The sequence below is a fragment of the Nocardia sp. GP40 genome (assembly GCF_050434125.1).
GTDB classification, from domain to species: domain Bacteria; phylum Actinomycetota; class Actinomycetes; order Mycobacteriales; family Mycobacteriaceae; genus Nocardia; species Nocardia albiluteola.
In genome coordinates, this window is record NZ_JBNPVW010000010.1 from 230687 (window position 1) to 287591 (window position 56905).

Annotated in this window: 56 protein-coding genes and 1 pseudogene (2 of these 57 cut by a window edge); 33 read left to right on the forward strand and 24 right to left on the reverse strand. The window is 68.0% G+C overall.

The features are described from left to right. The 3 genes from ABH933_RS28540 to ABH933_RS28550 all read right to left on the reverse strand — a co-directional run. Positions 1-178, reverse strand: the beginning of a protein-coding gene (locus ABH933_RS28540) for a phosphoadenylyl-sulfate reductase (protein WP_429413188.1). It extends 539 nt beyond the left edge of the window; 178 of the gene's 717 nt are visible here — the first part of the coding sequence; it begins with the start codon at positions 176-178; its stop codon lies beyond the left edge, outside the window. Positions 179-193: 15 nt separating this feature from the next. Then, positions 194-1999 (reverse strand): nitrite/sulfite reductase, encoded by a 1806-nt coding sequence (locus ABH933_RS28545; protein ID WP_429413190.1) that lies wholly within the window; start codon positions 1997-1999, stop codon positions 194-196. Positions 2000-2124: 125 nt separating this feature from the next. After that, the gene (locus tag ABH933_RS28550) at positions 2125-2226 is read right to left on the reverse strand and encodes an Ms4527A family Cys-rich leader peptide (RefSeq protein ID WP_429413192.1); all 102 of its coding nucleotides are present in this window, start codon (positions 2224-2226) and stop codon (positions 2125-2127) included. Between the two features lie 180 nt (positions 2227-2406). Between ABH933_RS28550 and hemW the strand changes: the two genes are divergently transcribed. Then, positions 2407-3603 (forward strand): radical SAM family heme chaperone HemW, encoded by a 1197-nt coding sequence (gene hemW / locus ABH933_RS28555; protein ID WP_429413194.1) that lies wholly within the window; start codon positions 2407-2409, stop codon positions 3601-3603. A gap of 238 nt (positions 3604-3841) precedes the next feature. Here hemW and ABH933_RS28560 read toward each other — a convergent pair whose 3' ends face one another. Next, positions 3842-3964, reverse strand: coding sequence for a hypothetical protein (locus tag ABH933_RS28560; protein WP_429413196.1), 123 nt, complete (start codon positions 3962-3964; stop codon positions 3842-3844). A gap of 319 nt (positions 3965-4283) precedes the next feature. Here ABH933_RS28560 and ABH933_RS28565 point away from each other — a divergent pair, with 319 nt between their 5' ends. The 5 genes from ABH933_RS28565 (at position 4284) to ABH933_RS28585 (ending at position 9909) form a co-directional block, all read left to right on the forward strand. Beyond that, positions 4284-4856, forward strand: a complete 573-nt coding sequence (locus tag ABH933_RS28565; RefSeq protein ID WP_429413198.1) for a hypothetical protein — start codon at positions 4284-4286, stop codon at positions 4854-4856. 226 nt (positions 4857-5082) lie between these two features. Then, positions 5083-6114 carry a heat-inducible transcriptional repressor HrcA gene (gene hrcA, locus ABH933_RS28570; RefSeq protein ID WP_429413200.1) on the forward strand — a complete coding sequence of 344 codons (1032 nt, stop codon included), beginning with the start codon at positions 5083-5085 and terminating at the stop codon, positions 6112-6114. Positions 6115-6166: 52 nt separating this feature from the next. Then, a complete protein-coding gene (gene dnaJ, locus ABH933_RS28575; RefSeq protein WP_215917799.1) occupies positions 6167-7315 on the forward strand; it encodes a molecular chaperone DnaJ in 1149 nt (382 codons plus the stop codon). Positions 7316-7321: 6 nt separating this feature from the next. Beyond that, on the forward strand, positions 7322-8065 hold the full coding sequence (locus ABH933_RS28580) for a 16S rRNA (uracil(1498)-N(3))-methyltransferase (RefSeq protein ID WP_429413202.1): 744 nt from the start codon (positions 7322-7324) through the stop codon (positions 8063-8065). A 320-nt stretch (positions 8066-8385) separates the two neighbouring features. Continuing rightward, a complete protein-coding gene (locus ABH933_RS28585) occupies positions 8386-9909 on the forward strand; it encodes an LCP family protein (protein WP_429415579.1) in 1524 nt (507 codons plus the stop codon). Between the two features lie 30 nt (positions 9910-9939). Here ABH933_RS28585 and ABH933_RS28590 read toward each other — a convergent pair whose 3' ends face one another. From ABH933_RS28590 to ABH933_RS28600, 3 genes are all read right to left on the reverse strand, one after another. After that, a complete protein-coding gene (locus ABH933_RS28590) occupies positions 9940-10119 on the reverse strand; it encodes a hypothetical protein (RefSeq protein WP_429413204.1) in 180 nt (59 codons plus the stop codon). Between the two features lie 282 nt (positions 10120-10401). Beyond that, complete coding sequence (locus tag ABH933_RS28595) at positions 10402-11289, reverse strand: TolB family protein (protein WP_429413206.1); 888 nt, start codon at positions 11287-11289, stop codon at positions 10402-10404. Between the two features lie 249 nt (positions 11290-11538). After that, the gene (locus ABH933_RS28600; protein ID WP_429413208.1) at positions 11539-12480 is read right to left on the reverse strand and encodes a GlxA family transcriptional regulator; all 942 of its coding nucleotides are present in this window, start codon (positions 12478-12480) and stop codon (positions 11539-11541) included. A gap of 110 nt (positions 12481-12590) precedes the next feature. Between ABH933_RS28600 and ABH933_RS28605 the strand changes: the two genes are divergently transcribed. Beyond that, on the forward strand, positions 12591-13511 hold the full coding sequence (locus ABH933_RS28605; protein ID WP_429413210.1) for an NAD-dependent epimerase/dehydratase family protein: 921 nt from the start codon (positions 12591-12593) through the stop codon (positions 13509-13511). 199 nt (positions 13512-13710) lie between these two features. On the opposite strand, the pseudogene ABH933_RS28610 reads toward ABH933_RS28605, so the two are convergent. The 4 genes and pseudogenes from ABH933_RS28610 to ABH933_RS28625 all read right to left on the reverse strand — a co-directional run. After that, a pseudogene (locus ABH933_RS28610) lies at positions 13711-13861 on the reverse strand (IS982 family transposase); the annotation flags it as partial. A 55-nt stretch (positions 13862-13916) separates the two neighbouring features. Continuing rightward, positions 13917-14504, reverse strand: a complete 588-nt coding sequence (locus tag ABH933_RS28615) for a hypothetical protein (protein ID WP_429413212.1) — start codon at positions 14502-14504, stop codon at positions 13917-13919. Beyond that, a complete protein-coding gene (locus ABH933_RS28620; RefSeq protein ID WP_429413214.1) occupies positions 14501-14926 on the reverse strand; it encodes an alpha/beta fold hydrolase in 426 nt (141 codons plus the stop codon). The genes ABH933_RS28615 and ABH933_RS28620 overlap by 4 nt, the downstream gene beginning before the upstream one ends. 20 nt (positions 14927-14946) lie before the next feature. Beyond that, positions 14947-15567, reverse strand: coding sequence for a TetR/AcrR family transcriptional regulator (locus ABH933_RS28625; RefSeq protein WP_429413216.1), 621 nt, complete (start codon positions 15565-15567; stop codon positions 14947-14949). A gap of 70 nt (positions 15568-15637) precedes the next feature. Between ABH933_RS28625 and ABH933_RS28630 the strand changes: the two genes are divergently transcribed. Both ABH933_RS28630 and ABH933_RS28635 read left to right on the forward strand, forming a co-directional pair. After that, a complete protein-coding gene (locus ABH933_RS28630; RefSeq protein WP_429413218.1) occupies positions 15638-16531 on the forward strand; it encodes an NADP-dependent oxidoreductase in 894 nt (297 codons plus the stop codon). 100 nt (positions 16532-16631) lie between these two features. Next, the gene (locus ABH933_RS28635; RefSeq protein WP_429413220.1) at positions 16632-17720 is read left to right on the forward strand and encodes a hypothetical protein; all 1089 of its coding nucleotides are present in this window, start codon (positions 16632-16634) and stop codon (positions 17718-17720) included. A gap of 110 nt (positions 17721-17830) precedes the next feature. On the opposite strand, the gene ABH933_RS28640 is transcribed toward ABH933_RS28635, so the two are convergent. Beyond that, entirely contained in the window at positions 17831-18079 is a 249-nt protein-coding gene (locus ABH933_RS28640; RefSeq protein WP_215917808.1) for a hypothetical protein, read from the reverse strand. Between the two features lie 227 nt (positions 18080-18306). Then, entirely contained in the window at positions 18307-19062 is a 756-nt protein-coding gene (locus tag ABH933_RS28645) for a hypothetical protein (protein ID WP_429413222.1), read from the reverse strand. Between the two features lie 369 nt (positions 19063-19431). Here ABH933_RS28645 and ABH933_RS28650 point away from each other — a divergent pair, with 369 nt between their 5' ends. Together ABH933_RS28650 and ABH933_RS28655 are read left to right on the forward strand one after the other, a co-directional pair. Beyond that, on the forward strand, positions 19432-19563 hold the full coding sequence (locus ABH933_RS28650) for a hypothetical protein (protein ID WP_429413224.1): 132 nt from the start codon (positions 19432-19434) through the stop codon (positions 19561-19563). A 219-nt stretch (positions 19564-19782) separates the two neighbouring features. Then, a complete protein-coding gene (locus ABH933_RS28655; RefSeq protein ID WP_429415582.1) occupies positions 19783-21771 on the forward strand; it encodes a glycoside hydrolase family 172 protein in 1989 nt (662 codons plus the stop codon). Here ABH933_RS28655 and ABH933_RS28660 read toward each other — a convergent pair. Next, positions 21741-23126: an MFS transporter gene (locus ABH933_RS28660; RefSeq protein WP_429413226.1), complete on the reverse strand. Its 1386-nt coding sequence runs from the start codon at positions 23124-23126 to the stop codon at positions 21741-21743. The two genes, ABH933_RS28655 and ABH933_RS28660, sit on opposite strands and share 31 nt — an antisense overlap. A 101-nt stretch (positions 23127-23227) precedes the next feature. Between ABH933_RS28660 and ABH933_RS28665 the strand changes: the two genes are divergently transcribed. From ABH933_RS28665 to ABH933_RS28675, 3 genes are all read left to right on the forward strand, one after another. Continuing rightward, positions 23228-24127: a LysR family transcriptional regulator gene (locus ABH933_RS28665; RefSeq protein WP_429413228.1), complete on the forward strand. Its 900-nt coding sequence runs from the start codon at positions 23228-23230 to the stop codon at positions 24125-24127. A 129-nt stretch (positions 24128-24256) separates the two neighbouring features. Further along, a complete protein-coding gene (locus ABH933_RS28670; RefSeq protein ID WP_429413230.1) occupies positions 24257-24961 on the forward strand; it encodes a hypothetical protein in 705 nt (234 codons plus the stop codon). Positions 24962-25150: 189 nt separating this feature from the next. Beyond that, positions 25151-26215 (forward strand): PhoH family protein, encoded by a 1065-nt coding sequence (locus tag ABH933_RS28675; protein WP_429415585.1) that lies wholly within the window; start codon positions 25151-25153, stop codon positions 26213-26215. A gap of 323 nt (positions 26216-26538) precedes the next feature. Here the strand turns inward: ABH933_RS28675 and ABH933_RS28680 are convergent, their stop codons facing one another. Continuing rightward, complete coding sequence (locus tag ABH933_RS28680) at positions 26539-27771, reverse strand: S1 family peptidase (RefSeq protein WP_429413232.1); 1233 nt, start codon at positions 27769-27771, stop codon at positions 26539-26541. Positions 27772-27961: 190 nt separating this feature from the next. On the opposite strand from ABH933_RS28680, the gene ybeY reads away from it, so the two are divergent. The 4 genes from ybeY (at position 27962) to era (ending at position 31250) form a co-directional block, all read left to right on the forward strand. Next, complete coding sequence (gene ybeY / locus ABH933_RS28685; protein ID WP_429413234.1) at positions 27962-28516, forward strand: rRNA maturation RNase YbeY; 555 nt, start codon at positions 27962-27964, stop codon at positions 28514-28516. Between the two features lie 74 nt (positions 28517-28590). After that, the gene (locus tag ABH933_RS28690; RefSeq protein WP_429413236.1) at positions 28591-29895 is read left to right on the forward strand and encodes a hemolysin family protein; all 1305 of its coding nucleotides are present in this window, start codon (positions 28591-28593) and stop codon (positions 29893-29895) included. Next, positions 29888-30235, forward strand: a complete 348-nt coding sequence (locus ABH933_RS28695) for a cytidine deaminase (protein ID WP_429413238.1) — start codon at positions 29888-29890, stop codon at positions 30233-30235. Before ABH933_RS28690 ends, ABH933_RS28695 begins: the two co-directional genes overlap by 8 nt. Positions 30236-30311: 76 nt before the next feature. After that, entirely contained in the window at positions 30312-31250 is a 939-nt protein-coding gene (era, locus tag ABH933_RS28700; RefSeq protein WP_429413240.1) for a GTPase Era, read from the forward strand. Between the two features lie 394 nt (positions 31251-31644). Here era and ABH933_RS28705 read toward each other — a convergent pair whose 3' ends face one another. Beyond that, positions 31645-32346 (reverse strand): MarR family transcriptional regulator, encoded by a 702-nt coding sequence (locus ABH933_RS28705; protein WP_429413242.1) that lies wholly within the window; start codon positions 32344-32346, stop codon positions 31645-31647. A 226-nt stretch (positions 32347-32572) separates the two neighbouring features. After that, on the reverse strand, positions 32573-33985 hold the full coding sequence (locus ABH933_RS28710; RefSeq protein ID WP_429413244.1) for an amidase: 1413 nt from the start codon (positions 33983-33985) through the stop codon (positions 32573-32575). A gap of 140 nt (positions 33986-34125) precedes the next feature. On the opposite strand from ABH933_RS28710, the gene ABH933_RS28715 reads away from it, so the two are divergent. Continuing rightward, positions 34126-34539 carry a hypothetical protein gene (locus ABH933_RS28715; RefSeq protein WP_429413246.1) on the forward strand — a complete coding sequence of 138 codons (414 nt, stop codon included), beginning with the start codon at positions 34126-34128 and terminating at the stop codon, positions 34537-34539. Between the two features lie 641 nt (positions 34540-35180). After that, entirely contained in the window at positions 35181-35957 is a 777-nt protein-coding gene (recO, locus tag ABH933_RS28720) for a DNA repair protein RecO (protein WP_429413248.1), read from the forward strand. Positions 35958-35976: 19 nt separating this feature from the next. On the opposite strand, the gene ABH933_RS28725 is transcribed toward recO, so the two are convergent. From ABH933_RS28725 to ABH933_RS28745, 5 genes are all read right to left on the reverse strand, one after another. Beyond that, positions 35977-36828, reverse strand: coding sequence for a carbohydrate ABC transporter permease (locus ABH933_RS28725; protein WP_429415588.1), 852 nt, complete (start codon positions 36826-36828; stop codon positions 35977-35979). A 26-nt stretch (positions 36829-36854) separates the two neighbouring features. Beyond that, entirely contained in the window at positions 36855-37772 is a 918-nt protein-coding gene (locus ABH933_RS28730; RefSeq protein WP_429413250.1) for a carbohydrate ABC transporter permease, read from the reverse strand. Next, the gene (locus tag ABH933_RS28735; RefSeq protein ID WP_429413252.1) at positions 37769-39079 is read right to left on the reverse strand and encodes an ABC transporter substrate-binding protein; all 1311 of its coding nucleotides are present in this window, start codon (positions 39077-39079) and stop codon (positions 37769-37771) included. The genes ABH933_RS28730 and ABH933_RS28735 overlap by 4 nt, the downstream gene beginning before the upstream one ends. Before the next feature lie 93 nt (positions 39080-39172). Further along, positions 39173-40402 (reverse strand): cytochrome P450 family protein, encoded by a 1230-nt coding sequence (locus tag ABH933_RS28740; RefSeq protein WP_429413254.1) that lies wholly within the window; start codon positions 40400-40402, stop codon positions 39173-39175. 10 nt (positions 40403-40412) lie between these two features. Continuing rightward, a complete protein-coding gene (locus tag ABH933_RS28745; protein WP_429415591.1) occupies positions 40413-41609 on the reverse strand; it encodes a cytochrome P450 in 1197 nt (398 codons plus the stop codon). Between the two features lie 549 nt (positions 41610-42158). Here ABH933_RS28745 and ABH933_RS28750 point away from each other — a divergent pair. The 4 genes from ABH933_RS28750 (at position 42159) to ABH933_RS28765 (ending at position 46148) form a co-directional block, all read left to right on the forward strand. Continuing rightward, a complete protein-coding gene (locus ABH933_RS28750) occupies positions 42159-44324 on the forward strand; it encodes a phosphocholine-specific phospholipase C (protein WP_429413256.1) in 2166 nt (721 codons plus the stop codon). A 338-nt stretch (positions 44325-44662) separates the two neighbouring features. Next, complete coding sequence (locus ABH933_RS28755) at positions 44663-45469, forward strand: isoprenyl transferase (RefSeq protein ID WP_429413258.1); 807 nt, start codon at positions 44663-44665, stop codon at positions 45467-45469. Further along, positions 45466-45870 (forward strand): hypothetical protein, encoded by a 405-nt coding sequence (locus tag ABH933_RS28760; protein ID WP_215917854.1) that lies wholly within the window; start codon positions 45466-45468, stop codon positions 45868-45870. The genes ABH933_RS28755 and ABH933_RS28760 overlap by 4 nt, the downstream gene beginning before the upstream one ends. 155 nt (positions 45871-46025) lie before the next feature. Beyond that, positions 46026-46148 (forward strand): hypothetical protein, encoded by a 123-nt coding sequence (locus ABH933_RS28765; protein ID WP_429413260.1) that lies wholly within the window; start codon positions 46026-46028, stop codon positions 46146-46148. 107 nt (positions 46149-46255) lie between these two features. On the opposite strand, the gene ABH933_RS28770 is transcribed toward ABH933_RS28765, so the two are convergent. Then, positions 46256-46669, reverse strand: coding sequence for a Fur family transcriptional regulator (locus ABH933_RS28770; RefSeq protein WP_308166624.1), 414 nt, complete (start codon positions 46667-46669; stop codon positions 46256-46258). 3 nt (positions 46670-46672) lie between these two features. Beyond that, positions 46673-47089 carry an ArsR/SmtB family transcription factor gene (locus ABH933_RS28775; protein WP_429413263.1) on the reverse strand — a complete coding sequence of 139 codons (417 nt, stop codon included), beginning with the start codon at positions 47087-47089 and terminating at the stop codon, positions 46673-46675. A 236-nt stretch (positions 47090-47325) separates the two neighbouring features. On the opposite strand from ABH933_RS28775, the gene ABH933_RS28780 reads away from it, so the two are divergent. From ABH933_RS28780 to dnaG, 9 genes are all read left to right on the forward strand, one after another. Further along, positions 47326-48717, forward strand: a complete 1392-nt coding sequence (locus tag ABH933_RS28780; RefSeq protein WP_215917855.1) for a glycine--tRNA ligase — start codon at positions 47326-47328, stop codon at positions 48715-48717. 107 nt (positions 48718-48824) lie between these two features. Next, positions 48825-50426: an MFS transporter gene (locus ABH933_RS28785; RefSeq protein ID WP_429413265.1), complete on the forward strand. Its 1602-nt coding sequence runs from the start codon at positions 48825-48827 to the stop codon at positions 50424-50426. Between the two features lie 134 nt (positions 50427-50560). Continuing rightward, positions 50561-51481, forward strand: a complete 921-nt coding sequence (locus tag ABH933_RS28790) for an NADP-dependent oxidoreductase (protein ID WP_429413267.1) — start codon at positions 50561-50563, stop codon at positions 51479-51481. A gap of 121 nt (positions 51482-51602) precedes the next feature. After that, on the forward strand, positions 51603-52079 hold the full coding sequence (locus tag ABH933_RS28795) for a hypothetical protein (RefSeq protein ID WP_429413269.1): 477 nt from the start codon (positions 51603-51605) through the stop codon (positions 52077-52079). A 33-nt stretch (positions 52080-52112) separates the two neighbouring features. Then, positions 52113-52526, forward strand: a complete 414-nt coding sequence (locus ABH933_RS28800) for a VOC family protein (protein ID WP_429413271.1) — start codon at positions 52113-52115, stop codon at positions 52524-52526. A gap of 11 nt (positions 52527-52537) precedes the next feature. After that, on the forward strand, positions 52538-53257 hold the full coding sequence (locus ABH933_RS28805; RefSeq protein ID WP_429413273.1) for an MBL fold metallo-hydrolase: 720 nt from the start codon (positions 52538-52540) through the stop codon (positions 53255-53257). Between the two features lie 52 nt (positions 53258-53309). Then, on the forward strand, positions 53310-54002 hold the full coding sequence (locus tag ABH933_RS28810; RefSeq protein ID WP_429413275.1) for a YdcF family protein: 693 nt from the start codon (positions 53310-53312) through the stop codon (positions 54000-54002). A gap of 11 nt (positions 54003-54013) precedes the next feature. Further along, positions 54014-55276, forward strand: coding sequence for a deoxyguanosinetriphosphate triphosphohydrolase (locus ABH933_RS28815; protein ID WP_429413277.1), 1263 nt, complete (start codon positions 54014-54016; stop codon positions 55274-55276). A gap of 91 nt (positions 55277-55367) precedes the next feature. Continuing rightward, positions 55368-56905 carry the 5' portion of a DNA primase gene (gene dnaG / locus ABH933_RS28820; protein WP_429413279.1) on the forward strand. The gene runs 349 nt beyond the window's last position, so 1538 of the gene's 1887 nt are visible here — the first part of the coding sequence; the start codon lies at positions 55368-55370; its stop codon lies off the right edge, out of view.

A 56905-nucleotide genomic window follows, 5' to 3' on the forward strand; every position in this document is an offset into this window, starting at 1 on the left:
CCAGCTCGACCAGCACCGCGTCCTGCATGTTGGAGGCGACGATGTAGTTGCCGCCGAAGGTGTCCTCGGTCCACTGCAGCAGCTGCTTCGCCGTGGCGTCCGGACCCAGCTGTGCGGCACCGTCTTCCGCGATCTTGCGCAACTCGTCCTCGGACAACTTATCCAAAGTGGTTGTCATAGCTGAACTTTCCCCTTACCGAAGGTCGGCTTCGTCCGCGCGGACAGCCCACTGTGCGAACCGCTCACCCTCGCCGCGGTTCTTGACGAAGGTGCGTACCACACGCTCGATGTAGTCACCGAGCTCGTCGCTGGTCACCTTGTGCTGGCGCAGCTTGCGCCCGAAGGCGCTGTCGAGCCCGAGGCTGCCACCCAGGTGAACCTGGAAACCCTCCACCTGATTCCCGTCACCGTCGTCGACGAGCTGGCCCTTGAAGCCGATGTCGGCGATCTGGGCGCGGGCGCAGGAGTTCGGGCAGCCGTTGATGTTGATGGTGATCGGCACGTCCAGCTGCGCGTTGATGTCGGCCAGGCGCTGCTCCAGCTCCGGCGCGAGCGCCTGAGAACGCCTGCGGGTCTCGACGAACGACAGCTTGCAGAACTCGATTCCGCTGCAGGCCACCAGGTTTCGCCGCCAGATCGACGGACGCGACTGCAGGCCGAGCGGTTCCAGCTCCGCCTGCAGCTGCTCGACCTTCTCGTCGGGCACATCCAGCACGATCAGCTTCTGGTACGGGGTGAACCGGACCCGGTCCGAGCCCGCCCGCTCTGCCGCATCGGCGACCTTGGTCAGCGTGGTGCCCGATACGCGCCCGGCGATGGGGGAGAAGCCGACGGCGTTGAGCCCGTTGCGCAGCCGCTGCACGCCGACGTGATCGATGATCTGCTTCGGCTTCTCGGGTGCGGGGCCGTCGATCAGTTTGCGCTTCAGGTATTCGGTCTCGAGGACTTCGCGGAACTTCTCGATGCCCCAGTCCTTGATCAGGAACTTGATCCGCGCCTTGGTGCGCAGGCGGCGGTAGCCGTAGTCGCGGTAGAGCGAGACGACGGCCTCCCAGACGTCGGGCACCTCCTCGAGCGGCACCCACGCGCCCACGCGCTGGGCCAGCATCGGATTGATGGACAGCCCACCGCCGACCCAGAGGTCCAGACCCGGGCCGTGCTCGGGATGGTCGACGCCGATGAACGCCACGTCGTTGATCTCGTGCACCACGTCCTGCTGGCCGGAGATCGCGGTCTTGAACTTGCGCGGCAGGTTGGAGTATTCCTTCTTGCCGATGTAGCGGCTCACGATCTCGTCGATCGCCGGGGTCGGGTCCAGCACCTCGCCCAGCGACTCGCCAGCCAGCGGGGAGCCGAGCACGACGCGGGGGCAGTCGCCGCACGCCTCGGTGGTCTTCAGGCCCACATCCTCCAGGCGCCGCCAGATCTCCGGCACGTTCTCGATCTCGATCCAGTGGTACTGGACGTTCTCGCGGTCGGACAGGTCGGCGGTGTCGCGGGCGAATTCGGTGGAGATGCCGGCGATGGTGCGCAGTTGCGCGAGATTCAGGGCGCCGGCGTCGCAGCGCACCCGCATCATGAAGTACTCGGCCTCGAGGATGTCGATGTTCTCATCGCCGGTCCAGGTGCCGTCGTAGCCCTGCTCGCGCTGGGTGTACAGGCCCCACCAGCGGAAACGTCCGCGCAGATCGGCTTTGTCGATCGAGTCGAAGCCGCCCTTGGCGTAGATGTTCTCGATGCGGGCGCGGACGTTGAGCGGGTTGTCGTCCTTCTTGCTCTGCTCGTTCGGGTTCAGCGGCTCGCGGTAACCGAGGGCCCACTGACCCTCCGACTTGCGGCGCAGCGGCTTGCTGGTGCGCTCGCGCGGGCCCTTGACCTCCTCGCGCGGACGCGACCGGCGCTCGCGCGCGGCCTGGGCGCGCTCGCGCGCGACTTCCTGCTCGCGCTCGAGGCGTGCGGATTCATCGGCTGTGAGACCGGCGTCTGTGCTCGACGTCATAGGGTCGCTCCTGCGGGTGGTGATCAGGCCTGAGGGTAGGCGGGAGGGGCTGGCTCACGCCTTCGATAGCTCAACGGCCGAAAAAGAACGGGCGCCGAGAGGTGACGCCGGAGGACAGAGTCGAACTACCGGAGGCAATCGGGCAGACAGCTCGCACTGCAGACACGCTTGAGGTCGACGTGGCGACGCGCCACGAGTCGTACCCCAATTCCAGTCATGCGGACCATTGTGCCATGTCAGCCGCGTCTTTCCGACCGCGGGCCTGGATTTTCCGTAAGAATGCGGGAAATACCCTGGACACTTGTCCGAAATTGTGAGGTGCGTCATACGTGCGGGCATGCGGCCGAAAACGCGGTTGACATGGGGCCGAGTGCTACGCGTCGAGAGGCCGCGTTCAGACTCGAAGGGTGACATCCGCCCCCCGAACCGCGACCGACCTCCCGCAGCTCCACGACTTCGGGGGCGGCCCCTTCGGCATCTACATTCACGTGCCGTTCTGCGCGACCCGGTGCGGGTATTGCGACTTCAACACCTACACCGCGGGGGAGCTGGGCACCTCGGCCTCACCGCAGTCCTGGATGGACGCGCTTCGGGGCGAATTGTCCATGGCGGCAAAGGTTTTCGGTGAGCTGCCGAGCCCGCAGCCGGAGGTGTCGTCGGTGTTCGTGGGCGGGGGCACCCCGTCGCTGCTCGGCGGAGACGGTCTTTCGCAGGTGCTCGAGGCCATCCGCGCGGACTTCGTCCTGGCCGCGGACGCCGAGGTGACCACCGAATCCAATCCCGAATCCACCTCGCCGCAGTTTTTCGAGCGTCTGCGTGCGGCGGGGTTCACCCGCATCTCGCTGGGAATGCAGTCCGCCGCCGAGCACGTGCTGAAGGTGCTCGACCGCACCCACACACCCGGCCGCGCGGTGGCCGCCGCCCGCGAGGCGCGCGCCGCCGGATTCGAACACGTCAACCTGGACCTCATCTACGGCACCCCGGGGGAGTCCGATGCCGACCTGGACGCGAGCCTGGACGCGGTCCTGGATGCCGGGGTCGATCACGTCTCGGCCTACTCGCTGATCGTCGAGGACGGCACCGCACTGGCGCGCCGGGTGCGGCGCGGCGAACTCCCCGCCCCCGACGACGACGTGCTGGCCGCGCGTTACGACCGCATCGATACCCGTCTCGCCGCCGCGGGCCTGTCGTGGTACGAGGTATCCAATTGGGCCGCAAACGATTCCGCGGCGTGTCGGCACAACCTGGGCTACTGGGACGGCGGCGACTGGCTCGGTGCGGGCCCCGGCGCGCACAGCCACCTCGGCGGCATGCGGTGGTGGAATGTCAAGCATCCGGCGCGTTATGCCGATCGGGTCGCGGCGGGCGCGCTACCGGCCGCGGGCTGGGAGGAACTGACCGCCGAGGAGCGTCATACCGAGCGCGTCATGCTTGCGGTGCGCCTGCGCTCGGGCCTGCCGCTGGGCGATCTCGACGCGCCGGGGCGCGCGGCCGCCGACCGGGTCGTGGCGGACGGTCTCGCCGAATTGCGCGGCGACCGCCTGATTCTCACCGCGCGCGGCCGCCTGCTCGCCGACGCGGTGGTCCGGGCGCTGCTCGGCTGACCGGACCCGCGCTTGCCTTGTGCCGCAGGGTATCCCACGTACCTACGAACCGTTGAGCTGCTAGAGAATCCGGACGGTGGTGTGCGGGTGTCATGTCCACGGGGTATCGCGGCTGGTGATGGAGCGTTACGCGGCGATATTCACCCGGGGCCGGTCCGGCACTGTAGAGTGGAAGCCGTCACGAAAGTGATGCTGGGGGGGGAGGCGCCGCGGTCACGGCGCCCCACTGATCGGATGGCTAGCCAGCCAGCCGGATCAACCAGCGGACCAGCGCGAGCGCCCCGGCGATCACGGCAGCAACAGTCATGCAGATGCCGTAATCGACCGGGGCATTGCTCTTCGCCCGGCGATGTTTCGCCATTCCCAACCATCTCCTTCCTGGGCGCGGTGTGTGGACCGAGTCCACCGCCCCTCGGTAGGAGGTATTGCTCACAGTACACCAGCGCCTGCGGCCTAAATCTTTGTCGCACAACGGATTTGGAAGATTCCGGAATGGAAATTCCAGTGCATTCGAACGTCATCGCTGAAGTTTGCCCCGGTTGGATGGCAATTCGATGAAAAGCATTATCAACTGGTGAAATACGGTTGATAATCGAAATAGCTACGGCCGAAGCGTGTGTGTACGGTGCCCGATTCGCGGTCGGCGCCGACTGTGCCGAACCATCGGAGAAGGGCCAGCTATGAAGAGCAGCAATGCTACGGCTATCGCGAGCTTGATCACCGGTTCCCTCGGCCTCACCGCGGGTGTCGTGCACGCGCAGCCGATCGCCCCCGCAGCCACCGTCAACGGCGCCGAGCTGGGGATGCACTACGCCACGACGTTCGATCCGAACGCCGGCACCGTGCGCGCCACCCTCGGTGAGGGGAAATTCACACTCTCCCCGGACGTCGGGGAAGTCGTCGTCACCGATCCGGCCGGGGACGTTGTGGCCCGGGTGCCGATGGCGGTACGGATAGTGGATCGCCCCGGCAAGGTTGCCCTGACGCCGACGATCGATCCGTCGGGCCGCACTCTTACGCTGAACCTGCGCGGGGCGCAGCCCCATTCTCAGCAGGTTCGTCAGCAGGCCGGTGCCCAGTACGTCGACGCGGCCGCGGACCTGGCCCGCCACCAGTACAACGCCGGTGTAGGCGCGCTTATCGGCCTGGGTGTGGGCATTCTGATCGGCATCTGGTTCCTCGTCGTCGGCGCCATTCCGGGCGCCATCATCGGTGCCGGCATCGGCGCGCTCATCGGCTATTCGCTGCCGTAGCCGCCCGGTTCGCCGATCCGGGTGGTGACCTGCCGTCGCCCGGCGGGGCACTCGCCTCGCCGGGCGACGGGCCGTCATCCGCCCGCTGCTGGGGCGTGTGTGCGAGCGATTCGCCCGCGGCGACATAAACTGGGTTTGGATGAACCCGGGAATCCGCGCGTCTCGCCCTGCCCGCAGCGGCGGTGGCGCCTGCGCGGACCCGCATAGCCGAACAGGAGGTGGGGCCGTGTCGAGTACCGAACAGCGGCGGCTCGAGGTCCTGCGCGCGATTGTTGCGGACTACATCACGACCAAGGAGCCGATCGGCTCGAAAACCCTGGTCGAACGGCATAACCTCGGGGTGTCCAGCGCGACCGTGCGCAACGATATGGCGGTGCTCGAGGCCGAGGGGTACATCGCCCAGCCACACACCAGCTCCGGCCGCATCCCCACCGACAAGGGCTATCGCCAGTTCGTCGACAACATCGCCGAGGTCAAGCCGCTGTCCACGGCCGAGCGCCGCGCGATCACGGACTTCCTCGAGGGCGGTGTCGACCTGGACGACGTGCTGCGCCGCGGGGTGCGCCTGCTGGCACAGCTGACCCGTCAGGTGGCGATGGTGCAGTACCCGACGGTGTCCGCGTCCACGGTTCGCCACATCGAGGTCGTCGCGATCAATCCGGCCCGGCTGCTGCTCGTGGTCATCACCGACAGCGGCCGCGTCGATCAGCGCCTGGTCGATCTGGGCGGGGTGATCGGCGACGACGATCTGACGGCTTTGCGCGCGATGCTAGGCAAGGCCATGGATGGTAAGCGCCTCTCGGTCGCCTCCACGGCGGTCGCCGAGTTGCCCGACCGTTCCCCGGCCAAACTGCGCGACGTGCTGGTCCGGGTGTCGACGGTGCTGGTGGAGACCCTCGTCGAACACTCCGAGGACCGCCTGGTGCTCGGCGGCACCGCGAACCTGACCCGCAACGCGAACGATTTCGGCTTCCCGGGCTCACTGCGCGCCGTGCTCGAGGCGCTGGAGGAGCAGGTGATCGTGCTCAAGCTGCTAGCGGCCGCGCAGCACCCAGGCACCGTGACCGTGCAGATCGGCGAGGAGACGCAGCTCGAGCAGATGCGCGGAACCTCGGTGGTTTCTACGGGGTACGGTATGCCGGGTACCGTGCTCGGCGGCATGGGTGTGCTCGGCCCCACCCGCATGGACTACCCGGGGACTATCGCCTCGGTTGCTGCAGTTGCTAGATACATCGGCGAGGTGCTCGCCGAACGATGAGTGTGCGACCGATGGTGAAGCGAACGAATTCGGAACAGGACTAGAGACGCAAGTGGCACGGGACTACTACGGAATACTCGGTGTCGGCCGGAACGCGACCGACCAGGAACTCAAGCGCGCCTATCGCAAGCTGGCACGAGAGCTGCATCCCGACGTCAATCCGGACGCCGATGCGCAGGAGAAGTTCCGCGAGGTGTCCGCGGCCTACGAGGTGCTCAGCGACGCCGAGAAGCGCCGCATCGTCGACATGGGCGGCGATCCGCTGGAGTCCAGCGGCGGCCCGGGCGGCTTCTCCGGCGCCGGATTCGGCGGCCTGGGCGATGTGTTCGAGGCATTCTTCGGTGGTATGAACGCCTCGGGGCCGCGCCGTCCGCGCGGCCGGGTGCAGCCGGGTGCGGATTCGCTACTGCGCACGCGTCTTTCGCTGGCCGAGTGCGCGGTCGGTGTCACCAAGCACCTGACCGTCGACACCGCCGTGCTGTGCGACCTGTGCCAGGGTGCGGGCACCAACGGCAACTCCAAGCCGGTGCGCTGTGAGACCTGCGGCGGCGCCGGCGAGGTGCAGACCGTGCAGCGTTCGTTCCTGGGCCAGGTGATGACCTCGCGTCCGTGTCCGACCTGCCGCGGGGCGGGGGAGACCATTCCCGATCCCTGCCGCAAGTGCGGCGGCGACGGCCGGGTGCGTTCGCGCCGCGAGATCGCCGCGCCGATTCCCGCGGGCGTGGCCAACGGCATGCGAGTGCGGCTGGCCGCACAGGGCGAGGTCGGCCCCGGCGGCGGCCCGGCCGGTGATCTGTACGTGGAGATCGTCGAGCAGCCGCACGACATGTTCGTCCGCGACGGCGACGATCTGCACTGCACCATCCGGGTGCCGATGGTGGATGCCGCGCTCGGCACCACCGTGGTCGTGGACACCATTCTCGACGGCCCCACCGAGCTGACCATTCCCGCGGGCACCCAGCCCGGCGAAGTGTCGGTGCTGCGCGCCCACGGCATGCCGAAGCTGCGGTCGAGCGCGCGCGGCGACATGATCGCGCACCTGGACATCGTGGTGCCCACCAAGCTCGATTCGAAGCAGTCCGATCTGCTGCGCAAATACAAGGCCACCCGCAACGGCGAGCGCACCGAGGTGCTCTCGGCGCAGTCGGAGCACAACAGCGGCCTGTTCGCGCGGCTGCGGGCCTCGTTCAGCGGACGCTGAGACCCGTTGGCCGCCACGGTTTTCTATCTCGAGCAGATCCCGGAACCCGGCGGCATCGCGGTGCTGGACGGCCCCGAGGGGCGCCACGCGGCGACCGTACGCCGCATCCGGGTCGGCGAGCCGATCACGCTGTCCGACGGCGCCGGTGTGCTGGCCCCGTCGGAAGTCGTTGCGGCACAGAAAGACCGGCTCGAGCTGAAGGTCCTGGAAAGGATTGCCGCGCAACCTGTCTCGCCGCGGGTCACGATCGTGCAGGCACTGCCGAAGTCGGACCGCTCGGAACTGGCGGTCGAGCTGATGACCGAGGCCGGGGCCGATGTCATCGTGCCGTGGCAGGCCGCCCGCTGCGTGGCGAACTGGGAGGGCAAGGCGCGCAAGGGTGTCGACAAGTGGCGCGCCGCGGCCCGCTCGGCCGCCCGGCAGTCCCGTCGCGCATACATCCCGGAGGTCGCCGAACTGCACCGCACCGCCGATGTGCTCGAGCTGATCAGGAACATCAAGGCGGACAATGGAATAGCGGTGGCGCTGCACGAATCGGGCGCCGGCCGGTTCGCCTCCTTTCCCTTCGCGCAGGCCGCGCAGGTCGTATTGATCGTCGGCCCCGAGGGCGGGCTGGACGATGCGGAGCTGGCGGCGCTGTCGGAAGCGGGCGCCGAGCCCTCGCTGCTGGGCCCCACGGTGCTGCGCACCTCCACCGCGGCCGCCGTCGCGCTGGGCGCCCTGGGCGCGCTGACGCCGCGCTGGTGCTAACTTTGTGAAGGGTTCGAGGCGGTTTTTATGCGGTGCGTCGGAGTTTTAAACCCCGAACCTGGACAATGTGAGATTCAACCGATCCACCCCGCGACCGCCCGGTCACAGCCGGTGCGGGTGATCAGCGCGTTCGCCTCCGGTGCCCGCGCTGGCTATATTCGGTCCGTATGAGTTACGGAGGGGAACGGCGCCCGCGAGGGGCGGCCGATCCGAAAACAGAGCGGTTGCCGCACGGCACACAGCCGCGCCGTCGTACGCACCGCCAGCCTCCGCGGCGCGCGCGGCAGTCCTCCAAGGGTGTGGTCGCCGGGCGTTCGATCATGGCGGTTGTTTCGGCGGCCGTGCTGGTCGGAACCGGTGCGGCGTATCGAGTTTACGATCACGCGGTCCACAGTGTGACGACCTCCGACGCGATCAGCGACGGCCCCAAATCCTCCGGCCAGGACCAGAACATCCTGATCATGGGCCTGGACAGCCGACTGGACGAGCACGGCAATGCCCTGCCCCAGGCCATGTACAACGCGCTGCACGCCGGCGACGACAGCAACGGCGGCATGAACTCCAATGTGCTGATCATGATTCACATCCCGGGTGACGGCTCGAAGGCGACGGCGATTTCCATCCCGCGCGACGACTACGCCAGCCTCGATCCGACGGCCTGCGGCGGCGAGACCTGCAAGGGCAAGATCAAGGAGGCGTACGGCCGCGCCTACGGGGCGGCCCACGACAAGTACGCCAGCAAGATCAAGGACCCGGTCGCGCTGGACGCCAAGTCTCGCGATGCGGGGCGCAAGGCCGAGGTCAACACGGTCAGCAAGTTCCTCGGCAATGTACCGATCGACCATTTCGTCGAGATCACGCTCGCCGCGTTCTTCCAGGTCGCCGAGGCGGTACAGCCGATCACGGTGTGCCTGAACGAGAAGACCTCCGACAATTTCTCCGGTGCTAAGTTTGCGAAGGGGCCGCAGCAGATCAACGCGTCGCAGGCGATGGCCTTCGTGCGGCAGCGCCGGGATCCGAACGAGTCGTTGAACTTCACCGACCTGGACCGCACTCGTCGTCAGCAGGCGTTCATCGTGTCGCTGCTGCATCAGCTGCAGAGCAGTGGCACAATGTCCAGCCCGAGCAAGCTGATGAGCCTGTTGGGTGTTGCCCAGCAGAACATGGCCGTCGACAGTGGTCTGGATCTGGGGAAGTTCGCCGCGCAGGCGTCCAGTCTGATGTCCGGCGGCCTGTCGCTGTTCACGTTGCCGGTCAAGGACTTCGGCAACGACCCGAGCAACGGCGAGGACATCAACCTCGTCGACGTGGACGTGATCCAGAGCATCGTGCACAACCTGCTCAACCCGCCCAAGCCCGGGGCGAGCACCTCGGCCGCGGCCCCCACGACCACCAGCACCAACATCCCCTCGGCGCAGGGCATCGTGGTGAACGTGGTGAACGGCTCGGGTCACAACGGCCTGGGCGGAGATCTCGAAAAGGCCCTCGCCGCACGCGGATTCACCCAGGGCCAGGCGAGCACCGGTTCGTCCCGCAGCGGCAGCACCCTGCTGTACGGCTCGGGTGCGGCTACCGCCGCGAACGCCCTGGCCAGTCAGCTCGGCCTGACCGCGACCGCATCCTCGTCGCTGGATTCGAACTCCATCCAGGTGACTGTGGGCACCGAGTCGGCCAGCAGCGGCCCCATCGCCAGCATCGTCTCCGCGATGGGCGGTTCGGATTCCGCGACCACGACCACGCCGCCGCCCCCGCCGCCGGTCTCGGCCACGGCCGTGGGCCAGAACTCCCCGGCGCCGACGGACCTGTCGAGCATGCAGGGCAGCGGGATTCCCTGCGTCAAGTGAGTGCTCGCCGATCCCGGTCGGGTGCGGTGATCAGTGTCTGTGGGTGGCATCTATCGCCCGCACGAGGACGAAGCCGGTGAGGATTACGCCGATGGGGTACACCGCGGCGCCGCACAGCAGTGCCAGCACCAGCGTCGCGGACCTGCTCCTCGCGGTGGCGCGCCAGCCGATCAGCCGGAGGATCGCGCCCGACAGGATCCAGGAGCCCACAGACAGCACAGTGCCGGGGCGGCCTTCGACAGGACGACGCTCGCGGGGCACCAGTCTCGGAGGTCGCAGTGCGTGGGCTGCTCGAATGCCATGCATACAAGGAACGACACGGCCACCGATGCGCAGGCGGCGAGGGCGCCCAGCACGGTCCATGCGACATAGAACCGTGTGGTTCCTGCCGAACCGGAATCGGGTTCCCCCAAGTCGGTCTCATCGGCGCCCGGCGCCTGGTCCATTCGGATCCCTCCCCGTCGACCTTACCGTTCGCATCGCGGTGGCCGCTCACATATTTTCGCCGCCGCCCGAACTGGGATGCTGCGCAATGATTTTCGGATCGGTAAGACGGTGCTGGTGGGTGCCGTCGCCGTACATCGACCAGATCTCGGCGCCCGGTTTCGATGTCGCATCGCGGGTGAAACGGGTGAAGACGATCGTGCTGCCGTCGGCCGAGAAGGACGGGTGGCCGGTCCAGTCGTCGGTCAGCGGCCGGATGTGTCTGCCGTTGACGTCCATCTCGTAGATCTCGGACCGGTTCTTCCCGCCCCGGTTGCTCGTGAACACGATGCCGGCGCCGTCCATGGTGAAGACCGGCTCGGAGTTGTCGTATTGATCCGCCAGCAGTTGCCGTTGGCCGGTTCCGTCGGATGCCATCATCCAGATGGCGTCGGCTCGGATGAAGAGGATCTGCTTGCCGTCCCTCGAGTACGAGGGATTCTGCGCCGAGATCCGATCGGGGCCAACGATATTGCCCGGGGCGGTGGTGAGTTGCCTCAGTTGGTGGCCGTCGTTGTTCACGCGGTAGATGGCTCCGGCCCGGACGAAGGCGATGAAGCGGGCGTCGGGCGAGAACGTGGGCTGATACCCGCCGTCGGCGAGCTTGCTGACGTGGCTGCCGTCCGGATCCATGGTGGCGATCGAACTACCGCCGACCACGATCTTGGATCCGTCGAGCGCAATGCTCGGGTCGCTGCCGGCGCCGATCCGGGTGACTTCCGTGCCACTGGGGCTCATCACGAAGACCGACTGCCGGTCGTCGGTGAATGTGATTCGCGCCTTGCCGGGCGTGCTGGTGAAGTATTGCACCCACTGCTCGGGATCCACGCCGCATCCGGCGATCAGCCCCGACGACACGGCGGTGATCACGACGGCCCACAGTGCGCGGCTTTTCATCTGGAACATTGTGCCGAACCTGCTCGGTGTGTGCGAATGTGCTGACGGCCATGCATGATCCGGGGACGGTCGGCCGGGGTGCGGCCGGTGCCGTAGGTGTGGTTTCCGAACCATGTTGTAATCCACAGCGACCGTGGGGAGATTCGGCAAAGTCGCAGTCGACTGCGATGCGATGAATGTCAGCGACAGGGTGAAAGATGTTGCCAAGCAGTATGTTTCAGTCCGGGACGTGAGTCGGAGGCGGTCTGTTCAGCGGCGGTTGAACGCGGTGCGGTAGGAGCTGGGGGTGAGTCCGTGTCGCCGAATCAGGTGTACGCGTAGCGATTCCGCTGTTCCGAGTCCGGAGCGGCGGGCGACTTCGGGTACGGGGAGGTCGGTGACCTCGAGGAGTTCGCGGGCGCGGTCGAGGCGCTGGTGCAGCAGCCATTGCAGGGGGCTGGATCCGGTCTCCGCGCGGAAGCGGCGGGTGAGGGTGCGGGTGCTGAGGTGGGCGTGGGCGGCCAGTTCGCGCAGGGTGAGCTGTTCGTCGAGTCGTTCCAGCGCCCAGGCGCGGGTCTGTGCGAGTGAAGTACCGGTTTCCGGCGGCAGCGGAGTCTCGATGAATTGTGCTTGGCCGCCGGGGCGGATCGGTGCGACGACGGCGAGGCGGGCGACGGCGTTGGCGACGGCCGCGCCGTGGTCGCGGCGCACGATGTGCACGCACAGGTCGAGGCCGGCGGCCAGCCCGGCCGAGGTGAGGATCCGACCGTCGTCGACGAACAGCACGTCCGGTTGCAGGTCCACGGCGGGGAACCGCTTGCGCATCTCGGCCGAGTACAGCCAGTAGGTGGTGGCGGGCCGCCCGTCCAGGAGCCCGGCCTGGGCCAGGACGAACGCGCCGGTGCAGATGGAGGCGATGCGCTTGCCCGCGGCGGCGGCCTCGCGCAGCGCGGAAAGGACGCGGGCGTCGCCCTCCGCGCGTGCTCCGGTGCCGGTGACGATGACGGTGTCGGCCGTCGCGATCTGGTCCAGACCGTGTTCGATCACCACGGGTCGGCCGATGTATGCCGGGACGACACCCGGGTCGGCGGTACACACCACCACCTCGTAGACCGGTTCGCCGTCGACCTGCGCCGCGGGAAACAGCGTTTCGGGAATCGCCAGGTCGACGGCGGTCACGGGTGGCACGGCGAGAACGACGATGCGATGCATGGCTTGATCCTTGGGATATCTGGCATTCAGGCCACTACTCTAGCCGGGTCCGGCTCGGCAGAGTAGTGACCGGGCCGCCGCGAGGGCGGCTCGAGCCGAGGAGGAACGACATGTCTCTGCACGTCATCGCGGGCGCCGGAAGCACCGGAAGCCGCACCGCCCTGCTGCTGGCTCAGGCCGGTGAGCAAGTGCGTCTGATCAGCCGGCGCGGACTCGGTCCCGAACATCCGCTGATCGAACGGGTCGTCGGCGACACCTCCGACGCCGACGGGCTCACCGAACTGACCACGGGCGCACAGACATTGATCAACACCACGTGGCCCGCCTACCATCGCTGGCCCACAGACTTCCCGCCCATCGCCGCCGGCGTACTCATCGCCGCCGAGCGGACGGGCGCGGATTACGTGTCACTGAGCAACACCTACGGCTACGGTCTGGTCTGCGGGCCGATGACCGAGGATCTGCCGATGGCCCCGATCGCGGTGAAAGGTGCTGTGCGCGCACGTATGTGGCTCGACGCCCTGGCCGCACACGAGGCGGGACGGGTGCGCGTCACCGAGGTGCGGGCAGCGGGCTATCTGGGCCGCGACGCCGGATCGGTGTTCAACTTCCTGGTGACGCCGAAAGTGCTTGCGAGCCAACCGGCCTCGTACCCCGGCGATCCCGACGTGCTGAAGAGCTGGTCGTACGTCGACGACGTGGCGCTCACCCTGGCGACCGTGGCTCGCGACGACCGTTCCTGGGGCCGCGCCTGGCATGTGCCCTCGACCGTGATGTCGGCACGGGACCTGGTGGACCGCTTGGCGAAGGTGACGGATTCGCCCGAGCCGCAACTGGTTCCGATGTCCCGGCAGGACCTGGCCTGGGCCGGCGCGACCGATCCGATCAGCGCGGAGATGATCGAGATGCTCTACGCGCTCGAGCATCCCGATGTGCTGGATTCGGCACTGACGCAACACACTTTCGGCCTGTCACCCACCCCCATCGACGCGGTGCTGGAAGACACCGCCCGCTTCGGTGTGGCCGCCTAGTAGTACTTTGTCAGGTTTGTCACGAAGGGGTGTGCCGGGGTGGATGCCGCAGCCCTGGTCGAGGTCGACGAACAGCTCGATTCGTTTGTGCGTTGTTCATGCCAGAGCGTTGGGACGACACCTGCGCCGAGGACCCGGATTCCGCATCGGTCATCGCGGCGCGCCGGGCGAAATCGGCGATCCCCGACGAGGAGCGGCACCGCGCTTGGGAGGCGAAGCCGAGCAGTGCCTGCGCTACCGCCAGGCAGATGAGTCGTTCGGAGTCGGATACGCGCGGCGGCCTGCCCCGATTCCAGGTCGTCGTTTTCACGTACAACGCGGGTCAGCAGGGTATCCAGGTCGTTCTGCACTGGACGATCTTGGACACCCCGCGTGCCTCGCCCCCGGCGCGGACCGGGCAAATGCCTACTGCTGGTGCGTGCTGCTGTGTTGTGCGGTGTGGCGTTCGTAGAAGACGGTGTGCTCCAGGGTGCGCCGGCCGGGATGAAGCCGTTCCTCTGCCGGGTAGCCGACGGACACGAGCAGGGCGGTGGCCAGGTCATCGCGGCCGTCGATCCCGATTACCTTCTTCACCTTGTCCTCGTCCCAGCCGTTCATCGGCGAGGTGCCCGTGGTGTGGCTCAGCAAGGTGGCTCCGAGCGCGGAGCCACCGGTGATGCCGAGCTGGTAGGACACGACATAGGCGCCGGACGGGATGTCCGGGGCATCCGGAGCTGTGTGCAGGACGGCGTGTTGCAGGATCACCGGCAATGCCCCCGCGGTGGCGCCCCACAGCATGACCAGGGCGAAGACGATCCAGCCGGCGCGCGCGACGCCGAGCGCGGTGACCGCGCCGGTGAGTGTGATGGCCACGGTGAGCGCGGTGCGCCGCGGATGGGTATCGAGCACGCGTCCCACGGCGTAGCTGTGCCGCCACAGCGCCGAGCCCAGCACCGCCAATCGTCCGTACAGGGCACCGGCCGTGGCCGTCGGCGGTGCTGCGCTCCGCGTCATCGCCGCGTACGGTCCAGGAACGCCGCGACATCCGCGACCCACGGCCCGGTCTCCGCGGGCGTGAAAATGTGTCCGGCCGTGGGGTATTCGATCAGCTCGGCACCCGGGATGCCGGAGGCCAACCGGCGAACGGTGTCGGGCAGCACGATCCGGTCCTGGCCGCCCGCCACGACGAGGGTGGGCACGTCGACGGACGGCAGCAGGGGGCGGATATCGGTGCGGCCCACCAGTTCCACGTGATCGGCGCCGCCGAGGGGGTAGCCGGCGCGGATCTGCCGGACCGCGCGAGGTACGGCATGCGGATCGGTGAACTCGTCCGCCGATAGGGCACCACGACACGCGCCCTGCGCCAGCGGCTCGCGCCCACAGCTCGAACTGTGCCCCGAGATCGTCGCGGCAATGCGAACAACACTGCAGCGCATCGAATCCGACCTGGAGACCCTCAACGGCCACCACGCGACGGTGACCTCGTTCCTCGCGGGGGATTGACCTGGATAAGCTTCCAGGCCGCCTCGATCATCCGGAAGATCTCGTCCACCGCGGCCTCGGGATCGGCCGCCTCGCGGGCCAGCGAATGCACATCAATCACGAACCTCGCGATCGCCCGGCATGCCGTTGTCGGCTCCGGCAGGTCGAGATCGGCGGCGATGGCCGTCGCCAGCGACTCGGCGTGACGCAGCCGCATCGACTCCTCGTACTTGCGCAGACCGGGTGACTCGTCGATCAGGTTCCAGATCTCCGCGCCGCCGTCGGCCGCGACGCAATGCCGGACCTGGGCGTGGATCTCGCGGCGCAGCGCGGGGATGAGCGGTTCCTCCGGCACCCGGTCGGTGACCGCTCGGGTGAGGCGTTGCTCGAAATTCTCGTCCTGCTCGAACACCAGGGCCTCTTTCGAGGCGAAGTGCGAAAAGAGCGTGGTGACAGCCACATCCGCCGCGGCGGCCACGTCCCGGATGCCCACCGCGTCGTACCCGTGTTCGAGGAACAGTTGTAGCGCGGTGTCGGCGATCTTCTGGCGGGTCGCGGCCTTCTTACGCTCGCGGCGTCCGGGCGGCACAGTCATCCATTCATGCTATCAGATGCAAAAATGTACCCGTATCAAAATACTAACCGTTAGTGTTATAGTCGATCGCATGAAGAGAGTGACTTTCGCCGAATTCGGCGGTCCGGACGTGCTGGAGCTCCTCGAGGCCGAGGAGCCCCACGCGGGCCCCGGCCAGGTGCGCATCGCCGTGAGGGCGGCGGGCGTGAACCCTGTCGACTGGCGCCTTCGTGAAGGCCAGATTCTCGGGGCTCATCCGATCGAGTTGCCCTCCGGTGTCGGGCAGGACGCCGCCGGGGTGGTGGACGAGATCGGCGAGGGCGTCGCCGGGGTCGAGATCGGTGACCGCGTATTCGGCGAGGGATCGAGCACCTATTCCGAGTTCGCCGTGCTGTGGGCCTGGGCCCGCATGCCCGAGGGGCTGACGTTCGAAGAGGCGGCGGGGTACCCCTCGGTGGTGGAGACCGCGCTACGCATCATCGGCCAGGTCGGCGTGGAGCCCGGGCAGACGCTGCTGGTCAGCGGTGCGTCCGGGGGTGTCGGATCGGCGGTGCTGCAAATCGCTCGCGACCGGGGTATCGCCGTGATCGCCACGGGCGGCCCCGCCAACCAGGACTATCTGCGCGGCCTGGGCGCCCTCGCCACGACCTACGGCGAGGGCTGGGTCGAGCGCGTCCGGCGGTTCGGCCGTATCGACGCGGCGCTCGATCTGGCCGGCTCGGGTGTGATCCCGCAGCTGGTCGAGCTGACCGGCGATCCGCAGCGGGTGGTCTCCATCGCCGATCTCGGTGCGCCGGAGTTCGGTGTCCGATTCTCCGGTGTGGCCGGGAGCATGCCGGACGCGCTCGCCGTGGCCGCCGATCTCATCTCGGGCGGAAAGCTCCACATCCCGGTCGGGAAGTCGTATCCGCTCGCCGAAGCGGCTGCGGCGCATATCGATAGCCGCGCCGGTCACACCCGGGGACGCCGGGTCATGGTCATCTGAGCCCGCCCGCTATCGGTGGCCCGCAACCCCGTTGGGGTACGGGAACATTCTGGTGAACCAGCCCATATCTTTCTGTGCGGGACTGCGAAAGAGTGGACCGGTGATCGTCACGACGCCGCGCATGCGCCGAGCACTGCTGTCCGCCTTCCCGGAACTGCTCGGCTACGCGCTCCCCGCGGTGCGACTGCATCCGCGTGCCGGAGCGCCGACACCTCGGCAGAGTTCTGTGGGCGGGCCGCTACTGTGGCCGCGGGACGGGCCGTGGCCCGTGTGTTCGGATCCGCATCCGATCACGAAGACCCGGCCGATGACGGACGAGGAGATCGAAGGCTTCGAAGCCCAGCGCAAGGAGCACGCACGCCGCACCCTGGCCAGGGAGGAAAGCCGCGGCCGCGTGAGGCGGCCGGAGGTGCTGGCATTTATCGCCGCCGGTCCCACCCGCATCGGTCAGTTCGGCATCACTCCCGAGGGGTACGCCGTCACCTGGGAAGCCGAGGAGATCCCGGCCGAGCCGGTTGCGATGATTCCGGTCGTGCAGCTGTTTCGTTCCGAGGCCGGAGACTTCCCATTCCCGGATGGCACGGACCTGTTGCAGATTCTGTGGTGTCCCAATGATCACAAGCAGTGGCGCGGACCCCGGTCGGTGCCCGTCTGGCGCGACTCGGCATCGGTTGGCGCCCTGCTGGATTCACCGCCGCCGTGCACGCTGATCGAGCGCCCGCAGTACGTGCCGAATCCCTGTGTGGCCCACCCGGAGCCGATAGTCGAGTTCCCGCCGATCTGCCAACTCGCCGATCTCGGCCACGGTCGACTGCTCGGCCGGATGCCCGCCGAACTCGAACAGCGCCTTCGGATCTGGGACGCCGACCAGCCCGAGAAGGAGAGCTACTTCCACCTGGCCCACGCTCCGGGCTGGAAGATCGGGGGCTGGGACTCCAGCTGGATCGATCCCGCGCACCTGGAAGATTGCCCGTGCGGCGCCCCGATGCGGCCGCTGTTGGAGGTTGATCGCGGCGAGTTCCTGAGCTGTGTGTGGTCACCGGCGGAAGAACCGCACTTCCCCTGGGGCGACCCGGCTCGCTGGCAGGACCAGGAGCCGACCGGCGTCAGCCCCGGGCGCGACGGGCTGTATTGGGTCCTGGCTTGTACTGCGGATGCGAGTCACGCTCTGTCACACAGTCTGAGGTAACGAGCCCAGTCCCGCCTCCGCTAGGACGAATTCGACCGCTGGTAATTCCCTGCCGCACAGGACATCTCGACCCGCGGACCCCATCTCGGAATCCGCGGGCCGATGCGAAGCTAGCGGTGCTGCAGCTTCCTCTTCGGCTCCTTGCCCATGTTCTTCATGTCCTCGTTCATGTTCTTCGTATCCGACCGCGCCTGCTGCGCTTCGCGCTGCATTCCCGTGCCCAGACGGTCCATGTCCTGCTTCATTTCGCCGGACATGCGATCGGCCTCGCGCTGCATGCGCTGGCCCTGATCCTTCATGCCCTGCTTGGCCTTGTTGGCTGTCTGGCCGGGTTTTCGATTCTGCTTGCGATCAGACATTCGAACCTCCGTGTCGGTAGGTCACGTCCGAAAAGCTCTCTCGAACGGGGGTAATACCGCGTCCGTCGAATCGTCGAGCGCTGTCGAGCCGCCTGGGGTATTTCGGCCAGGCATGCCGACAACCGGATGAGCAGCAATCGCTCAGCGAACGGTTACGCGCATACATCCTGACAATCGCGCCGCGCCGATGTCAATGGATCCGGGGCGACGTGCGGGCGGCGGCAAGCTCAACTGGACAGAATCGCCAGCTCGGACGGGGTGAACAGATCCCGGATGCGCGACCACGGGAACAGCACCGGGTGGTAGTCGCCGAGGACGTGGGGCACCCCGAAATACACGGTCAGGCCCGCGGGCGAGGGGAGCCACTCGGCGAACGAATCCCCGGTGGCTTCGGGGGTGTCCAGCTTCGGCTCGCCGGCCGGGACGAGGGTGGGGGCGAGAGCCGCGAGCGTTTCCCAGGCGCGGGCCGGGTTGCGCAACACCGACGGCAGCAGGATCGGCTGGGCGGTGGCGGTATCGATGACGACGGTATCGAGCTGATTGGAAGGGTAGGCGCCGCCGCTGTACCGGTTGGTGATGAGCACGCCCGCGATCACGTGCGCGCCGATGCGGGTGACGCCGCTGGCTTCGTTGCAGTCGTAGGGGATTTCGCCGTCGGCGACCGTGCCGGTCCCGACCGCTGTCGCATCCGACAATGCCGCGTGCATGGCCGAATTGAAACGGTCGCGCACCGCGGCCGTGCCGCCCGTGAGCTGCGGCAGCGTGATGTTGTACGCGAATATGGCTGTCTTCGAGCGTATTCGGGTGGTGGTCGCGGTATAGCCGGTCGCGGCGGCCGGGGCGGGCGCGGGGCACTTCGATGTCGTCGGCCCGGCGCTCGACGCGGGTACTGGTCGGACGGGGATCCCCGCGTCCCCGTGATTCATCGAACCGCATCCCGACAGCGCACCGATCAAGAGCACAGCCCAAACCGTCTTACGCACAACCCGATTCCTTCCAGATCCCGACCGCTGCCGAGCCGACGCTCCCCCGGGGCAGCACCATACCCGCAGGACGCGGGGCGCCCCCAGCCATATTCGGTTTCGCGTCCTCATCCCGTGGTGAGGAGCTGGCAACGGCCGCGCTATTGCGCTGCGGGACAATCGATTCGCGATCGGGTCAGCGCGATCAGCTCGCGCGCGACGACGTGCCCATGAGAGTGGGGGTACTCGAGCTGAGATCCAATTGCTACGTAGGGACGGATTTCTCGGAACATCCGCGCGAACAAGACCTTCGAAAACATCCGCGACGTCGCTGTCGGCAACCGCAAGGCAATCGACTTCGACATCCTCTCGCCCCCGTCCAACTGCTCGGTGGCTGTGCCGACTTCCCAGGGCACCGTCCAGATCCTCGTCCGCCAATCCGTCGGCTCGAGCCTGTCGGGAAACCTCTGCGGCCTGGCCCTGCGATCCGCGACCGCCCTGACCCCGGACCTCCCGCACTGAGCCCGGCGGATCCCGCTTCCGCCACGGTGGCGCGGCGTGGCAAAATGCTACCGACTGGATGGATTCTCCGCATCGGCGGGCGCCGTCACGCAACCCCGACGGGCAGTCCCGCGGATATCGCGAAGGGTGTTGCAGGGCATGAGAATCGGCGGATCTTCGCTGTTCCGGCGCGGCGTCGTGACGATCGTGGCGGCCGTGCTGGCGGCCGCCGCGCCGGGGATGCCATCGGCGGCAGCCGGACCGGTCGGGGGAGGCCGGTCGGTGGGCTGGGATACGTTCCGGCACTTGGATCGGCTGCCCTATCTGGATCCCGGAGCCGAGACGCGCGAATACTCCAGCTTCGATCGCAGCGGCGGTGATTTCGACCCGCTGACCGGCAACAACAACGGCAGCGGCGGGTGCCTGGGTCCCGGCGGGGCCGGGTGCGTGATCGCGCAGGACGACGGCGCGGGCGAGATCGAATCGGTCTGGTTCACCCGGGACGGCGGGGTGGTCTCGGCGATGGGCAATCTGCGCGTCGAGCTGGACGGGCGGACGGTCGTGGACGCCCCGCTGCAGACGATCGTGGACGGCGGGCTCGGCGCGCCGTTCGTTTTCCCATTGGTGGCCAATGGAAATCAGTCCTCGGGCGGCGTCTACATCAAGGTGCCCATGCCGTATCGCCGGTCGATGCGGATCAGCGTCACCTCGCAACTGCAGTACTACCACGTCGTGTACCGGCATTTCCCGGACTCCGACGGGGTCACCGCATTCGATCCCGCGGACCGGGCACAAGACGTGATCGCCACGATGCGGTCCGCGGGCGCCCGCGACCCGAAACCCGAAGCGCCCGATACGCGGCACGACCGCCGGACCGTGAATCTCTCGCCCGGCGCGGCGATTCCGATAGCCGCCGCCTCGGGTTCGGGCAGCATAGCCGCTCTTCGGCTGCGCATCGCTCCCGCCGCACGGGCCGGGCTGCGGCTGCGCATCGCCTTCGACGATCGGGTACTGGTCGATGCGCCGGTCGATGAGTTCTTCGGCGCCGGATTCGCCGCGCCGCCGGTCCGGGCCCTGATGTTCGCCGGCGATCCGGCGCCGGGCGGCCGGCTCTCGGCCTGGTGGCCGATGCCATACGCCCGCAACGCAACAGCGTGGCTGGTGAACGGCTCGCTCGCCCCGGTGAGCGGCGTCGACACCGACGTGGCGACCGTCCCGGATCCGCGATGGGCGGCGGCGCTCGCGAGCGGCCGGGCCGGATACTTCACTGCGCACTCGCACACGGGACTTACTGCGCCGGGCCAGGATTGGATGTTCGCCGACCAGCCCGGCCGCGGAAAATTCGTGGGCGTCAGCGAAACCATGCGGGGCGTCACGGCCCCGTCGATGTTCTCCCCGGATGCCCCCTTGTTCCTCGAGGGAGCCGAGCGGGTCTACGTCGACGGCGCCGGCTCGCCGCGCCTGTACGGCACCGGCACCGAGGACTTCTTCGAGGGCGGCTGGTATTTCAAGGCCCACGTGGACAAATACCCCGGTTCGCTACCGGATCACAACCCCGTCGGCGGCGTGGCCTTCAGCGATCCGCTCACGGGCATGCCCGCCGCGGGCGGCACCGGGCCCGGATGCGCGAGCTACTGCCTCGACGCGTATCGGCTGATGCTCACCGACGCCGTGGACTATCGATCCGGCCTGCGATTCGGCATCGAACACGGCAAGCGCAACCTGATGCCCGCCGACTACGGCTCCACCGCATTCCTCTACACCTCCGCCTCGCCGGCCGCCGCACCCGGCGACCGGATCGATCTCGCCGACCGGAACAGCCGTGCCGCACACGCTTACAGCGATCCGGGCGCGGTGCGGTACCCGCTCGTCAGCCAATACGAAGGAACAGCAGACACCGTTCCGGTGCCCGGAACCGTGTGCGCCACCTCCGCTCCCATCACCTTCCGCACGGCGATCCCGCCCGGCAACACCGGCGTCGTCCTGGAACGCACCGGCGACCAGGACCGGGCCTACCAGTCGGCCCGCGTGCTCGTCGACGGCACCCCGATCGGCACCTGGCTTCAGCCCCGCCGCAACACCATTCACCGCTGGCTCGACGACACCTACGTACTTCCGGCCGCAGCGACCGCGAACAAGCGGGTCCTCACCATCACGCTCGAGCCCACCCCGGGCTCGCCGCCCTGGACGGCCAGCCGCTACCGGGTCGCGCCGTTGCTCGGGCCCTGAATGGACACCGAATCATGTGCCGCTGCAGGTTCCCGATGGCGTTCCCGGGACCGCAGGACAAGGCTCGCGGTGAGCCCGGCGGCCACGGCCAGTAGCACACCCACGTAGACCGCAACGCCCACCCATCCGTGCCTGCCGTATACGAATCCCGCGGCCCCGCCGACGATCGAACTGCCCAGGTAGTAGGCGAACATGTACAGCGACGACGCCCCCGCACGGTTTCCGGTCGCCGCGCTGCCGACCCAGGCGCTGGCCACCGAGTGGGCGCCGAAAAACCCTGCGGTGCAGAGCAGTACGCCGACCAGCAGGCTCGGCAGGTAGTTCGGGAGCGTGATCCCCGTACCCGCGGCCATGGTGATCACCGAGACCGTGAGCACCCTGCCGCGGCCGACCCGGTCGGCCATCCGGCCCCCGGCGGTCGAGCTCACGGTCCCGGCCAGATAGAGCAGGAAGACCAAACCGGCTGTGGAGTCGGACAATCGGAACGGAGCGGCGATGAGCCGGTAGCCGAGGAAGTTGTAGATCGAGACGAATCCGCCCATCAGCACGAACGCCAGTACGAACAGCGCCAGCAGTCGCGGATTGCGCAGGTGTTCGGCGAAATCTGCTGCCATGACCCGTAATTCGAATGGCTGCGGGGTGAATCGCCGCGAGGCCGGAAGCTGCCTCGCGAACCAGATCGCGCACAGCGCCGCCGCGACCGCCACCGCGGCCGCCGCCCACCGCCACGTCGCCGCCTCGAGCGTGAAGGACGGAATCAGCCGTCCCGCAAGCCCGCCCAGCGTCGTCCCGGAGATGTATATCCCCATCGCGGCACCGAGCCCGCCCGCGCCCACCTCCTCGGCCAGGTAGGCCATCGCCACCGCGGGCACTCCCGCCAGGGTGATGCCCTGCAGCGCGCGCCCGGCGAGCAGCACCTCGAGCGACGGACTGAACGGCAGCAGCAGCCCGATCACACTCGCCGTGACGGCGGAGGCGATCATCACCCGGGTCCGTCCGAACCGGCTCGACAGCACGCCCGCCGGAATGATCGCCAGCGCCAGCAGCCCGGTCGTCAGCGAGACCGCCAGCGCCGCGTGCGCCGGAGTCGCCCCGAACGCCGCCGACAGGCTCGGCAGTAGCGCCTGCATGCTGTACATCGAGGCGAACGTCGTCAGGCCTGCGGCAAACAGCGCGATCGTGATCCGTCGTTCGTGCCGCGCGCCGGTGCCGCCGGGATTGCCGCGGTCGTCGATCCGATCCGCGCCGGACGTCGCGCGGCCGCGGATCGAGCCGAGCGATCGACGTGCCCGCACACCGTTCGCCGCCGACGTAATCGCCGATTCGCGGGCCGGGGTGCTGCGCTGGTGGGTCATATCCCCAGCTTGGGAGCATATCGTTCGGAAAGGAAATGCATTAGAGTTCGATAGTTGATGCCGATGCCGCATTAGTGAAGCTCCGCGAGGGGAGGTGGCCCGTGCCGAGTGACGATTTGCACTGGTTTCTCAGGCTCGCCGAGCTCGAGCATGTCGGCGCGGCGGCGGTCCGGCTGGGCCTGTCGCAGCCCACGCTCTCGCGCATGCTCGCCCGCCTGGAACGCCGGCTCGGCGCGCGGCTGTTCGATCGGCATGGAAAACGCCTGTCACTCAACGACTTCGGTCACGTCTACTACGAGCATGCCCGCCGCGCCCAGGCCGAACTCGATGCCGCCGCACGGGAGCTGGCGGATCTGGCCAATCCGGCCCGGGGCGTGGTGCGCCTGACGTTCCTGCACTCGTTCGGGGCGCGCCTGGTCCCGGAGCTGATCGCCGGATTCCGGCGTGGATCCGGTGCGATCACATTCAACCTGAGTCAGGATGCCGCGGAAGTGGTCACCGGCCGGGTGCGCGACGGCGCGGCCGACCTGGGCATCGTCTCGCCCAAGCCGGCCGTGCCCGGCCTGGGCTGGCGGGAGCTGCTGGGTCAGCGCCTGGCATTGGCGGTACCCGCCGACCACAGGCTCGCGGGCCGTCGCCAGGTGCGCCTGGCCGAGGCCGCCGATTCGGACTTCATCGCCATGCAGACCGGATACGGCATGCGTACGATTCTCGAAGACCTGTGTGCCGCCGCCGATTTCCGCCCGAGAATCGTCATGGAATCCAGCGATCTCGTGACGGTGGGCGGCCTCGTCGGGGCCGGGTTGGGCGTCGCGCTGCTACCGATCGAGGACGCAGTTTCGCGCGGGCTCGGGCCCCAGCCCGGTCCGGTGCTGGTGCCGCTGACGGATCCGGGTGCCACCCGCGCGGTCGGGCTGATCTGGTCGGCGAACGTCGTACCGTCCGACGCGGTGCGGGTGTTCCGCGACTTCACCGTCGAGTGGGCGGCGCGCGCCACCTAGCCGCGATCGACGACGCCGGGGCCGGGGTATCGCGCTCGAATTGGGTTGAACCACCGGGGAGTCCGGCAGGTCGTCTAGGGTGGCGATGACGACCACGTGATGAGGGCGTGGCGCGGATGGGGAATGATTGTGACAGGAATCGACGTCGTCCTGCTGTCCTATGACGAACCGCTGGCGGGGCAGCTGCACGGCCGGCTCGAGCGAGTATTCAAGCGGCCGGTGAAGCGACTGCACGGGGTGGCTCCGATGCGGCGCGCGCTGAAAATGACCGCCGAACTCGTTGATACCGAACAATATTGGCTCGCCGACGGCGATTTCGACATCGATCCGCAGTTCGATCCCGACGCGCTGGAGCCGCTGGCGGACGGCGTGGCCATGGCGGTGCTACAGGCGGTCAACGTGATCAACGGTCTCGTCGCCGGGTACGGCGGCCTCAAGCTGATGCGTACCGAGGCGATCCGGGGCATGCGCGATGGCACCGTCGACGTGCTCGCTGCGCTCGACCGGGTCGAATTCCGGCCGATCGTGGCGGGGGTCAGCCGCTTCAACCAGAGCCCGTTCCACACCTGGCGATCGGGCTTTCGCGAGGTCGCGATGCTGGCGCGGGGCAGCGAATACGGGATCGACGAGGCCTACACCCGGTTTCTCATCGATCGCTGGTGCACCAGCGCGGGCGCCGTGCACGCCAACTTCGGCGCCGCGGGCGCCCGGGCCGGGGTGGCCTTCGCGCAGGAGACGGCTCCGGACGCCGAGCTGTGGCAGTGCATCAGCGATCCGGCCTGGCTGCGTGAGCAGTTCGCGAGCCACTACCCCGATCTGATCTCGGCGAAGTAGTTCGTGTTACCGCACACAGGCCTGTGACCTGCCGGTCGCGGTCTATTCACTGGGCGGTGTCGGTGCTCGGCTGTAAACTTGCATCACACCCGGCATACCAACCAGCGCAGCTCTAGACCGGAAAGCAGGCCATAGGCACTTTTGAGATCACCAGGCGAAAACGGCGACCCGACAACCCCCACAGCCGGCATCGGAGCCGGCAGCACCGGTAACGGTACGGGGCCCGCCGCGCGGACCGCGCGCTCCAGCATCGAACTCGCTCCAGAATCCGTTTTCGGCTTCCTCGGTTCGGCCGACGAGAACCTGCGTGAACTCGAAGGCCTCCTCGATGCCGACATCCATGTCCGCGGCAACGCGGTCACGCTCACCGGTCGCGCCGCCGATGTGGCCCTGGCCGAGCGCGTGGTCGAGCAGTTGGTCGCGCTGACCGGCCGCAATCGGGTCGTCACGCCCGAGGCTGTGCGGCACACCTACGCCATGCTCACCGAGGGGTCCTCCGATTCCCCGGCCGAGGTGCTGAGCCTGGATATCCTGTCCCGGCGTGGCAAGACCATCCGGCCCAAGACGCTGAACCAGAAGCGCTACGTCGATGCGATCGACAAGCACACCGTCGTGTTCGGCATTGGCCCCGCCGGTACCGGCAAGACGTATCTGGCCGTGGCCAAGGCCGTGCAGGCACTGCAGAACAAGCAGGTCACCCGCATCATCCTGACTCGTCCCGCGGTCGAGGCGGGGGAGCGGCTGGGCTTTCTGCCGGGCACGCTGAACGAGAAGATCGACCCCTATCTGCGCCCGCTGTACGACTCGCTGCACGACATGATGGATCCGGAGTCGATCCCCAAGCTCATGCAGTCCGGCGTCATCGAGGTCGCCCCGCTGGCCTACATGCGCGGCCGCTCGCTGAACGATTCGTTCATCATCCTGGACGAGGCGCAGAACACCACGCCCGAGCAGATGAAGATGTTCCTGACCCGCCTGGGCTTCGGTTCCAAGATCGTGGTCACCGGCGACGTGACCCAGGTCGACCTGCCCGGCGGCACCCGCTCCGGGCTCCGCGTGGTCAGCGACATCCTGAGCGATGTCGAGGACATCCACTTCGCGCAGCTCACCTCGAGCGACGTGGTGCGGCACCGGCTGGTCGCCGAGATCGTCGACGCGTACGACCGGTACGAGGCCGACCGTCCGGCGGTCGCGCCCACGCACTATCCGGGCAATCGGGCTCAGCGGCGCGCCGCCGAGCGCTCGCGGCGCTGAGGTACGGCGCTCGCGGTGGCACGGTAGTGCTCTGTGCCCCAGGCGTTTTCGCTTGGGGCACAGAGATTAGCGGTGCCGCGAGGATGATTCCCGCACCCGCGGTGCCGACGACGTTCGATCCAACTCCCGCATGAGCGCTGCGGGCGACGATGGGGCAGGCCGGTTTCCGCATCTGTGGTGCGAGACGGTCAGGCGGGCGATTACGGGCAGTCAGGTCTCCGCATCTGCGTTCGCGCGACGATGGGGCAGCCCGATTCTCGCATTCGTGGTGCGGGCGTTGATGGTTCAGCCTGATCCGCATCCGCGGTGCGGGCGGTGGCAGATCAGCTGGTGCGTAAGTGCACACCCGGGTTCTCGGCGAGCACATCGGCGACCGATTGCGCGATCATCGTCACCTGCGGGACGAACCGCAGCAGTCCGTCGATCGGCGGGCTCACCTGCTCGAGTGCTCCCGGCCCGATCTGCTGCAGTATCCGGCTCAGGCTGGGGATGCCGGGTTGTGCCGGCGGGAGCACGCCGGGCCGGTCGGTGGGGAATTCCGATGGGTCGCTGTAGATTCCGCCTTCGCTGACGATCCCCATCGCGAGCGATCCGGACACCAGCGCGCCGCCGCTGTCGCCCGGCAGAGTGAGCGCGGTGTGCTTGAACCGGATCGGCGGGCGCTGCGAATCGGGCTGATCCACGGCGGTGATGATGCCGCAGGTGAATCCCGTGGTGGAGCCCGATTTACAGACCGGCGCCCCCTCGACGGGAATCCCCACGCCGGTAATCCCGATCGCCGGCCCGCCGACCCGGCCGCGAACGAGGTTGTTATGGAACGCATGTCGTACCGGCTCGGCGATCCGCACGATCGAGTAGTCGCGAATCCCGTCGACCACCGACTTCTCGAAGTTTCCGGTAACTACGCCGGGCTTGTCACCCGGGAGCAGTTGGTAGGTGCGCTGATCGGGGCCGATGGACTCCTCGGCGAGGGCGGCGACGTTGCAGTGCCCGGCGGTGAGCGCGGCCGGATGACCGTCCTGGTCCACCGCGTTGAATGCCCAGGAACATTCGGCGCCCTGATGCTTCGACGGCTGCGTGATGCTCATGTACCGGTTACCACCGGCGACCGTGTCGAGCGGGGTGACGGGTGCGGCGGCGGCCGGCAGCTCGGGTACCGGATACCTCCGGTCCGTGCCGGGGTGGGCCGCCGCGGCGTCCCAACCGGGGGCGGCCGCGTCGGTGAGGACAAATCCGGCATGCTGGGCGGCCGCGCGAACGGCGTTGTCGGTCGTCGCGACGACGGGTCGGCCCGCGCCGTCGAGCCGGATGCCACGCACCGATCCCGGATCGAGCTGCCGCCGGGTGGCGGCGAAACTCGCCAGCCGCTGTGCCAGCTCGGCCCGCCGCTGGTATTCCTGCGGTGACAGGCCCAGATCGCGTTCGATCGCCGAGGTCAGTGCGGCGGGAAGCCCCGGATTCTGCGGCGGGTCCGCCGCGGCGGTGACAGGGGCGGCCATCAGCAGCGCCGCCAGGGTCGAGACCGTCGTGCAGCACACCCCGCGCATGGTCGTCACCGCCGCGAATTTAGCAGCAATTCCCGGTTCGGTCGCCGATGACGACGGCGATTCACTGTGAAAAGCCCAGCGGCAGATCGGGACACGCTCCGTGTCTCGCGCGCGTACCGGCTGAACTGCGCGGGTGCCCCGCAGCACGACGGCGGCGCAGTGCGCGGAGCGGTGCCGGCGGTGGCCTAAGCTGAGCGGCGTGAGTATCGAGATCGCCAACGAATCGGGTATGGACGTCCCGGAGGAAGATCTGGTCAGCGTCGCACGCTTCGCGATCGGACGCATGAACGTGCACCCCGCGGCCGAGCTGTCGATGGTGCTGGTCGATCTCGACACCATGGCCGACCTGCACATGCGCTGGATGGATCTGCCGGGCCCGACCGACGTCATGTCATTCCCGATGGACGAGCTCGAGCCCGGCGGCCGCCCGGACGGCAGCGAGCCCGGACCCTCCATGCTCGGCGATATCGTGCTGTGCCCCGAGTTCGCCATAGCGCAGGCCGCCAAGGCCGGGCATTCGCTCGATCAGGAGCTGGCCCTGCTGACCGTGCACGGCGTACTGCACCTGCTCGGCTACGACCATGCCGAGCCGGAGGAGGAGAAGGAGATGTTCGGCCTGCAGAACACCCTGCTCGCCGAATGGTACGAGAGCCTGCGCGAGGCCCAGCGCCGCGCCGCGCAGACCGAACGCGACCGCACGCTGCTCGGCAAGGCCGGGTTCACCGACTCCGGTGATCCCCTGGGCCCCGCGTGAGCGAGCGCAGCGAGTGAACCGATGACACAGGCCCCCGGGGGAACGGCGGAGCCGAGCGCCAGCGAGGCGGAGACGTGAGCCCTCTGGCACTACTGGCGCTGGCGATTGTTCTGGTCCCGGTCGGCGGCATGTTCGCGGCCCTTGACGCGGCCCTGGTCACCGTCTCGCCCGCGCGGATCGAGGATATGGTCCGCGCGGACCGAGGCGGGGCCCGCCGGCTGGCGCACATCGTCACCGACCGCCCCCGCTATGTGAATCTGCTGGTGCTGCTTCGCCTGGTGTGCGAGATCTCCGCGACGGTGCTGCTGGCGGCGGCGCTGAACGATGTGCTGGACACCGACTGGGCGCTGGTGATCACCGCGGTGATCATGGTGCTGGTCGACTATGTCGTGATCGGCGTCGGGCCGCGCACCCTCGGCCGCCAGCACGCCTATTCGATCGCCCTGGGCGCGGCGCTGCCGCTGCAGGCGATCGGCGCGCTGCTGGGCCCGGTCGGGCGGCTGCTCATCCTGGTGGGCAACGCCATCACCCCGGGCCGCGGATTTCGCAACGGCCCCTTCGCCTCCGAGGTGGAGCTGCGCGAGGTGGTGGACATGGCGCAGCAGAGCGGGGTGGTGGATTCCGACGAGCGCCGCATGATCCAGTCGGTCTTCGAACTCGGGGACACCGCGGCACGCGCGGTGATGGTGCCGCGCACCGAGATGGTGTGGATCGAGTCGGACAAGACTGCGGCGCAAGCGATGTCGCTGGCGGTGCGGTCCGGGCACTCGCGCATTCCGGTGATCGGGGAGAACGTCGACGACATACTCGGTGTGGTGTACCTGAAAGACCTTGTGCCGTACGCGGATCGCAGCCGCAAGGTACGGGTGCGCGAGGTGATGCGCGCGGCGGTGTTCGTACCGGATTCCAAACCCCTGGACACGCTGCTGGACGAGATGCAGCGCCGCCGTAACCATATGGCGCTGCTGGTCGACGAATACGGTGGTATCGCGGGCCTGGTGACCATCGAGGACGTGCTCGAGGAGATCGTCGGGGAGATCGCCGACGAGTACGACACCGACGAGATCGCGCCCGTCGAAAAGCTGGGCGACGGGAAATACCGTGTGTCCGCGAGGCTTTCGCTGGAGGATCTGGGCGAGCTGTTCGATACGGAGATCGACGAGGAGGACGTCGACACCGTGGGCGGGTTGCTCGGGCACGCGCTCGAGCGCGTGCCGCTGCCCGGCTCCAAGGCCGTCATCCACGGGTTGCAGCTGCGCGGCGAGGGCGGCGCCGACGCTCGCGGACGAGTACGGATACACACGGTGGTGGTGCGGCGGGCGCCGGAGAAGAAACAGAATCACGAACCCGAATACCAGGACGGAGACAGCGATGAGTGAGACCGCGGGATTGGAACCGGAGGACGACAAGCTGCTGGTGCTCGCGCGCGGCGCGATGGGGCGTACCGGAGGAGGCAGCGGCGCGGCGGTTCGCGACACCGACGGCCGTACCTACGCCGCCGGCGCGGTGGAGCTGAAGGCCCTGCCGCTGACCGCATTGCAGGCCGCGGTGGCCGCGGCGATCTCCAGCGGCGCCGAGGGATTCGAGGCCGCGGTGCTCGTCGGCGGTTCGTTCCACGACGCGGGCATCGCAGCGGTGCGCGAGGTCTCGGCCGAGGCGAAGCTCATCTTCGCCGATCGCAGCGGCGCGGTGTACGACACCGTCGAGGCCGCGCAATGAACGGAGCGAAGCGGAGTGAACCAATGAGCCGGCGCGCCCCGCGCACGACGGAGCCGAGCGCCAGCGAGGCGCAGTCGTGAGCGCCGAATTCCGTTCGGGCTTCGTGTGTTTCGTCGGTCGTCCCAATACCGGCAAATCGACGCTCACCAATGCGATGGTGGGACAGAAGATCGCGATCACCTCCTCGCGCCCGCAGACCACCCGCCACACCATCCGCGGCATCGTGCATCGCGAGCACGCGCAGCTGATCCTCGTCGACACCCCCGGACTGCACCGGCCCCGCACGCTGCTGGGCCAACGCCTGAACGACCTTGTGCAGGACACCTATTCCGAGGTCGACGTCATTGCCGTGTGCATCCCGGCCGACGAGAAGATCGGCCCGGGCGACCGCTGGATCCTCTCCCAGATCAAGCAGATGGCGCCCAAGACCACCATCCTCGGGGTGGTCACCAAGATCGACAAGGTGAGCCGCGACCAGATCGCCGAACAGCTGATGGCACTGTCCGAGCTGCTCGGGCCCGCCGCCGACGTGGTGCCGGTATCGGCGGTCAGGGGCGAACAGGTCGAGGTGCTCGTCGATGTCATCGCCTCGAAAATGCCTGAGGGACCGGCCTTCTACCCGGACGGCGAGCTGACCGACGAGCCCGAGGAAACCCTGATGGCCGAGCTCATCCGCGAGGCCGCACTGGAGGGTCTGGAGAACGAACTCCCGCATTCGCTCGCTGTGGTGATCGAGGAGGTCCTGCCTCGAGAGGAACACGAGGACGAGGACGAGGACACCGCGCCTCGGTCAGCGCCCGGGATGCTCGATGTCCACGCGCTGTTGTACGTCGAACGCCCCAGCCAGAAGTCGATCGTCATCGGCAAGGGGGGCGCCCGTCTCAAGGAGGTGGGCACCAACGCCCGCAAGCAGATCGAGCACATCCTCGGCACCCGCATCTACCTGCATTTGCATGTGAAGGTGGCCAAGGACTGGCAGCGCGACCCGAAGCAGCTCGGCAAGCTCGGGTTCTGACGGGCGAGCCCAGCGGGCCCGGCCCCCGCGGCGGATCTATCGGCCCCGGGGGGATCAGTCGGCTTCGACGGGACCGACCGGCTTGGGCGGATCGGCTGGCCTCGGCGACACCGACCGGCCCCGGCGAGATCGATTGTCCCGGAGGGATTGGTGGCTTCGGCGAGATCGACTGGCCCCGGGATACCGAGGGTCCCGGCGAGAGTGATTGCCCTCGTTGAGGTCGGCTGGCCTCGGTGGGACTGACGGCCTCGGTGAGGTCGACCGGCTACGTGAGTCTGACGGTCCCGGCGAGAGTGATTGCCCGGTGAGACTGACGGCCCCGGCCAGATCGACTGGTTTCGGTGAGACTGACGGTCCCGGCGAGAGCAATTGCCCCCGGCGAGACCGACTGTCCTCAGCGAGAGCGATTGACCCAGACCGGAACTCGGCGGCGGGTCGGGGGTTCGGAGTCGGGCTCGGGGTCGAGCCAGCTCGGCGCGGGCAGGCCGGTCGCCGGGGTGGTGTAGGGATCTGCCGGGACGGTCTCGTGCAGCGGCTCGTAGGGGACCGCGGGAGTGGCATAGGGATCTGCGGTGATGGCCCGGGGATCTACTTGCGCGGCATAGAGATCCGAGGAGCCGGTATAGGGATCCAGGGGGTTGGCGTAGGGATCCGGAGGAGTGGCTGAGCGCCCGGGCCGGAGGGCCGCGGCCGCGACGCGCGATTCCGCGGGGCGCCGGTAGGCCGAGACCGCCTGCACGTAACCGCTGCGGGCCAGTGAGTCCATGGTCTCGGCGACGAGGTCCTCGTCGTCACCGGAGTCGTAGGCCAGTTCCTCGATGGTGCGGGCGCCGGGGGCGTTGTCCAGGTCGCTCATGATGTCGATCTGGTGATCGGTCAGGGTGAGGCGTGAGCGCAGCGCGTACTGCGCGCCGGAGGCCAGTTGCCAGGCGTTGACCCGCTCGATCCGGCGATGTCGTCTCAGCGTGTCCAGGGCATCGGCCACCGCGCCGGTGGAGTGATCCAGGATGTCGGCGAGTTCCTCGGGGGTGCGGGCACCCGGGCAGTCTGCCAGTGCGTCGAGGACGTCGAGCTGGAGTGGAGTGAAGTCGGTCATGCCTCGTTACCGATTGAGAGGGTCCGGGACTGACCGAGCCTACAGCGGATGCGAGTGCACCGCAGAAGGATTGGTTGCCGGTGTTGGTGACTTGCCACGATTGCCCAGATTGTCACACTGGGATGTGTCACCGCTCACTGGGCCGTTCGACCGGGTCGGTGCGGTGATTCGGATCAATGTGACACACAGGGCATTCGGTCGATAATTGTGCCCGGATCGGACAGGGTTACAGTTCCCACCAGGGGGACGGCCGGTGGCGGTCCCAGCGGAGTTCCGATTCCAGTTGAACGGCAACCGAAACCAGCAGGGGTTCGGAGTTGGCCGTGCCCATCAGCTGGGCGCCGACGGGCAGTCCGGCGGCGGTGAAGCCGGCGGGGACGTTGATGCTCGGCCACCCCAGTACATTCCACGGCCAGGTGTAGGGGCAGCAGGCGGTGATCAGGGTATCGGTGGCGCTCGTGCCGAGGGCGTCCATGGCGTGCAGCGGCGGGGGCGGGGTGGCGGTGGTGGGCGCCAGCACGAGGTCGTAGTCGTCGAAGAAACGGCCGATTCGCCTGTGCAGCAGTGGTTCCGCGGCGCGGGCGGCGCCCAGGGCCGGGCCCAGAAGCAGGCCCATCGTGGCGTTGGTACGGGTACGCGCATCGACTCGGGCGCCGGGGCGCTCGGCGAGGGCCGCGCGCACGCCGGTCAGCGAGCGCGGCAGGAAGGTGGCCCCGACCAGCAGGCCGTAGTGCAGATCCGCGACGGTCACCGAATGCCCGAGCCGGCGCAGCACATTGGCGACCGCATGCACCTGGGCGGCGATCTCGCGGTTGAGCTTGGTGCAGGTGGCGGTGAACGGAATGCTCAGCGACAGAGCGATTCTCAGCCGTCCGGGATCGCGCCCCACCGCCTCGGACACCCGCAGCGCGGGCGGGGTGTGCAGATCGCCCGGATTCGGGCCGGATGCGAGGTCGAGCAGCAGTGCCGCATCGGAGACCGTGCGCGCCAGGGTGCCGTTGACGGTCAGCCCGTTGAACGACTCGGCCAGCGGCCAGGTGGAGATGCGTCCGCGCTGCGGCTTGATACCGACCAGATTGGTCCACGCCGCGGGGATGCGCACCGAGCCCGCGCCGTCGGAACCCAGTGCGGCCGGGACCAATCCGGCCGCGACCGCCGCGGCCGAGCCGCCCGACGAGCCGCCCGGTGTGCGTTGGGCGTGCCAGGGATTGGCGGTGTAACCGAACGCGGCCGCATCGGTGAACGGCCACTGCCCGAGCTCACACGTATTGGTCTTGCCGACGATCACCGCGCCCGCCGCGCGCAGGCGCCGCACCGACTCGGCGTCCTCGGTGGCGGCGGGGAATTCGCCGCCGCAACCGAAGGCCGTCGGCGCCCCGGCGATGTCGGTGTCGTCCTTGATCGCGATCGGCACGCCGAGCAGCGGCAGTCGCTCGCCCGCGGCGAGCCGGCGGTCGGCGTCGGCGGCCTCGGCCAGGGCCTGCTCGCGGCGGATCACGCGGAAGGCGTTGAGCGTGGCCTGGCTCGCCTCGATGCGGTTCAGCGCGGACGTGACCGCCGTTACCGAACTCGTCGTGCCGGTGGCGAGGGCGGCGGCCAGCTCGGCCAGTCCGAGATCGCGTGTGGGCGCCGTGGTCATCGGTGTTCTCCTGGTCGACTGTTCACATCGGGTCGTTCCAGCGTACGTAGTCGGATCGCGATCGGTTTTGCCGGCGGTTTGGGCGAAACGGCACACACGGGTCGAGCCGGACAGCCCTCGAGGGCCCTACGATTGAACAGGTGAAGTGGATGTCCCGGGCGTTCGGCTCGAAAGAGCTACCGCCCCAACTGCGCTCGGATATGGAATGGGAGGGGATCGTGGTATTCGGTCCGGTAGAGGGATCGGTGGCACGGCGCAGTCATCGGACACCGTTACATTTCGCCTCGGCGAGCTGGGAGAACATCACGTTCGGCACGATCGCGATGAGCACCAGGAGACTCGTCGTCTGGGGCGGCCGCGAGGCGCTGGTGGAGGTTCCGCTCGGCCATCCGGCGGTGTCGATGGAACTCCAGGGCTCCGAGCGCATGCTCGTCGAGTCGGACAACTTCCAGATCGACCGGACGCGGACGGGGTGGACCACCATGCTCCTGCGCACCATTCATGCCCCACGTATTGCGCAGGTTTATGCGGAGAACGCCCCCGGTCCGGTGTGAAAGGCGGTCGCGGCACAGCGGTCGGCGCCGAAATTCGATGCCGCCGTCGTGCGGTGCGGCCAATGCTCTGAGCCTGACCCCGGGAAGCAACCGGTTCACGACGCTGCCGTTCACCAACGTGAACAAGAGCGACGACAGGACCGGGGTGGGCGGCTACCGACCGCATCGACGCCGAGTTGCGTCTGACCGCCGCCGATCGTGACCACGCCATGGCGCGGGCGGAGGCGACCGAGGAACAGCTTCCGCCCGCACACACGGATCGCGGAGTTGACTGCTGACGTGTCGCGGCTTCGGCGCAGCTCGGTATCTCGCGCGATGGTCCCCGATTGCGGCGGTTACAGCCTGCGGACTCGTCGGAGTGTCAGGCGCGCACGCGGTCGGTATGCGTAGCCGGCGCAGGCGTGGGGCATCGAGGTGTTGGGTTGTACAGCTGGCGCGTGTGGGCGCCCGTGGGCGCGCCCGAACGGGGTGTCCGGCGAGTGCCGCCGCAACGGGCGAAGCACGGCGGCTGCGATACCCACCGCGGGGCCGTTGGCAGGTTGCGCGGGCATCGTCGCTGTTCGGCGACACGCGGGCCGACGGCGGCCGAGGGTTCAGCGTGGCGGGGTGAGGGCGTCGGCGGGGCGTGGGAGGATATGTGGGTGCAGTTGTATCGGGACCAGGCGATTGTCGTTCGCCAGCATAAGCTGGGGGAGGCCGATCGCATCGTCACGCTGCTCACCCGCGGGCACGGGCTCGTGCGGGCGGTGGCGAAGGGGGTGCGGCGCACCCGGTCCCGATTCGGGGCGCGGCTCGAGCCGTTCGCCTACGTGGATGTACAGCTCTATCCCGGCCGCAACCTCGACACCGTCACCCAGGTGCACACCGTGGAGGCGTTCGCCGCCGACATCGTCGCCGACTACGGCCGCTACACCACCGCGTGCGCGGTGCTCGAGACCGCCGAACGCCTCGCCGGCGAGGAGCGTGCCCCCGCCCCCCGCCTGCACACCCTGACCGCGGGCGCCCTGCGCGCCATCGCCGCCGGACAGCGCCCCCAGGAACTGATTCTCGACGCATTCCTGTTGCGCGCCATGGGTTTCGCGGGATGGGCCCCCGCCCTGGACGAATGCGCCCGCTGCGCCACCCCCGGCCCGCACCGCGCCTTCCACGTGGCCGTCGGCGGCGCGGTCTGCGTGCACTGCCGCCCACCCGGCGCGGCCACGCCCGCCCAGGGTGTGCTGGAGCTCATGAGCGCGCTGTATCGGGGCGAATGGTCCGGTATCGATGCGGTCCCCGAGGGGATTCGTCGTCAGTGCAGCGGACTCACTGCCGCTCATCTGCAGTGGCACCTCGAGCGGCAGCTGCGCACCCTGCCGCTCATCGAGCGCACCCGGCCGCATGGGGTGCTGGCCGAGTCGTCGGCCGGCCGCGTGGGCTGACCGTAGAGAGCGTGGTTGCTCACCGCCCCGCGAGGCCCGTGGTGGCGATGCCGCGGACGAATGCCTTTTGGGCGAAGGCATAGATGACGATCATGGGCAGCAGCATCAACGTGGATGCGGCCATCAGGACCGGCCAGTGCGAGGTGTACTGGCCCTGCATCCAGACCAGCCCGAGGTTCAGGGTGGAGATGCTGGTGCGCTGGATCATGATCAGCGGCCACAGGAAATCGTTCCAGACCGTCACCCAGGTCAGCACCGCGAGCACCATGACCGCGGGGCGGGCGTGCGGCAGGAGCACGCGCCAGTAGGTCTGCCAGACGGTGCAGCCGTCCAGGATAGCCGCCTCCTCCAATTCCGTTGGGAGCGTGAGGAAGAACTGGCGCATCAGGAACGTGCCGAAGGCGCTGCCGAAGAATCCGGGCACGATCATCGCCCACGGCGTATCCACCCAGCCGAAGGTGCGCATGAGAATGAACTGGGGGATCACGGTGACCGTGAGCGGGACCATCAGGGTGGCGAGGTAGGCCAGGAAGAGGGTGTCGCGGCCCTTGAACGGCAGGCGCGCGAAGGCATATCCGGCCAGCGAGCAGAAGAAGACCTGCCCGGCGGTGACACATCCGGCGTAGACGACGGTGTTGACGAACATCTTGCCGAACGGCACGTATTCGAACACCAGATGGTAGTTGGACCACTGTGGATGCGCCGGGATCAGCGAATTGTTCAGCTGCCCCTGCTTTTTCAGCGAGCCGGACAGCGCCCACAGCAGCGGGAACAGCGCGCACCACGCCATCACCACCAGGACCACGTAGATCAGCAACCCGCGCACGCTGCGCCGCACCACGATTCGCTGCGCCACCGAGGGCTCGGTCATCCGCGCGGCGGATGTCGTCGAGGATGTCACTGCTCACCCCTTCGTCCCATCCGCAGCTGCAGATACGTCAGCAGCAGCAGAATCGCGAACAGCACCCAGGCCAGCGCCGACGCGTAGCCGAGATCGTCGAACTGGAAGGCGTTCTGGAACAGCATCATCCCGAAGATGTAGGTGCCCGATTCCGGTCCGCCCGCGCCGCCGGTCAGCACGTATGCTTGATCGAAGACCTGGAACGAGTTGATGATCGAGATCACGAACACGAACCCGAGCGCGGGCCGGATCAACGGCACGACGACCGAGACGAATCGCCGGAAACCCCCGGCCCCGTCGATCTTCGCGGCATCGATCAGATCCTCGGGCACGCCTTGCATCGCGGCCAGCAGCACAGCAGCGGCGAATGGCACGCTCTTCCAGATGCTGACCACGCACAGCGATACCAGCGCCCAGTGCGGATCGGTCAGCCACGGCACAGCCGGAATACCGAACCATCCCAGGATCGCGTTCACCACGCCGATATCGGAGTCGAACATGTAATGCCACACCACCGCCATGGCCGCGAGGGAGGACACCAGCGGCAGGAACATCACGCTACGAAAGAACCCGATACCCTTGACTTTCGCGTTCAGTGCGCCAGCCACCGCCAGGCTGATCACCACCGCCGGCACCACCGTGGCGACGGTGAATATCACCGTGTTGACCAGCGCGACATAGAACATGCGGTCGCCGGTGAACAGCCGCCGGTAATTCTGAATTCCGACGAATCGCGGCGGATGGAACAGGTCCCACCGCTGGAAGCTCAAATACAGCGAGAACGCCAGCGGGATCAGCAGGAAGATCAGCACCGCAAGCAGATTCGGCACGATGAACCGCCGCCCGGCCGCGGCCCGCTTGCGGGTCAGCCCCGAACGCGGTCGCGGAATGGTCCGCTCCTGCACCGCGGTCACTCCGTCCCCCTGAGTAGATCGTTGATATGACTGGTCACATCGCCCTTGAAATATGTCGCGGGCGCCGCACCGCGCAGGATTCGATCCGAGGCGCGACTGAACGCGTCGTCGACGCGCAGCCAGTTCGGTGTCACCGGAATGCCGTTCGAATTCGAGGGCCCGCCGGTAAGGACCTCGAGGTTGCGAATCCGACTGTGTGCGCTCGCGAATCCGGGGGAGTGCAGCACCGACTCGAGCACGGGCACGAACAAGCCCGAGTCGGCCACGGCCTTCTGTCCCTCGGGCCCGGTGGCGAACTTCACGAATTCCCAGGCCAGATCCTTGCGCGGGCTGGCGGCCGAGATGCCCAGGCCCGTGGCGCCGATATCGGATTTCGCGCCCTGCCCGTGCGGGCCGACCGGCAGCACGGTGATGTCGAAATCCAGGTCCGGGGTGGTGAGCATCGCCTGGTACTGCCAGTGTCCGGTAAGCACCATGGCGGCCTTGCCCTGAGAGAACAGCTCGATGGAGGGCAGCGCCTCCGAATTGCTCGAGGGCGGCGCAACCTTGTGGCGTACCGACAGATCCGCATAGAACTGGAAGCCCTCGATGAAATTGTCCCCATCGATACCGGCCCGCTGCGGGTCGATCGCGGGGATGAACCACTGCCCGCCGTTGTTCATCCCGAAGATCGCCGCCGAATACCGCGGCACCGGCCAGGCGTCGACGAAACCCCACTGGGTGGTCTTGCCCGAGGAGTCGCGCTTGGTCAGTGCCTTCGCCGCGGCGAGGAATTCGTCGAAGGTCCAGGCATCCTGCCAACGCGCGGGCGGCGGCGCGACACCGGCCTGCTCGAACAGTTTCTTGTTGTAATACAGGAAGATTCCGGCCCACTGCTCGGGCAGCACGTACTGCCCGCCCCGATAGCGGAACAGCTCGTACAGTGCGGGCTCGCCGTCCTGCCGCAGGATGGCCGCGTGGGCGGGATCCTTGTCCAGGTAGGTGTTGAGGTTCTCGAGGATGCCCAATTCCACGAAATGCGAATAGGACTCCCACTGCATCAGCACATCGGGGCATTTGCCGCCCGCGGCGTAGGTGAGGATCTGCTGACTCGGATCGGGGCCGGACATCTGTACCTGGATCTTGATGTCCGGCCGCAGCTTCGAGAATGCCTCGATGATCTGCATTCGTACGCGGGCCTCGTCGGGCGCGGCCTGGAAGAAGAACGTCAGCGCATCGGACTGGGACCCGCATCCGGCCAGGCTGGGGACGGCGAGGGCCGCAGCCGCTGCGGCACCGCCGCGAAACAGATCACGCCGGTTGAGCATCGTTGCCCTCCCGTATCAGGTGGGGACGAACCGACGCTCACCGTAACCGATCTCACACTCCGTCCGCAGGAACTCCGGCATTCCCGCGCGCGTTCAGCGGGGCGCCTCCAGATACACCGGCAACGCGGTGTGCCCGTTGGAGATGAAGCTGCCCAGCTTCGCCAATGCGCCTGGGTCCGTGGCGAATTGCAGATCCGGGAACCTGGTGAACAACGCGGGCAGCGCGATCGATGCCTCGAGCCGGGCCAGCGGCGACCCGACGCAGTGGTGCGCGCCGTGGCCGAAGGCCAGATGCTGATCCTTCGTGGTGCGCCGCGGGTCGAATTCGGCGGCGGTCTCGCCGTGCACCTTCGGGTCGCGGTTGGCACCGGCATACGAGGCCAGGATCGCCTCGCCCTTGGGGATCGTGATGCCGTCGATCTCGATGTCCTCCACCGCATATCGCAGCGGCAGATGGGCGACGGGGGCCTCGAAGCGGAGCGTCTCCTCGATCACATCGTCCCAGGAGATCCGCTCGGCGAGCACGTCCGCACGCAGCCGCGGATGCGTCAGCAGGGTATATATCGCCTGGTCGAGCAGGTTGACCGTTGTCTCGTGGCCGGCGTTGACCACCAGCATCAGGGTTTCGACGAGTTCCTTCTCCGTCAGCTTCGAGCCGTCCTCGTCGAGGGAGGCGATCAGCGCGGTCGTGAGATCCTCGCCCGGGTTGTCGCGGCGGTAGGTGACGAGTTGCCCGACCAGACCGAACATTTCGACATAGTTGGCCATCGCCTGCTCGGGGGTGAGCGAGCCGTCGAAGAACCCGTCCACGCAGCGATGGATGTCGGCGTCCAGATGCGCTGGCACGCCGATCAACTCGCTGATCACCCGGATCGGCACCGGATAGGCGTACCGGGCACGCAGATCCACCGATTCCCCGCGCGGGGTCGCCGCGAGGCCGTCCAACAGGCCGGTGGTGATCTCCTCGATGCGCGGGCGCAGGGCCTGGGTGCGCCGGTTGGTGAAGGTGGGGGCGACCAGGCGGCGAAGCCTGCGGTGATCGGCGCCGTATGCGGTGAACATGTTCTCCGCGATGATCCACGGCAGCAGCGGCCAGGCCTCGGTGATCTCGCCGTTGCCGAAGGCCGCCCAGTGCTGGCGCGGATCCTTGGACACCCGCGGGTCGGCGAGCAGGCTGCGCAGCGCGGCCGCATCGGTCACCGACCAGGCGGGCACGCCGCCGGGCAGCTCGACCACGGCGACGGGCCCGCGGGCGCGAATCCGCGCCGACTCGCCCTGGATGTCGACGCCGCTGGTATCCAGGACGATTCGTTCGTTCCCCATCGCGTACCCCTCAGACCACGTTCAATGCTGGTGACTTAGGGAAGGTTACCGGCAGCGCGGCCATCGCTCGATGGAAAGGCCCTGGACGCCAGGTCAATTCGTCCCTTGGCACGGCCAGCCGAAGCTCCGGGAGCGCATCGAGCAGCTGATCGATGGCGTCCTGCACCACCAGGTACGCCACCGATCGGGCCGGGCAGGCGTGCGGGCCGCCGCCCCAGGCCAGATGCGAGCGATTGCCGGTCCGGTCACCGCCGGAGATCATGGGGTCGTTGTTGGAGCCCGCCAGGCTGATCACGACCGGCTGATTCGCGGGCAGCCAGGTGTTGTCGATCAGGATCGGCTGGCGCGGGAAGGTGATGGAGAAGTTCGCCATCGGCGGATCGTTGAACAGCACCTCGTCCAGCGCGTCGCGGGTGGACATGCTGCCGGCCAGGAAGCCGCCCGCGAACCGGTCGTCGGTGAGCATCAGCAGCAGGGTGTTGGAGATCAGATTGGTCTGCGGCTCGATCGCCGCGCCGTAGAAGCTGATCAGGTTGGCGAGCATCTCCTCGTCGTTCAGGCCCGCGGGGTGATGGGCCAGGCGCGAGGTGACGTCGTCGCCGGGTTCGTTGCGACGCAGCGCGATCAGCTCCAGCAGCGCCTCGCTCAGGTGTTGCATGCCCCACGCGGCGTTGACCGTGTCGAACAGCGCTGCCATGCCGGTCGCCACGCGCTGGCCCAGCTCGGGCGAACAGCCCACCATCTGGTTGAGCACCTCGAAGACCAGCGGAAAGGCGTACTGTCCCTGCAGGTCCGCGGTGCCGTCCTGGCAGAAGGTGTTGATCAGCGGAATTGCGATGCGCTCGACCGTGGAATGCAGTGCGTGCAGATCGATTCCGTCGATGGCGTGAACATAGGCCTGCCGGTAGCGCGCATGGGTCGGGCCGGAGTTGCGCAGCGCGTTCGGATACCACTGCATCATCGGCCGCACCGGGCAATCCGCCGGCACGGAGTCCTGCCACTTGCGGGGATCGGCCGGAAAGTGCTCGGGGTCGTTGAGGATTCGCAGCGCCGTGCGATAGCCGATGACCAGCGTGGCCGGGACACCCGGCGACAGCTCGATCGGCACCAGCGAGCCGTGCTGGTGGCGCATCGAACGGTAGGTGCCGTGCGGGTCGGCCGCGAACTCCGGTGTGTCCAGCAGGATCCGGGGATCGCCGGAGGCCATGGGCGACCCGTGCTGGACGGGGCAGATTCCAGGCGATGGCGTGGTCACATTTCCTCACAACCGTTGCAGGACAGGATGCTTCGACCCACCGGCCGACACCCCCGGCCGGTCGCCGGAAGCCGGACAACGGCCCCAGACTAACAGCACCCCTCGGCTCCTGGCTGCCCCAGGATGGTTCCGTCCGGAACCGAACGTTTGCCGTGGACTGTCCGGTTTGCCGGATCCGCACACGTGCGGAGATTGTTGGGAAATTCGCAGCGAAGTGTGCGGCCGTTGTTCTTTCACTGGTCGCTTGACGGGATATGTGACCGTGGTTATCGCGCATCGCCTATGGCGTGTTCACCGGACCGGCACTGTGAATTCATTCTTCCCATCCGTTCGGGATTACCGAGCGTAACGCTGCGGCTGCGAATATTTCGTTGTTCGGCGACGTCGTCTCTCGGCCACACACAACACCGCCTCGAGTATCCGCGGTGAATTCCCGCCCCATATCGAACGAATGCGGAACGGAGACCGATGAACGGGAAATCGGGCCCCACGAGGCGGACTATGCTCGGCGGTATGATGGCCGCCGGTCTGGCCGGAGCGGGCGCGCTGTGCGGGCATGCGGGCGAGGCCGACGCCGCGCCGAAAGCCGATTCGAGTGCTGGGCCGGGCCCGACGGGCAGCCTCGCCGACGTCAGGCACGTCGTGATTCTCATGCAGGAGAATCGATCCTTCGACCATTACTTCGGCACCATGGCGGGAGTTCGCGGCTTCGGTGACAGCACCCCGGTGCGGCTGCGATCCGCGGATGCGTCCGATCCCGTACCGAATCCGCTGCGCGAGCTGTTCGCCGGAATGGGCACCGGCAGCGCGACTGTGGGCACTGCGACGCCGCGGCGCGGGGAAGGCACGGTATTCGCCCAGCCCGATCCGGCCAGCGGTGTCGGCTACCGGATGCCGTTCCACATCGATACCCGTGCGGTGGACGGCCAGGACTGGGGCGAGCTGGACCACGGGTGGCCCAGGACGCATGAGGCGTGGGCGGGCGGGCGGTACGACCGCTGGGTACCGGCCAAGACGGACCGTACGATGGGGTACTTCACCGAGGCCGACATCCCGTTCCATCGGGCTCTGGCCGAGGCGTTCACCATCTGCGACAACTACTTCTGCTCGGTGCAGGGACCCACCACCCCGAATCGGCTCTACCACTGGACCGGAACCATCGATCCCGGTGGCAGTCACGGGGGCCCGGCCACCGGCAATCCGAGCGACTACGCGCCCGTCTTCAGCTGGACGACCTATCCCGAACGCCTGCAGGCGGCTGGGATCTCCTGGCAGGTCTATGCCAACGACGTCGTCGGCGACGACGTCGACAACCATCCCTTCCTCGGCGACTACGGCGACAATCCGCTGTGGCTGTTCCACGCTTACCACGACGCGTTGAAGTCCTCGGATCCCGCGGTGCGGCAGCTGGCCCAGCGCGCGAATGTCACCGGCGCGTGGCCCCCGGCGAACGGCCAGGACGGAAAGAACGTGGATTACGTTCTGGAACAGTTCATTACGGCCTGCCGAACCGGCAGTGTGCCGCAGGTGTCCTGGATCGTGGCGCCGTACGGCTACAGTGAGCATCCGGCGGCGCGCCCGGTGGACGGCGAGGCATACGTCCAGCGGGTGCTGAAGGCGTTGTGGGACAACCCGGAGCTGTGGAGGTCCACGGTCCTGCTGATCAATTTCGACGAGAACGACGGGCTGTTCGACCATGTGGTGCCGCCGACCGCCCCGCCCGGAACGCCGAATGAGCTACTCCCGCCGGCACAGTCGGGCGTCGGCACCGCGGCCGCATCGTCGGCCGATTCCGCGACGCTCACCCCGATCGGCCTCGGGCCACGGGTGCCGATGCTGGTCGTCTCGCCCTGGAGCCGCGGCGGGTGGGTCAATTCCCAAGTGTTCGACCACACCTCGGTGCTGCGGTTCCTCGAGCAGTGGACGGGAGTGAGGGAGCCCAACATCTCCGACTGGCGGCGCTCGGTATGCGGGGATCTGCTCAGCTGCTTCGATTTCGGCAGGCCCGACACCAGCATTCCGGCACTGCCCGATGCGAATGTTTCACGGAGGGAGGCGGATCGGACGCAGGCCAAGCTTCCCATGCCGTCGGCACCTGCCGATCAGGCCATGCCGCACCAGGATCCGGGATTCGCCAAGGTGCGCCCGCTGCCGTATCAACCGGTCGCCTGGGCCGAGATCGGAGCGGGAGACCTGACTCTGCACCTGGCGAACGGGGGCCGCGAGGCGGTTCCGTTCCAGGCCTATGCCTATCTACCCATCGGCGGCCCGGCCGTGACCCAGATCGCCGTGCGCGGCGGCGGCTCCACATCTCGGCCGTTCGCCTGGTCCGGGCGGTACGACATCGCGGTGCACGCCCCCAACGGGTTCCTGTTCGCGGCCGCGGGCGGACCCGATACGGCGGGCATCGAGGTGCGGGCCACGGTCAGCGGCGACCCCGATGCCCCGGAACTCATTGTGACGGTGTGGAATTCGACCACTGCGACGGCCGATTTCCGGATCGGCAAGACGGACCGCTGCACCGTGCGATCCGGCGCCACGCGCGATGTGAGCGTTCCGGCCTCCGATGGCTGGTACGACGTCACGGTGACCGGAACCGGCGACAATTCCTGGTTCCGCCGCTTCGCCGGTCATCTGGAGGACGGAAGGCCCAGCCGTACCGGCTGATCGGCCGACCCTCGACCGCCCGGCGACTGTCCAGGGGCGATGGCGCCGCATCATGCACTATGCCCCGGTAGACGACGGCGTCGAGCGTATCTTCGCCCGATGAGCCGAGTGGACGAGGCGGTAGGCCGAGCGTGCTGCCTGAGTTTGCGGCCGGTCGCACGACGATCGAGTGTTCGGCCGGGTCTGTGGCCGGTCACGTGGCGGTGGCCAGTGCCGGCGTGGCATGAATACGTCTACCTCGGGAGATCGTCCGCCGAGCCGCTCCAGGTTGTGTTCGCCCTCGCGCGGGTACGGCAGGTGGCGGGGGCCGACGCACCCACGGCGGGGCATCGGGCAGGATGGGGGGCGTGATCGGAAACCGCACCCAATCCGCGCCGGCCACCCGCACGGTGCGCCCGCCGTCGCCGCATCCGTCGGGAGCGCACCCGCCGCGGATCCCGGCCGAGTTCGTGCCCCGGCACGTGGCGCTGGTGATGGACGGCAACGGCCGCTGGGCGCAGGAGCGCGGGTTGCCGCGCACCGCGGGGCACGAGCGCGGCGAGGAGGTGCTCATGGACACCGTCGAGGGCTGCATCGAGGTCGGTGTGAAATGGCTTTCCGCCTATGCCTTTTCGACCGAGAACTGGAAGCGCAGCCCGGACGAGGTGCGCTTCCTGATGGGCTTCAATCGCGACGTCATCCGCCGCCGCCGCGACGAGATGCACGAGATGGGCGTCCGGGTGCGCTGGGCGGGCCGACGGCCGCGGTTGTGGCGCAGCGTGATCAAGGAACTCGAGATCGCCGAGGAACTCACCAAGGACAACACGGTGATGACCCTGACGATGTGCGTAAACTACGGCGGCCGCGCCGAAATCGTGGACGCCGCAAGGGAAATCGCGCGACGGGCGGCGGCGGGGGAGCTGGACCCGGAACGGATCAGCGAGGCGACCTTCGGCAAATTCCTCGACGAGCCCGATATGCCCGACGTGGACCTGTTCCTGCGCCCGTCCGGCGAACTGCGCAGCTCGAACTTCCTGATCTGGCAGTCGGCGTACGCCGAGTTCGTGTACCAGAACACCCTGTTTCCCGACTTCGACCGGCGCAATCTCTGGGAGGCGTGCCTCGAGTACGCCAAGCGCGATCGTCGCTTCGGGGGCGTCAAATGAGCGAGGCGACGACCGAGGACCTCGAGGCCCGCGCGGGCGCCGTCCTTGCCCATTTCGGCGGGGTGGACGTGCGCGTCGAGGAGGCCGCCCTGGGCTTCGAGTACGAGGGCGCGCTGTGCTCGTTGCGTGCGGTGAATCTCGCTCCCGGCCTGGACGTGCTCACCCTGACGGCGGTGCTGGCCTGGGACCGCCCGCTCAAGCCGCAGCTGCACAAGCGCGTGGCCGACCGCAACAATGCGCTGCAGTTCGGCTCGCTGACTCTCATCAGCCGCGACAAGCTGGCGGATGTCATTCTGCGCTATACGTTTCCGGCCGCGGGGCTGGACGATGAGGCGCTGGCCACGATGCTGCTGCTGGTGCTTTCGGGTGCGGGCAGGGCTCGTCAGGGGCTGGTGCCGTAAACCTTTGTTGTACTGGAATTTCCGTAATGGAGTATTCCAAAAGCATTGTGCGGCAATAATTTCCGGTTCACGAATTCGTGTACTGTGAGCGATACCTCCTTCTGAGGGGCGGTGGACCAGGTCCATACACCGCGCCCAGGAAGGAGGTGGTGGGTATGGCGAAACATCGCCGGGCAAAGAGCAATGCCCCGGTCGATTACGGCATCTGCTTTGGTATTGCTGCCGTGATCGCCGGGGCGTTCCTGCTGGTCCGCTGGTTGATCTGGCGGGCTAGGTAAGCGCCCTAGCACACCTGGTGGGGCGTCGGCAGCAACCGGCGCTTCACCGCAGCATCACTTTCGTGACAGGGCCGACTATACCTTGTCTCGCCCGCCGTCGTCGAGAATCATGCACGCGACGCGCAGCACTCCCCGCACGTGCCGAATACCTCCATGGTGTGGCTGATATCGGTGAAACCGTGCTGTCCCGCAACGTTTTCCGCCCATGCCTCCACCGTCGGCCCCTCCACCTCCACCGTCCGGCCGCAGTGGCGGCACACCAGATGGTGGTGATGCCCCTTGGAGCACTGCCGGTACACCGATTCGCCGGTGTCGGTGCGCAGCACGTCCACCAGGCCCGCGTCCGCCAGCGACTGGAGCGTGCGGTAGACGGTGGTCAGGCCGATGCCCTCGCCGCGGCGGCGCAGCTCGTCGTGTAGCTCCTGGGCGGACCGGAACTCCTCGATATCGTCCAGCAGCGCGGCGATGGCGCTGCGCTGCCGGGTACTCCGGACGCCCACGGACTTCTGTGCCGTGTCCACTCCTCACCCCTCCTCGGCGTGTGCGACCGCATCGACGACGATGCGGGCCAGATGGTCGTCGACCAGCTCGTAGATCACCTCGCGGCCGGTGCGCTCGCCACGGACCACCCCGGCCGACTTCAGAATCCGCAGATGCTGGCTGACCAGAGGCTGCGTCACCCCCAGGGTATCTACCAGCTCGTGCACGCAGCGCGGGGACTCCCGCAGCTGCAGCACGATGGCGATCCGCACCGGCGCGGCCAGCGCGCGCAGCAGCTCGCCGGCGTTGTCCAGTACCGGTCGCGAGGGGACGGCGGGCGCGGCGGGTGCGCGATACGGGTACGGATCGTGCGGGATCGGGGCGGGCGCCTCCACCGCGACACGGCTGCGGCGTGCGGGGGTGCCGGCGTCGTGCGTGGGGGTGCCACTATCGGCGGTCATCGGGTACCAACTCCTTATCGGAAACCGATGCCATTATTGATATGCATAGTTGCGCATGTCAACCGCCGCTGGTCAGTGTGTTGCAGTGCGGACGCCGGGGCCTGGGCTGTGATTGGGAAGGCCGAGACCGGAACCGACCGCAGGGCGCCGCGGATACTGCTTGGACCGCTCCACCAGCGTCCCGATACCCTGGAGCGAATCACTGTTTCCACTCATCCAGAGGGAGAGCTTCAGTCGTGGCACCCAAGTCGAAGGTCGACACCGTCGCCAATCTCGCCAAGCGCCGGGGTCTGGTCTACCCGAGCGGCGAGATCTACGGAGGCACCAGGTCGGCGTGGGACTACGGCCCGCTGGGCGTGGAGCTCAAGGAGAACATCAAGCGCCAGTGGTGGCGGTCCATGGTCACCAGCCGCGACGACGTGGTCGGCCTGGATTCGTCGATCATCCTGCCGCGCCCGGTGTGGGTCGCCTCCGGCCACGTCACCGTGTTCAACGATCCGCTGGTGGAATGCCTGAACTGCCACAAGCGGCACCGGCAGGACCACCTGCAGGAGGCGTACGCGGAGAAGCACAAGATCGACGACCCGGACACGGTCTCGATGGAACTCGTGTCCTGCCCCGACTGCGGCACCGTCGGCAAGTGGACCGAGCCGCGCGATTTCAACATGATGCTCAAGACCTACCTGGGCCCGATCGAGTCCGAAGAGGGCCTGCACTACCTGCGGCCCGAGACCGCGCAGGGCATCTTCGTGAACTACAAGAACGTGGAGACCACCGCGCGCCGCAAGCCGCCGTTCGGTATCGCGCAGATCGGCAAGAGCTTCCGCAACGAGATCACCCCCGGCAACTTCATCTTCCGCACCCGCGAGTTCGAGCAGATGGAGATGGAGTTCTTCGTCAAGCCCGGCGAGGACGAGAAGTGGCACCAGTACTGGATCGACACCCGGCTGGCCTGGTACACCGACCTGGGCATCGACCCGGAGAACCTGCGCCTGTACGAGCACCCCAAGGAAAAGCTCTCGCACTACGCCGCGCGCACCGTCGACATCGAGTACCGCTTCCACTTCCAGGGCAGCGAGTGGGGTGAGCTCGAGGGCCTGGCCAACCGCACCGATTTCGACCTGAAGACCCATTCGGAGCATTCGGGTGTCGATCTGAGCTTCTACGACCAGAATACCGGCGAGCGCTACATCCCGTACGTGATCGAGCCTGCGGCCGGTCTGACCCGCTCGCTGATGGCCTTCCTCATCGATGCCTACACCGAGGACGAGGCGCCGAATGCCAAGGGCGTCATGGAAAAACGCACCGTGTTGCGCCTGGATCGCCGCCTGGCCCCGGTGAAGGCCGCGGTACTTCCGTTGTCGCGCAATGCCGATCTGTCGCCCAAGGCCAAAGACCTTGCCGCGCAACTGCGTCGGAACTGGAACATCGACTTCGACGATGCGGGCGCCATCGGCCGCCGCTACCGCCGCCAGGACGAGATCGGTACCCCGTTCTGTGTCACCGTCGACTTCGACACGCTCGAGGATCAGGCGGTGACGGTGCGCGAGCGGGATTCGATGACCCAGGAGCGCATCGCGCTGGACAAGGTCGAGGGATATCTGGCCCAGCGGCTGATCGGAGCCTGATTTTCCCAGTTGGGAGGGGTCTCGACCATCGGGATTGCCTGATACGCCGGGGTAGAGGTTTGTGACACGTTTCACAGATCTGTTAGCTCTATCTCGGAGGCGCGCACATGGCCACCACCTCTGTCGAGCCCGTCGGCGATCCGACGGGCCGACTCGACCACGCAACGAAGACCCGGATATTCGCCACGCTCGTGGTGATCGTCGTATTCACCGAGGTCGCACCGTTGCAGTACACGATGATCTCGGCGGCGTTGCAGAAGATCGCGCCGTCGTTTCCCGCCGAGGGGGCCAATATCAACTGGTCGATCATCGTCTTCGGCCTCGTCGGTGCGGCCGCCTCGCCGTTGCTCGGCAAGATGAGCGATGTCTGGGGCAAGAAGCGGATGTTCCTGGTCTGCGGCGCCCTGTTCGTCGTGGGCTGCGTCATGGACGCGGTGGTGCACAGCTGGGCACTGTTCCTCGTCGGGCGCGGCCTGCAGGCGCTGGCCATCGCCACCCAGGTGATCGCCTACGGTCTGATCCGCGACCTGATGCCCCGCCGCTACGTCCCCCTGGGCCTGGGCATCACCGCCACCGGTCTCGGGGTATCGGCGATCGTGGCCCCGCTGGTCGGCGGCTATCTGGTCGACAACTACAGCTGGCGGGCGATCTTCTGGTTCCTGGCTGGATTCACCATTGTGGTCGCGCCGTTCGTGATGGTGATCGTCCCCGAATCGAAGCTGCGGGTGCGCGAGCGTATCGACGTCGTCGGCGCGGTGCTGCTGTCGGCGGGCGCGACGCTCACGCTGATCTACCTGGACAAGGGCCAGGACTGGGGCTGGGGTAGGCCGCTGACGCTGGCTTGGCTGATCGGCGGGCTCGCGCTGCTGGTGTTGTTCGTGGTCATCGAGCGGCGCGCGACCCATCCGATCATGGATATGGGGCTGCTGTTCCACCCGCGGGTGAGCCTGGTGCTGCTCGCGGCGCTGTTCGGATCGTTCATGATCGGGGTGCAGTCCTATGCCATCGGCTATATGACCCAGACGCCGAAAGCCGACGTCGTCGCGGCCGGGGTGCAGGAGGCCACGCTGGCCAAGATCGCGCAGCAGACCGGGCATCCGTTGCCCGCGGCGGCGGTACAGGTGCATGTGAATCCGGGCTACAGCTACGGCAACGGATTCACGCTGCTGCAGTACGCCGTGCACGTCGCGCTGCTGCAGGCGATCATCGCGATGGTCTGCGGCGCGCTGGGCGGCATGCTGGCGCGCAAGGTGGGGCCGCGGCTGCCGCTGGTCGGTGCGCTGACGGTCTTCGTCGGTAGCGGGATCGCGTTCGCGCTGTTGCCGCACACGTGGGTGATCTTCCTGATCATCAGCGCGGTCTTCGGGATCGGGTTCGGCTTCTTCTACGCCGCCGCGCCGATCCTCATCGTCGAGGGCGTTCCGCAGGAGCAGCAGGGCATCAGCGTGGGCATGTCGGGCGTCATGCAGAGCATGGGCACCGCGGTCGGGCTGGCCATCATCACCGCATTCCTCAACGCGAGCCCGGTGCAGGCCGATATCAGCGTCGGCGGGCATCACGTGTCCACCAGCGTGATCCCGGACGTGTTCACCGACCGCGGCTACAATCTCGGTTTCTGGACCGCGGTCGTCGCGGCGGCGATAGCCCTCGGGGTCGCGTTGATCATGCGCCACGGGCGCACCCCGGCCACCGGTGGTGCCGCACACTGAATCGGCATGTCGGCGCCATGTCTCGCGCGGCGGCGAAATTCCGTGTGCCGAGCGGAAATATCGGCCCGGGTAGTGATGTTTCGGAATGCCGTAGACAGTCACCAGCACGGTCGTTCGCACGAAAGGAGCGAGTCATGGCGCAGGCAGTGAAGTTCGATCGGTATGGCGAGATCGACGTTCTGAAGGTGGTCGAGGTGCCCGAGCCGGTGGCGGGGGCGGGGCAGGTGGTCGTGGGCGTCGTCGCGGCCGGGATCAATCCGGGTGAGACCAAGATCCGCACCGGATGGCTGCACGACCGCTGGCCCGCCACGTTCCCGTCCGGGCAGGGTAGCGATTTCGCCGGCCGGGTGGTCGCCGTCGGCCCCGACGTCAGCGGGATCGCCGTCGGGGACGAGGTGGTCGGATTCAGCGAGGAGCGCTCCAGCCATGCGACGCACGTGGTCGTGCCGGTGGAGCAGGTCGCAGCCAAGCCTGCGGGGCTGTCCTGGGACGTGGCCGGATCGCTGTTCGTCGCGGGTACGACGGCCTATGCGGCGGCGCGCTCGGTGAGTCCGGAGGCTGGTGACACGATTGCCGTATCGGGGGCGGCGGGTGGCGTGGGTTCGCTTGTGGTGCAACTGCTTCGCGCTCGCGGGGTGACGGTGCTGGGCATCGCCGGGCCCGGCAACCACGAATGGCTGCGGTCGGTGGGCGCGATCCCGGTGGCGTACGGCGAGGGCCTTGCCGAGCGGCTGCGCGCCGCGGCGCCCGACGGTATCGATGCCTTCATCGACACCCACGGCGACGGCTATGTCGCGCTCGCCATCGATCTCGGCGTGAAACCCGAGCGCATCGACACCATCATCGATTTTCCGGCGGTCGAGAAGTACGGCGTCAAGGTCGAGGGCAACGCCAACGCCAACACCATCGACGTCGTGTCCGAACTGGCCGACCTCGCCGCGACCGGCGCCCTGGAGGTCCCCATTGCCGCCACCTACCCGCTCGCCGAGGTCCGCGCGGCCTTTACCGAGCTGGAGGCGGGTCACGCCCACGGCAAGATCGTCCTGCATCCCTGACGACGGCCGAAATCCGCGAGGAGCTGTACCACCCGCCGGGAGCGCAGTATCGTGTGCGGGCGAAAGTTAGTGCCGCACGGGGAAATCGGTGCGATGCGGTGGGTACGGCGAGGGAGATGTGGTGATCTCTGCGCGGATTTCGCGCAATCGAATCGACCGGTTGCTCCGATTCTGGGTGGCTGTCGCCGCGCTCGGCGGATCCGTGGCATTCGGAGCGGCGGCGGTGTCGGCCTTCGATATTCACGCCTGGGTGCCAGGTGCGCTCTGCCTACTCCTCGCCGCGCCCTGCGCGCTGATCGTGGTGCTGAACATCGTCGTCGAGGCGGCGGGTTACGCCCTGGGCTGGGTCCGTGCGCTCGGCGCGGTGCTGGCGCTGCCGCTGCGGATGATTCCCGGCGGACGGCGATGGATCGAACGATTGTCCTTGCGGCGCAACGTATCCTGGGACATGCCGACCGACCGATATAGTCCCCCTGGGGATTTCGGTGCTGCCCGTCCCGCGCTGTACCCCCGCGCGAGATATGCCCTGCCGGAACACCGGAACGGCCGGCTCGTCGTCGCGAGCCGGCCGCGGGGGCAACACAACACACGGCCCTAGCGGGTACGGGTACGGGAGCGTAGCTTCGCGGGCGTGCATTTGACTCAGATTCGGCTGATCGTCAGCGACTTCGCGGGCAGCGTCTCCTTCTACCGGGACGTCGTGGGCCTCACGCCGCAGCTCGAGAATCCCGAACCACCCTATGCGGCCTTCAAGCCCGAACTGGGCAGCAGCCTGTGCCTGCACGAGCGTACCGATCTCGATGCCATGCTCGGCGGGGTGCTGCGTCCGGGGCACGGCGATACCGCCCTGATCTCGCTGCGCGTCGACGATGTGGACGCTTATATCACCGAGATTCGTGCCCGTGGCGCCGAGATCACGACGGGGCCAGTCGAATTCGGCGGCCGCATCCGCTGCGCGTACCTGCGCGACCCGGAAGGCAATCTGGTCGAGATACAGCAGTGGCTCGTGACCCGGTCCGGTGAGCCGGTGCCGCCCGCGAGCTGAGTGCCGGAACGATGCGGCCGTCGCGGGATGCCGGCGCCGGTGGTTACGATCGAGACGTGATTACGCTGGACGCATACACCGGCCATGTCTCGCCGGGGTCGAATCCGCAGCGACGCGAGGTGCCGGGTGCGCGCATCGTCAAGATGTCGGTCGGCCCGATGGACAACAACAGCTACCTGGTGCAGGACACGGCCACCGGGGCGACGCTGCTGATCGATGCGGCGAACGAGGCCGAACGCCTGCTCGAGCTCGTCGGCCAGGAGGTGAACGGGCCGCTCGCGCTGATCATCACCACCCATCAGCATCCCGATCACTGGCTGGCCCTGCAGAAGGTCGCCGGCGCGACGGCGGCCCCTACCGCCGCCCACGAGTTCGACGCCGGGCCGCTGCCGGTCGCACCGGGCCGGCTGCTCGCCGACGGCGATACGGTCCAGGTCGGTGAACTCACCCTCGAGGCGATCCACCTGCGCGGCCACACCCCGGGCTCGGTGGCCCTCGCGCTCACCGACGGCGCCGGGCACACGCACCTGTTCACCGGTGATTCGCTGTTCCCCGGGGGCGTGGGCCGCACCAACTCGCCGGAGGAGTTCACCACCCTCTACGGCGACGTCACGGGCAAGCTGTTCGACCGCTATCCCGACGGCACCGTCGTCTACCCCGGCCACGGCGACGACACCACCCTCGGCGCCGAGCGGCCGCACCTGGACGAATGGCGCGAGCGGGGCTGGTGACCGAAGGCGACGCCGCAACCTCGGCGTGATCGAACCCTGGCACACTCGGGGAATGTCCTGGGCCCCGACTCGTCCCGCACCGCCCGGCGCCGCCGCGGTTCCCACCCGCCCCCGCGGATCCTCCTCCGGCCGCTGGGTGCTCAGGGCCCTCGCGGGCGGCCTGCTGGTGGCGCTGGTGCTGGTCCTGGGTACCGCCGCGCGGGTCTGGCAGGTGGCGCGGATCGACGACGATACCCATGCCGACGCGATCGTGGTGCTGGGCGCCGCGCAATACGACGGCACCCCCTCCTCGGTGTTCGCCGCCCGGCTCGGCCAGGCATCTCGGTTGTACGACAAGGGCATTGCGCCGCTGGTGATCACGGTGGGCGGCAAGCGCCCCGGAGACGAGTACACCGAGGCCGCCGCCGGAAAGAACTATCTGGCGGGCGAGGGGGTGCCCGCGGATCGGGTGCTGGCCGTGGAGACCGGCTCGGACACGCTCGAGAGCATCGATGCCGTCGCCGCGGCAATGCGCGCCCGCGACCTGTCCTCGGTGGTGCTGGTGAGCGACCCGTGGCATTCGATGCGCACCCGGACGATGGCGCGCGACGCGGGCCTGCGCGCGTGGACCTCGCCGACCCGCACCGGCCCCGCCGTCTACACCCGCGAGTCGCAGTTCCACGGCATCGCCCGCGAGACCGCCGCGCTGCTCTGGTACAAGCTGACGCATTTCCCCGCCGACTTCAAATACACCGCGGAGCAGTGAGTGTCGAGACGATGACCGAGTATTCGGAGCTCGATCGGGAGCGCATGGTGGTCGAGTCGGCCAAGACCGCCGGCCTGAGCTGGGCTCCGATTCCCGAGCGGCGCAGCGACTTCGCCCGCGATCGCGCCCGGGTGCTGCATTCGGCGGCGCTGCGGCGCCTGGCCGACAAGACGCAGGTGATGGGCCCGCGCGACGGCGACACCCCACGCACCCGGCTCACTCATTCCCTCGAGGTCGCCCAGATCGGCCGCAGCATCGCCGAGGGACTGGGCTGCGATCCGGATCTGGTGGATCTGGCGGGGCTGGCGCACGATATCGGCCATCCGCCCTACGGCCACAACGGCGAACAGGCCTTGGACGAATTCGCCTCCGCCTATGGTGGTTTCGAGGGCAACGCGCAGAATCTGCGCATTCTGACCAGGCTCGAGCCGAAGGTGTTCGGACCGGACGAGCCCGGGCGGGCCCCGGAGAGCTTCGGGCTCAACCTGACTCGTGCGGCGTTGGACGCGACCATCAAATACCCCTGGGGCAGAACGGATTCCGAGCGCAAGTTCGGCGCCTACGAACCGGACCTGGAGCGCCTGAGCTGGGTTCGCAAGGACGCCCCCGAGCGGCGGCAGAGCCTGGAGTCCCAGGTGATGGACTGGTCCGACGACGTCGCCTATTCGGTGCACGACGTCGAGGACGGGGTCATCGCCGGCCGCATCGACCTGCGGGCGCTGGCGGACCCCGCCGAACAGCGCGCCCTGGCCGAGCTCGGGCACGCCCAGCACCGCAACATGTCCGGCGACGATCTGATCGCCGCGGCCCAGCGCCTGTCGGAGCTCCCGGTGATCGCCGCGGCCGCCGGCTACGACGGCACGCTACGCGCTTCGGTCGCGCTCAAGCGCCTCACCAGTGATCTGGTCGGCCGCTTCGCCACCGCCGCCGTGGAGGCCACCCGGCAGGCGTGGGGCGGCCGGCGCCTGACCCGCTACGGCGCCGATCTGGAGGTGCCGCCCGTCGTCGCGGCCGAGGTCGCGATGCTCAAGACGGTCGCGCTGCGCTACGTGATGTCCGACGTGGAGCACAACAAGCGCCAGGCCGCCCAGCGCGAGCGCGTCCGGGCGGTCGCCGAGTATCTGCTCGCCACGGCACCGAACGGCCTGGACCCGGTGCTGCTGCCCTGGTGGGAGGAGGCCCACGACGATGCCGCCCGCATCCGCGTCATCGCCGACCAGATCGCCTCGTACACCGAGAGCAGGCTGGAACGAGTGGCCACCGCCATCGGATAGTGCTGCGTCAGGCACCGCATGTACGGTGAAATCGCGGGAGGCGGAGGAGCACACTGAAATCGCGGAGAGGCGGGACGGCTAGACTCGGTCCGTGGCTGGCAGACTCCCCGATCGCGATATCGCGGCAATTCGTGAACGCGTGCGCATCGAGGACGTCGTGGGGGAGTACGTCGCGCTCAAGCGGGCCGGTGCGGATTCGGTCAAGGGGTTGTGCCCGTTCCACGACGAGAAGAGCCCCTCGTTCCACGTGCGGCCCAATCACGGCCTGTTCCACTGCTTCGGCTGCGGTGAGGGCGGCGACGTCTTCGCCTTCCTGCAGAAGATCGATCATGTCGGATTCGTGGAGGCCGTCGAGCAGATGGCCGACCGGATCGGCTATCGGATCAACTACGAGGGCGGCGGCACCTCGGTGCAGCGCGATCGCGGCACCCGCACCCGGCTGGTGGCCGCGAACGCGGCCGCGCACGAGTTCTACATGGCGCAGCTGGCCACCGCGGAGGCGGGCGCCGCGCGCAAATACCTCACCGACCGCAACTTCGACGACGAGGCCGCCCGCACCTTCGGCTGTGGTTACGCGCCCGGCGGCTGGGACACCCTGACCAAACACCTGCAGCGCAAGGGTTTCGACGTCAAGGAGCTCGAGGCCGCGGGCCTGTCCAAGCCGGGCCGGCGCGGGCCCATCGACCGGTTCCACCGGCGGCTGCTGTGGCCGATCCGCAACCTGAGCGGGGAGGTCATCGGCTTCGGTGCGCGGCGGCTGTTCGACGACGACCAGATGACCGCCAAGTACATCAATACGCCGGAAACGGTGCTGTACAAGAAGTCTCAGGTGCTGTTCGGCCTGGACATGGCCAAGCGGGAGATCGCCAAGAGTCATCAGGCGGTGGTCGTCGAGGGCTATACCGACGTGATGGCGATGCACCTGGCGGGCGTGAAGACCGCGGTCGCCTCCTGCGGTACCGCCTTCGGCGACGAGCACCTGAGCATGCTGCGCCGGCTGCTGCTGGACGACAACTTCTGGCGCGGGGAGATCATCTACACCTTCGACGGCGACGCGGCCGGTCAGGCCGCGGCGCTCAAGGCGTTCTCCGGTGATCAGAAGCTGGCCGGGCAGACCTTCATCGCCGTCGCCCCCGACGGGCAGGACCCGTGTGAGCTGCGTCAGCGCTCCGGCGACGGCTCGGTGCGCGATTTGGTCGCGCGCCGGATTCCGTTGTACGAGTTCGTGATCCGCGGCCTGCTGGCCGACCACAACCTGGAGACCCCCGAGGGACAGGTGGAGGCGCTGCGCCGTGGCGTGCCGGTGGTGGCGCAGATCAAGGACTATGCGCTGCGCAAGGCCTATGCCACCAAGCTGGCCGGCTGGGTGGGCTGGGACGACATCCAGCTGGTGGTGCGCCGGGTGGGCGACGAGGCCAAGCGGAACCGGGCCGGTGGTCCCCAGCGTGAAACCGCCTCCCCGGCAGCGGTTTCCGAGAACGTCGCGGCGCATCCGGCCCCGAACGATCCGGTGCTGCTGCCGCAGCGGCAGGCGCTGGCGGCGGCATTGCAGTATCCGGCGATGGCCGGGCCGATGTTCGACGCGCTGGAGCGCGAGGCGTTCTCGCATCCGACCTACGCGGCGGTGCG

Bases quoted from the DNA above. Each gene is read 5' to 3' on its own strand.
- ABH933_RS28545 (WP_429413190.1), bottom strand. From the start codon at position 1,999: ATGACGTCGAGCACAGACGCCGGTCTCACAGCCGATGAATCCGCACGC.
- ABH933_RS28550 (WP_429413192.1), bottom strand. From the start codon at position 2,226: ATGGTCCGCATGACTGGAATTGGGGTACGACTCGTGGCGCGTCGCCAC.
- ABH933_RS28560 (WP_429413196.1), bottom strand. From the start codon at position 3,964: ATGGCGAAACATCGCCGGGCGAAGAGCAATGCCCCGGTCGATTACGGC.
- ABH933_RS28565 (WP_429413198.1), top strand. From the start codon at position 4,284: ATGAAGAGCAGCAATGCTACGGCTATCGCGAGCTTGATCACCGGTTCC.
- ABH933_RS28585 (WP_429415579.1), top strand. From the start codon at position 8,386: ATGGCGGTTGTTTCGGCGGCCGTGCTGGTCGGAACCGGTGCGGCGTAT.
- ABH933_RS28595 (WP_429413206.1), bottom strand. From the start codon at position 11,289: ATGAAAAGCCGCGCACTGTGGGCCGTCGTGATCACCGCCGTGTCGTCG.
- ABH933_RS28600 (WP_429413208.1), bottom strand. From the start codon at position 12,480: ATGCATCGCATCGTCGTTCTCGCCGTGCCACCCGTGACCGCCGTCGAC.
- ABH933_RS28605 (WP_429413210.1), top strand. From the start codon at position 12,591: ATGTCTCTGCACGTCATCGCGGGCGCCGGAAGCACCGGAAGCCGCACC.
- ABH933_RS28615 (WP_429413212.1), bottom strand. From the start codon at position 14,504: ATGACGCGGAGCGCAGCACCGCCGACGGCCACGGCCGGTGCCCTGTAC.
- ABH933_RS28620 (WP_429413214.1), bottom strand. From the start codon at position 14,926: ATGCGCTGCAGTGTTGTTCGCATTGCCGCGACGATCTCGGGGCACAGT.
- ABH933_RS28625 (WP_429413216.1), bottom strand. From the start codon at position 15,567: ATGACTGTGCCGCCCGGACGCCGCGAGCGTAAGAAGGCCGCGACCCGC.
- ABH933_RS28630 (WP_429413218.1), top strand. From the start codon at position 15,638: ATGAAGAGAGTGACTTTCGCCGAATTCGGCGGTCCGGACGTGCTGGAG.
- ABH933_RS28640 (WP_215917808.1), bottom strand. From the start codon at position 18,079: ATGTCTGATCGCAAGCAGAATCGAAAACCCGGCCAGACAGCCAACAAG.
- ABH933_RS28655 (WP_429415582.1), top strand. From the start codon at position 19,783: ATGCCATCGGCGGCAGCCGGACCGGTCGGGGGAGGCCGGTCGGTGGGC.
- ABH933_RS28660 (WP_429413226.1), bottom strand. From the start codon at position 23,126: ATGACCCACCAGCGCAGCACCCCGGCCCGCGAATCGGCGATTACGTCG.
- ABH933_RS28695 (WP_429413238.1), top strand. From the start codon at position 29,888: ATGAGTGAGACCGCGGGATTGGAACCGGAGGACGACAAGCTGCTGGTG.
- ABH933_RS28705 (WP_429413242.1), bottom strand. From the start codon at position 32,346: ATGACCGACTTCACTCCACTCCAGCTCGACGTCCTCGACGCACTGGCA.
- ABH933_RS28710 (WP_429413244.1), bottom strand. From the start codon at position 33,985: ATGACCACGGCGCCCACACGCGATCTCGGACTGGCCGAGCTGGCCGCC.
- ABH933_RS28725 (WP_429415588.1), bottom strand. From the start codon at position 36,828: ATGACCGAGCCCTCGGTGGCGCAGCGAATCGTGGTGCGGCGCAGCGTG.
- ABH933_RS28735 (WP_429413252.1), bottom strand. From the start codon at position 39,079: ATGCTCAACCGGCGTGATCTGTTTCGCGGCGGTGCCGCAGCGGCTGCG.
- ABH933_RS28740 (WP_429413254.1), bottom strand. From the start codon at position 40,402: ATGGGGAACGAACGAATCGTCCTGGATACCAGCGGCGTCGACATCCAG.
- ABH933_RS28745 (WP_429415591.1), bottom strand. From the start codon at position 41,609: ATGGCCTCCGGCGATCCCCGGATCCTGCTGGACACACCGGAGTTCGCG.
- ABH933_RS28750 (WP_429413256.1), top strand. From the start codon at position 42,159: ATGCTCGGCGGTATGATGGCCGCCGGTCTGGCCGGAGCGGGCGCGCTG.
- ABH933_RS28755 (WP_429413258.1), top strand. From the start codon at position 44,663: ATGGGGGGCGTGATCGGAAACCGCACCCAATCCGCGCCGGCCACCCGC.
- ABH933_RS28760 (WP_215917854.1), top strand. From the start codon at position 45,466: ATGAGCGAGGCGACGACCGAGGACCTCGAGGCCCGCGCGGGCGCCGTC.
- ABH933_RS28765 (WP_429413260.1), top strand. From the start codon at position 46,026: ATGGCGAAACATCGCCGGGCAAAGAGCAATGCCCCGGTCGATTACGGC.
- ABH933_RS28775 (WP_429413263.1), bottom strand. From the start codon at position 47,089: ATGACCGCCGATAGTGGCACCCCCACGCACGACGCCGGCACCCCCGCA.
- ABH933_RS28785 (WP_429413265.1), top strand. From the start codon at position 48,825: ATGGCCACCACCTCTGTCGAGCCCGTCGGCGATCCGACGGGCCGACTC.
- ABH933_RS28790 (WP_429413267.1), top strand. From the start codon at position 50,561: ATGGCGCAGGCAGTGAAGTTCGATCGGTATGGCGAGATCGACGTTCTG.
- ABH933_RS28805 (WP_429413273.1), top strand. From the start codon at position 52,538: ATGCGGCCGTCGCGGGATGCCGGCGCCGGTGGTTACGATCGAGACGTG.
- ABH933_RS28810 (WP_429413275.1), top strand. From the start codon at position 53,310: ATGTCCTGGGCCCCGACTCGTCCCGCACCGCCCGGCGCCGCCGCGGTT.
- ABH933_RS28815 (WP_429413277.1), top strand. From the start codon at position 54,014: ATGACCGAGTATTCGGAGCTCGATCGGGAGCGCATGGTGGTCGAGTCG.